This window comes from Citrobacter freundii complex sp. 2025EL-00176, from assembly GCF_053309355.1.
In genome coordinates, this window is sequence record NZ_JBRYHT010000013.1 from 56,768 (window position 1) to 113,764 (window position 56,997).

At 53.4% G+C, this 56,997-nt stretch carries 53 protein-coding genes and 2 pseudogenes (2 of these 55 only partly in view); 22 read left to right on the forward strand and 33 right to left on the reverse strand.

Translation table 11 applies throughout. The features are described from left to right. The 3 genes from actP to acs all read right to left on the reverse strand — a co-directional run. A protein-coding gene (gene actP, locus ACVXHP_RS20055; RefSeq protein ID WP_103015263.1) for a cation/acetate symporter ActP crosses the window boundary here: on the reverse strand, positions 1-107 show its 5' end (the start). It extends 1,543 nt beyond the left edge of the window; only the first 107 of its 1,650 coding nucleotides appear in the window; it begins with the start codon at positions 105-107; its stop codon lies off the left edge, out of view. Continuing rightward, on the reverse strand, positions 104-418 hold the full coding sequence (locus ACVXHP_RS20060; RefSeq protein ID WP_200009394.1) for a DUF485 domain-containing protein: 315 nt from the start codon (positions 416-418) through the stop codon (positions 104-106). Before ACVXHP_RS20060 ends, actP begins: the two co-directional genes overlap by 4 nt. Positions 419-655: 237 nt before the next feature. Next, positions 656-2,614 (reverse strand): acetate--CoA ligase, encoded by a 1,959-nt coding sequence (acs, locus tag ACVXHP_RS20065; RefSeq protein WP_042312967.1) that lies wholly within the window; start codon positions 2,612-2,614, stop codon positions 656-658. A 433-nt stretch (positions 2,615-3,047) separates the two neighbouring features. Between acs and nrfA the strand changes: the two genes are divergently transcribed. From nrfA to gltP, 7 genes and pseudogenes are all read left to right on the forward strand, one after another. Continuing rightward, the gene (nrfA, locus tag ACVXHP_RS20070) at positions 3,048-4,484 is read left to right on the forward strand and encodes an ammonia-forming nitrite reductase cytochrome c552 subunit (protein WP_038636304.1); all 1,437 of its coding nucleotides are present in this window, start codon (positions 3,048-3,050) and stop codon (positions 4,482-4,484) included. A gap of 44 nt (positions 4,485-4,528) precedes the next feature. Further along, a complete protein-coding gene (gene nrfB, locus ACVXHP_RS20075; RefSeq protein WP_038636307.1) occupies positions 4,529-5,095 on the forward strand; it encodes a cytochrome c nitrite reductase pentaheme subunit in 567 nt (188 codons plus the stop codon). Next, positions 5,092-5,763 (forward strand): cytochrome c nitrite reductase Fe-S protein, encoded by a 672-nt coding sequence (gene nrfC, locus ACVXHP_RS20080; RefSeq protein ID WP_038636309.1) that lies wholly within the window; start codon positions 5,092-5,094, stop codon positions 5,761-5,763. Before nrfB ends, nrfC begins: the two co-directional genes overlap by 4 nt. Continuing rightward, entirely contained in the window at positions 5,760-6,716 is a 957-nt protein-coding gene (gene nrfD / locus ACVXHP_RS20085; protein ID WP_006688269.1) for a cytochrome c nitrite reductase subunit NrfD, read from the forward strand. The genes nrfC and nrfD overlap by 4 nt, the downstream gene beginning before the upstream one ends. An 8-nt stretch (positions 6,717-6,724) precedes the next feature. Continuing rightward, positions 6,725-8,954: pseudogene (nrfF, locus tag ACVXHP_RS20090) on the forward strand (heme lyase NrfEFG subunit NrfF). Further along, positions 8,951-9,571: a heme lyase NrfEFG subunit NrfG gene (nrfG, locus tag ACVXHP_RS20095; RefSeq protein ID WP_447572073.1), complete on the forward strand. Its 621-nt coding sequence runs from the start codon at positions 8,951-8,953 to the stop codon at positions 9,569-9,571. The pseudogene nrfF and the gene nrfG overlap by 4 nt, the downstream one beginning before the upstream one ends. A 344-nt stretch (positions 9,572-9,915) precedes the next feature. Next, on the forward strand, positions 9,916-11,226 hold the full coding sequence (gene gltP / locus ACVXHP_RS20100) for a glutamate/aspartate:proton symporter GltP (RefSeq protein WP_447572074.1): 1,311 nt from the start codon (positions 9,916-9,918) through the stop codon (positions 11,224-11,226). A gap of 103 nt (positions 11,227-11,329) precedes the next feature. Here the strand turns inward: gltP and yjcO are convergent, their stop codons facing one another. After that, the gene (gene yjcO, locus ACVXHP_RS20105) at positions 11,330-12,019 is read right to left on the reverse strand and encodes a Sel1 family TPR-like repeat protein YjcO (RefSeq protein ID WP_316129823.1); all 690 of its coding nucleotides are present in this window, start codon (positions 12,017-12,019) and stop codon (positions 11,330-11,332) included. A gap of 90 nt (positions 12,020-12,109) precedes the next feature. Next, a complete protein-coding gene (fdhF, locus tag ACVXHP_RS20110; RefSeq protein ID WP_316129824.1) occupies positions 12,110-14,257 on the reverse strand; it encodes a formate dehydrogenase subunit alpha in 2,148 nt (715 codons plus the stop codon). A 288-nt stretch (positions 14,258-14,545) separates the two neighbouring features. On the opposite strand from fdhF, the gene ACVXHP_RS20115 reads away from it, so the two are divergent. Continuing rightward, positions 14,546-15,319 carry a response regulator transcription factor gene (locus ACVXHP_RS20115; RefSeq protein WP_447572075.1) on the forward strand — a complete coding sequence of 258 codons (774 nt, stop codon included), beginning with the start codon at positions 14,546-14,548 and terminating at the stop codon, positions 15,317-15,319. Here the strand turns inward: ACVXHP_RS20115 and ACVXHP_RS20120 are convergent. The 3 genes from ACVXHP_RS20120 to ACVXHP_RS20130 are packed head-to-tail and all read right to left on the reverse strand — an operon-like array spanning position 15,293 to position 17,852. Continuing rightward, a complete protein-coding gene (locus tag ACVXHP_RS20120) occupies positions 15,293-16,297 on the reverse strand; it encodes a carbohydrate kinase family protein (RefSeq protein ID WP_447572090.1) in 1,005 nt (334 codons plus the stop codon). The genes ACVXHP_RS20115 and ACVXHP_RS20120 overlap by 27 nt on opposite strands. Further along, entirely contained in the window at positions 16,294-17,154 is an 861-nt protein-coding gene (locus tag ACVXHP_RS20125) for a ketose 1,6-bisphosphate aldolase (protein ID WP_447572076.1), read from the reverse strand. Before ACVXHP_RS20125 ends, ACVXHP_RS20120 begins: the two co-directional genes overlap by 4 nt. Before the next feature lie 14 nt (positions 17,155-17,168). Then, positions 17,169-17,852, reverse strand: coding sequence for a D-lyxose/D-mannose isomerase (locus ACVXHP_RS20130; RefSeq protein WP_447572077.1), 684 nt, complete (start codon positions 17,850-17,852; stop codon positions 17,169-17,171). A 547-nt stretch (positions 17,853-18,399) separates the two neighbouring features. Between ACVXHP_RS20130 and ACVXHP_RS20135 the strand changes: the two genes are divergently transcribed. From ACVXHP_RS20135 to ACVXHP_RS20170, 8 genes and pseudogenes are all read left to right on the forward strand, one after another. Further along, the gene (locus ACVXHP_RS20135) at positions 18,400-20,940 is read left to right on the forward strand and encodes a type VI secretion system Vgr family protein (RefSeq protein ID WP_447572078.1); all 2,541 of its coding nucleotides are present in this window, start codon (positions 18,400-18,402) and stop codon (positions 20,938-20,940) included. Continuing rightward, complete coding sequence (locus tag ACVXHP_RS20140; RefSeq protein WP_447572079.1) at positions 20,933-23,029, forward strand: T6SS effector phospholipase Tle3 domain-containing protein; 2,097 nt, start codon at positions 20,933-20,935, stop codon at positions 23,027-23,029. The genes ACVXHP_RS20135 and ACVXHP_RS20140 overlap by 8 nt, the downstream gene beginning before the upstream one ends. Before the next feature lie 9 nt (positions 23,030-23,038). After that, positions 23,039-23,818: a T6SS immunity protein Tli3 family protein gene (locus ACVXHP_RS20145; RefSeq protein ID WP_447572080.1), complete on the forward strand. Its 780-nt coding sequence runs from the start codon at positions 23,039-23,041 to the stop codon at positions 23,816-23,818. A gap of 46 nt (positions 23,819-23,864) precedes the next feature. Next, positions 23,865-24,644 carry a T6SS immunity protein Tli3 family protein gene (locus ACVXHP_RS20150; RefSeq protein WP_447572081.1) on the forward strand — a complete coding sequence of 260 codons (780 nt, stop codon included), beginning with the start codon at positions 23,865-23,867 and terminating at the stop codon, positions 24,642-24,644. Positions 24,645-24,690: 46 nt separating this feature from the next. Beyond that, complete coding sequence (locus ACVXHP_RS20155) at positions 24,691-25,464, forward strand: T6SS immunity protein Tli3 family protein (RefSeq protein ID WP_447572082.1); 774 nt, start codon at positions 24,691-24,693, stop codon at positions 25,462-25,464. A gap of 46 nt (positions 25,465-25,510) precedes the next feature. Next, positions 25,511-26,283, forward strand: a pseudogene (locus tag ACVXHP_RS20160) (T6SS immunity protein Tli3 family protein). A 1-nt stretch (position 26,284) separates the two neighbouring features. Beyond that, positions 26,285-26,545 (forward strand): PAAR domain-containing protein, encoded by a 261-nt coding sequence (locus ACVXHP_RS20165; protein ID WP_316129689.1) that lies wholly within the window; start codon positions 26,285-26,287, stop codon positions 26,543-26,545. Next, the gene (locus tag ACVXHP_RS20170; protein WP_447572083.1) at positions 26,542-27,948 is read left to right on the forward strand and encodes a hypothetical protein; all 1,407 of its coding nucleotides are present in this window, start codon (positions 26,542-26,544) and stop codon (positions 27,946-27,948) included. Before ACVXHP_RS20165 ends, ACVXHP_RS20170 begins: the two co-directional genes overlap by 4 nt. A gap of 73 nt (positions 27,949-28,021) precedes the next feature. Here ACVXHP_RS20170 and ACVXHP_RS20175 read toward each other — a convergent pair whose 3' ends face one another. The 3 genes from ACVXHP_RS20175 to ACVXHP_RS20185 all read right to left on the reverse strand — a co-directional run bounded on the left by ACVXHP_RS20175 (position 28,022) and on the right by ACVXHP_RS20185 (position 31,563). Next, on the reverse strand, positions 28,022-28,963 hold the full coding sequence (locus ACVXHP_RS20175) for an ABC transporter substrate-binding protein (RefSeq protein WP_006688255.1): 942 nt from the start codon (positions 28,961-28,963) through the stop codon (positions 28,022-28,024). An 88-nt stretch (positions 28,964-29,051) separates the two neighbouring features. Then, positions 29,052-30,047 (reverse strand): ABC transporter permease subunit, encoded by a 996-nt coding sequence (locus tag ACVXHP_RS20180; RefSeq protein ID WP_200009403.1) that lies wholly within the window; start codon positions 30,045-30,047, stop codon positions 29,052-29,054. Then, a complete protein-coding gene (locus ACVXHP_RS20185; protein ID WP_075145337.1) occupies positions 30,040-31,563 on the reverse strand; it encodes a sugar ABC transporter ATP-binding protein in 1,524 nt (507 codons plus the stop codon). The genes ACVXHP_RS20180 and ACVXHP_RS20185 overlap by 8 nt, the downstream gene beginning before the upstream one ends. 114 nt (positions 31,564-31,677) lie before the next feature. On the opposite strand from ACVXHP_RS20185, the gene ACVXHP_RS20190 reads away from it, so the two are divergent. Further along, the gene (locus ACVXHP_RS20190; protein WP_447572084.1) at positions 31,678-33,942 is read left to right on the forward strand and encodes an ATP-binding protein; all 2,265 of its coding nucleotides are present in this window, start codon (positions 31,678-31,680) and stop codon (positions 33,940-33,942) included. 69 nt (positions 33,943-34,011) lie between these two features. Continuing rightward, on the forward strand, positions 34,012-34,341 hold the full coding sequence (gene yjdP / locus ACVXHP_RS20195; protein WP_042312933.1) for a DDRRRQL repeat protein YjdP: 330 nt from the start codon (positions 34,012-34,014) through the stop codon (positions 34,339-34,341). Here the strand turns inward: yjdP and ACVXHP_RS20200 are convergent. From ACVXHP_RS20200 to ACVXHP_RS20285, 18 genes are all read right to left on the reverse strand, one after another. Then, positions 34,338-34,625 (reverse strand): type II toxin-antitoxin system RelE family toxin, encoded by a 288-nt coding sequence (locus ACVXHP_RS20200; protein ID WP_447572085.1) that lies wholly within the window; start codon positions 34,623-34,625, stop codon positions 34,338-34,340. The two genes, yjdP and ACVXHP_RS20200, sit on opposite strands and share 4 nt — an antisense overlap. Next, positions 34,622-34,873 carry a type II toxin-antitoxin system Phd/YefM family antitoxin gene (locus ACVXHP_RS20205; protein ID WP_006688247.1) on the reverse strand — a complete coding sequence of 84 codons (252 nt, stop codon included), beginning with the start codon at positions 34,871-34,873 and terminating at the stop codon, positions 34,622-34,624. The genes ACVXHP_RS20200 and ACVXHP_RS20205 overlap by 4 nt, the downstream gene beginning before the upstream one ends. Before the next feature lie 82 nt (positions 34,874-34,955). Then, a complete protein-coding gene (gene phnP / locus ACVXHP_RS20210; protein ID WP_316129686.1) occupies positions 34,956-35,714 on the reverse strand; it encodes a phosphonate metabolism protein PhnP in 759 nt (252 codons plus the stop codon). Positions 35,715-35,722: 8 nt separating this feature from the next. Next, positions 35,723-36,157: an aminoalkylphosphonate N-acetyltransferase gene (phnO, locus tag ACVXHP_RS20215; protein WP_200009409.1), complete on the reverse strand. Its 435-nt coding sequence runs from the start codon at positions 36,155-36,157 to the stop codon at positions 35,723-35,725. Then, a complete protein-coding gene (phnN, locus tag ACVXHP_RS20220) occupies positions 36,144-36,698 on the reverse strand; it encodes a ribose 1,5-bisphosphokinase (RefSeq protein WP_200009410.1) in 555 nt (184 codons plus the stop codon). The genes phnO and phnN overlap by 14 nt, the downstream gene beginning before the upstream one ends. A gap of 2 nt (positions 36,699-36,700) precedes the next feature. Further along, positions 36,701-37,837, reverse strand: a complete 1,137-nt coding sequence (gene phnM, locus ACVXHP_RS20225) for an alpha-D-ribose 1-methylphosphonate 5-triphosphate diphosphatase (protein ID WP_200009411.1) — start codon at positions 37,835-37,837, stop codon at positions 36,701-36,703. Then, on the reverse strand, positions 37,834-38,514 hold the full coding sequence (gene phnL, locus ACVXHP_RS20230) for a phosphonate C-P lyase system protein PhnL (protein ID WP_447572086.1): 681 nt from the start codon (positions 38,512-38,514) through the stop codon (positions 37,834-37,836). Before phnL ends, phnM begins: the two co-directional genes overlap by 4 nt. 107 nt (positions 38,515-38,621) lie before the next feature. Further along, entirely contained in the window at positions 38,622-39,380 is a 759-nt protein-coding gene (gene phnK, locus ACVXHP_RS20235; protein WP_003826710.1) for a phosphonate C-P lyase system protein PhnK, read from the reverse strand. Continuing rightward, positions 39,377-40,168 carry an alpha-D-ribose 1-methylphosphonate 5-phosphate C-P-lyase PhnJ gene (gene phnJ, locus ACVXHP_RS20240; protein WP_233593229.1) on the reverse strand — a complete coding sequence of 264 codons (792 nt, stop codon included), beginning with the start codon at positions 40,166-40,168 and terminating at the stop codon, positions 39,377-39,379. The genes phnK and phnJ overlap by 4 nt, the downstream gene beginning before the upstream one ends. A 46-nt stretch (positions 40,169-40,214) precedes the next feature. Further along, entirely contained in the window at positions 40,215-41,282 is a 1,068-nt protein-coding gene (locus ACVXHP_RS20245) for a carbon-phosphorus lyase complex subunit PhnI (protein ID WP_447572087.1), read from the reverse strand. After that, positions 41,282-41,866, reverse strand: a complete 585-nt coding sequence (gene phnH / locus ACVXHP_RS20250) for a phosphonate C-P lyase system protein PhnH (RefSeq protein ID WP_003031824.1) — start codon at positions 41,864-41,866, stop codon at positions 41,282-41,284. Before phnH ends, ACVXHP_RS20245 begins: the two co-directional genes overlap by 1 nt. Then, positions 41,863-42,315, reverse strand: a complete 453-nt coding sequence (gene phnG, locus ACVXHP_RS20255) for a phosphonate C-P lyase system protein PhnG (protein ID WP_137347411.1) — start codon at positions 42,313-42,315, stop codon at positions 41,863-41,865. The genes phnH and phnG overlap by 4 nt, the downstream gene beginning before the upstream one ends. After that, on the reverse strand, positions 42,316-43,041 hold the full coding sequence (gene phnF, locus ACVXHP_RS20260; protein ID WP_316129684.1) for a phosphonate metabolism transcriptional regulator PhnF: 726 nt from the start codon (positions 43,039-43,041) through the stop codon (positions 42,316-42,318). Between the two features lie 20 nt (positions 43,042-43,061). Next, positions 43,062-43,841, reverse strand: coding sequence for a phosphonate ABC transporter, permease protein PhnE (gene phnE / locus ACVXHP_RS20265; protein WP_038636402.1), 780 nt, complete (start codon positions 43,839-43,841; stop codon positions 43,062-43,064). 77 nt (positions 43,842-43,918) lie between these two features. Beyond that, positions 43,919-44,935 (reverse strand): phosphonate ABC transporter substrate-binding protein, encoded by a 1,017-nt coding sequence (gene phnD, locus ACVXHP_RS20270; protein WP_304702828.1) that lies wholly within the window; start codon positions 44,933-44,935, stop codon positions 43,919-43,921. Positions 44,936-44,958: 23 nt separating this feature from the next. Beyond that, the gene (phnC, locus tag ACVXHP_RS20275) at positions 44,959-45,747 is read right to left on the reverse strand and encodes a phosphonate ABC transporter ATP-binding protein (RefSeq protein WP_103771883.1); all 789 of its coding nucleotides are present in this window, start codon (positions 45,745-45,747) and stop codon (positions 44,959-44,961) included. A 132-nt stretch (positions 45,748-45,879) separates the two neighbouring features. Beyond that, a complete protein-coding gene (yjdN, locus tag ACVXHP_RS20280) occupies positions 45,880-46,326 on the reverse strand; it encodes a VOC family metalloprotein YjdN (RefSeq protein WP_038636411.1) in 447 nt (148 codons plus the stop codon). A 129-nt stretch (positions 46,327-46,455) separates the two neighbouring features. Next, positions 46,456-46,791, reverse strand: coding sequence for a zinc ribbon domain-containing protein YjdM (locus tag ACVXHP_RS20285; RefSeq protein ID WP_003031835.1), 336 nt, complete (start codon positions 46,789-46,791; stop codon positions 46,456-46,458). Between the two features lie 538 nt (positions 46,792-47,329). On the opposite strand from ACVXHP_RS20285, the gene crfC reads away from it, so the two are divergent. Further along, positions 47,330-49,687: a clamp-binding protein CrfC gene (gene crfC / locus ACVXHP_RS20290; RefSeq protein ID WP_316129683.1), complete on the forward strand. Its 2,358-nt coding sequence runs from the start codon at positions 47,330-47,332 to the stop codon at positions 49,685-49,687. Next, positions 49,684-50,577, forward strand: coding sequence for a diguanylate cyclase regulator RdcB family protein (locus ACVXHP_RS20295; protein WP_200009417.1), 894 nt, complete (start codon positions 49,684-49,686; stop codon positions 50,575-50,577). Before crfC ends, ACVXHP_RS20295 begins: the two co-directional genes overlap by 4 nt. A 30-nt stretch (positions 50,578-50,607) precedes the next feature. On the opposite strand, the gene kdgT is transcribed toward ACVXHP_RS20295, so the two are convergent. After that, the gene (kdgT, locus tag ACVXHP_RS20300; RefSeq protein WP_200009418.1) at positions 50,608-51,606 is read right to left on the reverse strand and encodes a 2-keto-3-deoxygluconate transporter; all 999 of its coding nucleotides are present in this window, start codon (positions 51,604-51,606) and stop codon (positions 50,608-50,610) included. 699 nt (positions 51,607-52,305) lie between these two features. On the opposite strand from kdgT, the gene proP reads away from it, so the two are divergent. After that, a complete protein-coding gene (gene proP / locus ACVXHP_RS20305; RefSeq protein WP_200009419.1) occupies positions 52,306-53,808 on the forward strand; it encodes a glycine betaine/L-proline transporter ProP in 1,503 nt (500 codons plus the stop codon). Positions 53,809-53,961: 153 nt separating this feature from the next. Continuing rightward, on the forward strand, positions 53,962-54,051 hold the full coding sequence (gene pmrR / locus ACVXHP_RS20310) for an LpxT activity modulator PmrR (RefSeq protein ID WP_200009420.1): 90 nt from the start codon (positions 53,962-53,964) through the stop codon (positions 54,049-54,051). Here the strand turns inward: pmrR and pmrB are convergent. The 3 genes in view from pmrB to eptA are tightly spaced (at most 4 nt apart) and all read right to left on the reverse strand, a layout consistent with a single transcriptional unit that may run on beyond the window. After that, positions 54,045-55,127 carry a two-component system sensor histidine kinase PmrB gene (pmrB, locus tag ACVXHP_RS20315; protein WP_316129682.1) on the reverse strand — a complete coding sequence of 361 codons (1,083 nt, stop codon included), beginning with the start codon at positions 55,125-55,127 and terminating at the stop codon, positions 54,045-54,047. The genes pmrR and pmrB overlap by 7 nt on opposite strands. Further along, positions 55,128-55,796 carry a two-component system response regulator PmrA gene (pmrA, locus tag ACVXHP_RS20320; RefSeq protein ID WP_038636427.1) on the reverse strand — a complete coding sequence of 223 codons (669 nt, stop codon included), beginning with the start codon at positions 55,794-55,796 and terminating at the stop codon, positions 55,128-55,130. It abuts the gene before it with no gap. Between the two features lie 4 nt (positions 55,797-55,800). After that, positions 55,801-56,997: the 3' portion of a phosphoethanolamine transferase EptA gene (gene eptA, locus ACVXHP_RS20325; protein ID WP_304702820.1), read on the reverse strand. The gene runs 441 nt beyond the window's last position; only the last 1,197 of its 1,638 coding nucleotides appear in the window; its start codon lies off the right edge, out of view — the gene reads right to left on this strand; the stop codon is at positions 55,801-55,803.

Here is a 56,997-nt window from a genome sequence, read left to right on the forward strand (position 1 = left end):
ATCGCCTGCCAATTGGTTGGCTGGCGTTGAACTGCTCCGCTTATAGCATCCGCCGCGTTTGCGGCGAAGGGCAGCGTGGCGGCAAGCGCCGTCAGGACTCTCTTCATGATGCTTTAACCTCGTGCAGAACCGCATTGTTCAGGCGATCGAATTCACCGTTTGCCCGCCAGATATAGATCCCGGTCAGAAGGAAGGAGATAAGGATCACGCCGACCCCAATCGGAATACCCCGGGTGACGCTGGTTCCCGCGTGCAGCGGAGTACCTAGCCAACCAGGCGCAAAAGCAATCAGTAAAATAAAGCTGATGTAAACTGCCAGCATGATGATGGACAGAATGGTGGCAAACCGTTGCCGTTTTTCAACTAACTCCCTGAAACGCGCACTGTCTTCTATCCGCTGATAAATATTGTCATTCATCACAGAGCTCTCCAGAGGTCCCCCTGCGTCTTTCGCGCTACAGGTTCGTTGGCCGCACTCGCCCACCCCAGTCACATAGTGAACTATGCTCCTGGGGATGTGCTCGCTTGCCGCCTTCCTGTAACACGAAATCCTTTGGGGGAGGGTTTTTATATTTCCCTCCCGCTCAGGGGAGGGGTAGGGATAGGATTTGTAGGCCCGATAAGCAGCGCGCCATCGGGCATTTCACGGTTATGGTTATGATGGCATCGCGATGGCCTGCTTCTCTTCGAGCAGTTTCTCAACGACGCCAGGATCGGCGAGGGTCGAGGTATCGCCCAGATTGCTGGTATCGCCCGCCGCGATTTTGCGCAGAATGCGGCGCATAATTTTGCCGGAGCGGGTTTTCGGCAGTGAATCGGTCCAGTGCAGCACATCTGGCGTTGCCAGCGGGCCAATTTCTTTGCGCACCCAGTTACGAACTTCGGCATACAACTCAGGCGACGGTTCTTCGCCGTGATTCAGCGTGACGTAGGCGTAGATCGCCTGACCTTTAATATTATGCGGAATACCGACCACCGCGGCTTCGGCAATCTTCGGATGCGACACCAACGCCGATTCGATTTCTGCCGTGCCCAGACGGTGGCCAGAGACGTTCAGCACATCGTCCACGCGTCCGGTGATCCAGTAATAACCATCTTCATCACGGCGTGCGCCGTCGCCGCTGAAGTACATATTCTTGAAGGTGGAGAAATAGGTCTGTTCAAAACGTTCATGATCGCCAAACAGCGTTCTCGCTTGGCCTGGCCACGAGTCGATAATGACCAGGTTGCCTTCGGTTGCGCCTTCCAGCGGATTACCCTCGTTATCGACAATCGCAGGCTGCACGCCAAAGAACGGACGGGTTGCGGAACCGGCTTTCAGCTCGGTGGCGCCCGGCAGCGGGGTGATCATGAATCCACCGGTTTCGGTCTGCCACCAGGTATCGACGACCGGACATTTTTCGTTGCCGATCTTCTTCCAGTACCACTCCCACGCTTCCGGGTTGATTGGCTCGCCAACGGAACCCAGGATGCGCAGCGACGAACGGTCAGTACCTTCAATCGCTTTATCGCCTTCTGCCATCAGAGCGCGGATGGCGGTCGGCGCGGTATACAGAATATTGACCTGGTGCTTGTCTACAACCTGCGACATACGTGCCGGGGTAGGCCAGTTGGGCACGCCTTCGAACATCAGCGTGGTTGCGCCGCAGGCCAGCGGACCGTACAGCAGGTAGCTGTGCCCGGTTACCCAACCTACGTCAGCGGTACACCAATAGATATCGCCCTGATGGTAGTCAAACACGTACTTAAAGGTGGTTGCGGCGTAGACCAGATATCCGCCGGTGGTGTGCAGTACGCCCTTCGGCTTGCCGGTTGACCCGGAGGTATACAGGATAAACAGCGGATCTTCGGCGTTCATCTCTTCCGGTTGATGTTCCGGGCTGGCTTTCTCGATAAGATCGGACCACCACAGGTCACGACCTTCCTGCCATTCCGTTTTTCCACCGGTACGTTTGAGAACGATAACGTGTTCGACGCTTTTCACGTTCGGGTTTTTCAGCGCATCATCGACGTTCTTTTTCAACGGGATAGCGCGTCCGGCGCGTACGCCTTCATCGGCAGTGATCACCAGGCGTGAATTAGAGTCGATGATACGTCCGGCGACGGCTTCCGGTGAGAAACCACCGAAGATGACCGAATGCACCGCGCCAATACGGGCGCAGGCCAGCATGGCGACCGCCGCTTCCGGCACCATCGGCATATAAATTGCCACCACATCACCTTTTTTAATGCCTAAGTCCAGTAACGTATTGGCAAAACGACAGACATCGCGATGCAGCTCGCGGTAGGTAATATGTTTGCTTTGGCTGGCGTCGTCGCCTTCCCAGATGATGGCGGTACGATCGCCATTTGCCTGCAGGTGACGGTCAAGGCAGTTCGCTGCCAGGTTCAGCGTGCCATCTTCATACCATTTAATAGAGACGTTGCCTGGCGCAAACGAGGTGTTCTTCACCTGGCTGTACGGCTTGATCCAATCAAGAATCTTTCCCTGCTCGCCCCAAAATGTGTCGGGTTCGTTAACAGACTGCTGGTACTTCGCTTCGTACTGCTCCGGATTTATCAGGCAACGATCCGCAATGTTTGCGGGAATAGCGTGTTTATGTATTTGGCTCATGGCTTTTGTTCTCCTTGTAGGATGTTAATAATATGTCTCATAAACGTTAAATGTAGGGGCTTTGCGAGTTTTGTTTAGTATTTGGGCGGCAGATCACGCAATAAACGAATTGTGCAAATTAGCGACAAACTGAATTTTGAAGAGAACTAGCAAAAATTGATTAATTCTCGCGATAACATGGAGTTATCTGAGGATTGTTGAAAAGGTGATCTGTCTCAGAATTAAGCAAAAGAGTGAGAGGTTTGAGGGGGTAACTAACTCTAAAGTGGTATTTTACATACACTTACAATTGATTAAAGACAACATTTCTAGTGTGGTTTCTTGTTACAAATTGGGGGGAGCAATGTCATGACAGTATTCGTGTGGTTGCTGTTATGGAAAACAATAAAAGAACCGCCATTGTAGATAATGGCGTCATCTGGATGAGACCCCTATGGCAAGGACAAAATCACGCGTACGCCGTTTCTTCAGCCTGTTATTACCTTTATTATTTATCTCTGCTGTTCACGCTGAACAAACTCCCGTACCCGCAAAGACCGTCACCGTTGAAGCGAAGAATGAAACCTTCGCCCCTCAGCATCCCGATCAATATCTCTCCTGGAAAGCCACGTCTGAGCAATCAGCCCGTGAAGATGCGCTGGCAGAAGATCCGCGTCTGGTGATCCTGTGGGCGGGATATCCATTCTCGCGCGATTACAACAAACCGCGCGGGCACGCGTATGCGGTGACCGATGTACGTGAAACTTTACGTACCGGCGCACCAAAAACGGCAGAAGACGGCCCGCTGCCGATGGCCTGCTGGAGCTGTAAAAGCCCGGACGTGGCGCGTCTGATCCAGAAAGACGGTGAAGATGGTTACTTCCACGGTAAATGGGCGCGCGGCGGTCCGGAAATTGTTAACAACCTCGGTTGCGCCGATTGCCATAACACCGCGTCGCCGGACTTCGCCAAAGGCAAGCCAGAACTGACGCTGTCGCGTCCTTATGCTGAGCGCGCGATGGAAGCCATCGGCAAACCGTTTGAGAAAGCCGGTCGTTTTGATCAGCAATCCATGGTCTGCGGCCAGTGCCACGTGGAGTACTACTTCGACGGTAAAAACAAAGCCGTTAAGTTCCCGTGGGATGAGGGCATGAAAGTCGAGAACATGGAGAAATACTACGACACCATCGCCTTCTCTGACTGGACTAACTCCCTGTCCAAAACGCCAATGCTGAAAGCGCAGCACCCGGAATATGAAACCTGGAGCGCGGGCATTCACGGTAAGAACAACGTGACCTGTATCGACTGCCACATGCCGAAAGTGCAAAACGCGGAAGGTAAGATCTATACCGATCACAAGATTGGCAACCCGTTCGATAACTTCGCCCAGACCTGCGCAAACTGCCACACCCAGGACAAAGCGTCCCTGCAAAAAGTGGTCGCCGAGCGTAAACAGGCCATTCATGACCTGAAAATCAAGGTTGAAGATCAGCTGGTACATGCGCACTTCGAAGCGAAAGCCGCATGGGATGCGGGTGCGACCGAAGCGGAAATGAAGCCGATTCTGGAAGATATCCGTCACGCGCAATGGCGCTGGGACCTGTCTATCGCCTCACACGGCATCCATATGCACGCGCCGGAAGAAGGTCTGCGGATGCTGGGTAGCGCAATGGATAAAGCCGCCGATGCACGTACCAAGCTGGTTCGTCTGCTGGCGACCAAAGGCATCACGCATGAAATCCCGTTACCGGATATTTCTACCAAAGAGAAAGCCCAGGCGGCGATTGGTCTGAACATGCAGCAAATCAATGCTGAGAAGCAGGACTTCATCAAAACGGTGATTCCGCAGTGGGAAGAGCAGGCGCGTAAAAACGGTCTGTTAAGCCAATAACCCCATTCCGCCCCGTAAGGGGCGGATAACTCAACGGAGTGAATATGAGCGTATTACGTTCGTTATTAACTGCTGGGGTGCTGGCGTCAGGCCTGTTCTGGAGCCTGAGTGGAATCACTGCCACGCCAACGCCGCAGGAGTCGGATCAACGCTGGACGGTTACCCAACAGCGTAATCCGGATGCTGCCTGTCTGGATTGTCACAAGCCGGATACTGAAGGCATGCATGGTAAACATGCGCAAGTCATTAACCCGAACAACAAACTGCCGGTCACCTGCACCAACTGTCACGGCCAGCCGTCACCGAACCACCGCGAAGGGGTGAAGGATGTGATGCGCTTTAATGAGCCGATGTACAACGTGGAGCAGCAGAACAGCGTCTGTATGTCCTGTCACCTGCCTGAGCAGTTGCAAAAAGCGTTCTGGCCGCACGATGTCCACGTCACAAAAGTGGCGTGCGCCAGCTGTCACTCACTGCATCCGAAGCAAGACACGATGCAGACGCTAAGCGATAAAGGACGGATCAAGATTTGCGTCGATTGCCACAGCGATCAGCGTAACAATCCGAACTTTAACCCGGCGTCGGTTCCGTTGCTTAAGGAGCATCCATGAGTTGCTCTCGTCGCCAGTTTATCACCGGCGTCGGCGCGCTGGTGGCAGTGAGCGGGACGGCGGGACGCGTTGTGGCGAAGACGCTGAACATCAACGGCGTGCGTTACGGTATGGTACACGATGAGTCATTATGCATCGGCTGCACAGCCTGCATGGATGCTTGTCGGGAAGTCAACAACGTACCGGAAGGCGTATCGCGTCTGACGATTATTCGCAGCGAGCCGCAGGGGACGTTTCCTGATGTGAAATATCGCTTTTTCCGCCACTCGTGCCAGCATTGCGACCATGCCCCCTGCGTTGACGTCTGCCCGACGGGGGCATCGTATCGCGATGCCGCCAACGGCATTGTGGATGTGAACCCTGATCTTTGCGTTGGCTGTCAGTACTGCATCGCCGCGTGTCCTTATCGCGTGCGCTTTATCCATCCGGTGAGCAAAACGGCGGATAAATGCGATTTCTGCCGGAAAACCAACCTGAAAGCGGGCAAACAGCCCGCCTGCGTTGAGTCATGCCCGACGAAGGCGCTGACGTTTGGTAATCTGGACGATCCCAACAGCGATATCTCCCGTTTGTTGCAGCAGAAAACCACCTACCGTTACAAGCTGGCGCTGGGCACAAAACCGAAGGTCTACCGCGTTCCCTTTAAATATGGGGAGGTGAGCCAATGACACCCGCTTCTGCATTTCATTTTGAATCACTGGTGTGGGACTGGCCCATCGCCATCTATCTGTTCCTGATTGGCATCTCCGCCGGACTGGTTACGCTGGCGATTCTGCTGCGTCGCTTCCATCCTGAGGCGGGCGGTTCGGACAGCACGCTGCTGCGCACCACGCTGGTGTTAGGGCCAGGGGCGATTATCTTCGGTCTGCTGATTCTGGTATTCCACCTGACGCGGCCATGGACCTTCTGGAAACTGATGTTCCACTACAGCTTCACCTCGGTGATGTCGATGGGGGTCATGCTGTTCCAGTTGTACATGGTGGTCCTGGTGCTGTGGTTGGCAAAAATATTTGAAAAAGAGGTGATTGCCCTGCAGCAGCGTTGGCTGCCGCGGTTAGGGATCGTGCAGAAAGCGTTGACGCTGATAACGCCGTTTCATCGCGCGCTGGAGACGTTGATGCTGGTGCTGGCGGTCCTGCTCGGGGCGTACACCGGGTTTCTGCTCTCGGCGCTGAAGTCCTACCCGTTCCTGAATAACCCGATCCTGCCGGTGCTGTTCCTGTTCTCCGGGATTTCCTCCGGCGCGGCGGTGGCGCTGATCGCCATGGCGTTACGCCATCGTAGCAACCCGCACAGCACTGAAGCGCACTTTGTGCATCGCATGGAGGTCCCGGTGGTATGGCTGGAGATCTTCCTGCTGGCGGCGTTCTTCGTCGGTCTGGCGCTGGGCGATGACGGCAAGATGCGCGCGCTGGCGGCGGCGCTGGGCGGCGGATTCTGGACCTGGTGGTTCTGGCTTGGCGTGGCGGGGCTTGGGCTGATACTGCCGATGCTGTTAAAACCCTGGGCCAACCGCAGTTCGACGTTTCATGGCGTGCTGGCAGTATGCGGCGCCAGCCTGACAGGCGTACTGCTGCTGCGCTTTTTCATTCTCTATGCGGGTCAGCTAACCGTTGCGTAAGGTGATATCTGGACGTTCTCCTTCCTGAAGCCGGTTTTCTGGCACTGTTATTAAGCCTCGGGGTCAACGTGTTGACCCCGCTTGCCGTGTTGATGGGTGTCCGTCAGCGCTGGCAGGGCGTGATGCGCCTGGCAAGCGTGGGCGTCTGGACGCAGTTTGCGCTGCTGCTATTGGCTTTTGCCATTCTGGTATTCTGCTTTCTGACCAGTGATTTTTCGGTGGTCTATGTTGCTCAGCACAGCTACAGTCTGCTGCCGTGGGGATTAAAACTGGCGGCGGTGTGGGGCGGTCATGAAGGATCGCTGCTGTTGTGGGTGCTGTTTCTTTCCGGCTGGAGCGCGCTGTTCGCTCTTCGCTATCGACGTGATTCTGACGCACTGTTTCCGCTGACGCTCAGCGTCCTGTCAATGGTGACGGCCCTGTTGCTGCTGTTTGTGGTGGTCTGGTCCGATCCCTTCGTACGTATTTTTCCGCCTGCTATAGAAGGACGGGACCTTAACCCGATGCTGCAACATCTTGGGTTAATCCTCCACCCGCCGCTGCTGTACCTGGGTTACGGTGGTTTGATGGTGGCAGCGGGCGTGGCGCTGGCCTCGCTACTGCGTGGTGACTTTAACGCGCAAAGCGCCTGGGTGTGCTGGCGCTGGGCGCTGCCCGGTTGGTGCGCGCTGACGCTGGGGATAATCCTCGGTTCCTGGTGGGCGTACTGCGAGCTGGGCTGGGGCGGCTGGTGGTTCTGGGACCCGGTAGAAAATGCCTCCTTATTACCCTGGCTCTCCGCCAGTGCGTTGCTGCATAGCCTGTATGTCACGCGTCAGCGTGGGATCTTCCGCCACTGGTCGCTGCTGCTGGCGATCGTCACGATGATTTTATCGCTGCTGGGAACGTTGATTGTGCGTTCCGGCATTCTTGTTTCGGTACACGCTTTTGCGCTGGATAACGTGCGCGCCGCGCCGCTGTTTGCGCTGTTTAGCGTATTGAGCCTGGCGTCGCTCGGGTTGTACGCCTGGCGAGGCCAGCAAATTCGCCAGAATACGCGTTTTGGCGGCTGGTCGCGCGAGATGCTGATTCTGGTCGCGCTATTACTTTTTTGCGCGGTGCTACTCATCGTGCTGATTGGCACGCTCTATCCGATGATTTACGGGCTGTTCGGCTGGGGACGGCTCTCCGTTGGCGCGCCGTACTTTAACCGTGCCACGCTGCCCTTTGGCCTGCTGATGCTGTTGGTTATCGTACTGGCGACAATCAGAAGCCGCAAAGTCTCTGTGCGTTGCCAGCTTCCGGCACTGCTGGCGCATGCCGGGGTATTGGTGTTTGCGGCTGGGATCGTCTTTTCCAGCGGTAGTCGTCAGGAAATAAGCCTGAATCTGAGCCCCGGACAGCAGGTGGATCTGGCGGGCTACATTTTCCGTTTTGAGCGTCTCGACCTGGAAGCCAAAGGCAATTACACCAGTGAAAAAGCGCTGATCACGTTGTGGCAGAATGAAAAACGCATTGGCAGCCTGCAGCCCGAAAGGCGCTTCTATGCCGCGCGTCGTCAACAGATGATGGAGCCGGGTATCCGCTGGAATCTGATGCATGACTGGTACGCGGTGATGGGCGAAAAAACCGGGCCGGACCGCTACGCCATGCGTTTATACGTGCAGACCGGCGTGCGCTGGATCTGGGGTGGGGGATTGTTGATGGTGTTTGGCGCACTGCTGAGCGGATGGCGAGGAAGGAAGCATGATGCGTAAATTAATCACAACGTCGCCGGATGGCGGCGTAAACGCCTTATCCGGCCTACAGGGGGCGCAAACCGTAGGCTGGATAAGCGCAGCGCCATCCGGCAGAACGTTTCTACTCTTAACGATCCTCCTGTTTTTCATTACTTTCACTACGCATGCCCAGGTGGTGGACACCTGGCGCTTTGACAATCCGCAGCAGCAGGAAAAAGCGCTGTCTATTGCCAGTCAGCTGCGCTGTCCGCAGTGTCAGAACCAGAACTTACTGGAGTCCAATGCGCCCGTGGCGGTCAGTATGCGCCATCAGGTTTACAGCATGGTTGCCGAAGGTAAAAGCGAAGCGGAAATCACGGCGTGGATGACCGACCGTTATGGTGATTTCGTGCGCTACAACCCGCCGTTGAATGAGCAAACGCTGCTGTTGTGGGCGTTGCCGTGCTTGTTGTTATTGCTGGTGGGCGTGGTGGTCTGGCGGGTGAGAAAGCGTCAGCGTGCGCAGGAGGATGAACAATGAGCCAGTCCGAGCATTCCACCGCGCCGTTACGTCCCATGCCCGTGAAGCGGCTGGCCGCTGCGGTGGGGCTGATGGTTGTGGCCTGCATCGGCGGTTACCTGTTAACGCCAAAATGGCAGGCGGTACGCCAGGAGCAGGCGCGTCTGGCAGACCCCTTGCACGCTTTTTCTGACGAAAATATTCAGGAAAAACAGCTGATTTCTCTGCAATCGCAAATTCGCACTAATCCGCAGGACGCAGTGAAATGGGCGCAATTGGGTGAGTATTATCTGTGGCAAAACGCGTATCATAATGCGCTGCTGGCCTATGAGCAGGCGCTGCGTATACGCGGGGAAAACGCCGAAATCTATTCCGCGCTGGCGACGGTGTTGTATTACCAGGCCGGACAACATATGACGCCGCCCACCCGCGAGATGATTGATAAGGCTCTGGCGCTGGACCCGGCAGAGGTCACTGCGCTGATGCTGTTAGCTTCAGATGCGTTTATGCAGGCAGATTACGCTCAGGCCATCTCAGTGTGGCAAAAGGTTATGGATTTAAACTCGCCGAGGGTGAATCGGGCACAGCTCATTGACTCTATTAATATGGCGAAGTTGTTGCAGAATCGGCAAAAATAAATTTGTTTTATTTGTGATTTGTATCATTTCGCCTGTTTAAAAAACAGGCAAACGAACAAACGAGCAAAAAAAACTCACGCCCTGACTTCTTCATTTTTGAACATATTAAAATTCTTTTATAACAAAAAGTTATTCATCATTACCCCGATAAAATCGCATTTTTATGCAAATAATCAGCGAAAGGCCCTGTTCTCAGAGGGTTGCGCTGAATGCCATGCAGATGATAATGATAATAAGCGTTAAAAAACTCCATAAACGAACGCAACACAATTCATACCCTTTCAGTATGTACTATTCCCACACACTGCATGTGGAATAGCGCTCCATCGAGGAAGTCCGTTGTTATGAAAAATTTGAAAGTCAGCCTGGCATGGCAGATTCTAATCGCTATGGTGCTGGGCATTTTGCTAGGGAGTTACCTGCATTACCATAGTGACAGCCGTGAATGGCTGATTGTAAACCTGCTGTCTCCGGCGGGCGATATCTTTATCCACCTGATCAAAATGATCGTCGTACCGATTGTCATCTCTACGTTGATTGTCGGGATCGCCGGGGTAGGCGATGCCAAACAGCTGGGCCGTATTGGCGCCAAAACAATTATCTATTTCGAAGTGATCACTACTGTGGCGATTATTCTTGGTATCACGCTGGCGAATGTATTCCAGCCCGGTACCGGGGTAGATATGTCGCAACTGGCAACCGTCGATATTTCGAAATATCAGAGCACCACCGCGGAAGTACAGAGCCACGCGCATGGCCTGATGGGCACGATTTTGTCACTGGTGCCGACCAACATCGTCGCGTCGATGGCAAAAGGCGACATGCTGCCGATTATCTTCTTCTCGGTGCTGTTCGGTTTAGGTCTGTCTTCTCTGCCAGCAACGCACCGTGAGCCGCTGGTAACGGTATTCCGCTCTATCTCCGAAACCATGTTTAAAGTGACGCACATGGTGATGCGTTACGCGCCGGTCGGTGTTTTCGCGCTGATTGCTGTTACCGTTGCGAACTTCGGTTTTGCCTCCCTGTGGCCGCTGGCGAAGCTGGTACTGTTGGTGCATTTCGCCATCCTGTTCTTCGCGCTGGTGGTGTTGGGTATCGTGGCGCGTATCTGCGGGTTGAGCATCTGGATCCTGATCCGCATTCTGAAAGACGAGCTGATTCTGGCCTACTCGACCGCCAGTTCCGAGAGCGTGCTGCCGCGTATTATCGAGAAGATGGAAGCCTACGGCGCACCGGCGTCAATCACCAGCTTTGTGGTGCCGACCGGCTACTCATTCAACCTTGATGGCTCAACGCTGTACCAGAGTATCGCCGCTATCTTTATCGCGCAGCTGTATGGTATCGACCTGTCGCTGTGGCAGGAAATCGTGCTGGTGCTGACGCTGATGGTGACCTCGAAAGGGATTGCGGGCGTGCCGGGCGTATCGTTTGTGGTGCTGCTGGCAACGCTCGGCAGCGTCGGGATCCCGCTGGAAGGTCTGGCGTTTATCGCTGGTGTTGACCGTATCCTCGACATGGCGCGTACTGCGCTAAACGTGGTGGGTAATGCGCTGGCCGTGCTGGTTATTGCCAAGTGGGAACACAAATTTGACCGCAAGAAGGCGCTGGCTTATGAGCGCGACGTGCTGGGCAAATTTGAGAAGACCGCCCAGTAGGCCGGATAAGGCAACGCCGCCATCCGGCAACCTGCTCCGGGTTGCCTGATGGCGCTACGCTATCAGGCGTACAACGACTACGTTCATCCGGCAATGCAAACTATTACCCGTTGGTTAACTTATCAAACTCTTCGCAGCCGGTATCGAATCCCTCCATACAGCTCAGATTCAACCAGTGCAGCGCTTTCTGTTTATTCTTCTCAATAAAACCCTGCTCGCCGTTTAAGAACATCATCCCGGCCCAATATTCGGAATAACCGGTGCGGGAAATGGCTGAGCTACGTTTGAAATACCACGTCGCTTTCTCATCGTCAGCAGGAATGCCTACGCCGTTGGCGTAAATCAGCCCGAGCAGCATTTGCGCGTCGACGGCGGAGTCATTTTCCAGATCCTCGGAGGCGTTTTGCAGCAAGGTAATGGCTTTGGGGTAATCGGTGTGGCCTGCCTGGGTGTTCACCAGAATACGCGCCAGCGTAATTTCCCCCGCCTTACTGCCCGCCTGCGTCGCTTTTTCCGCCAGCGTTTTGGCCTGGGGATAATCCAGACTGACCGGGTTGGTTATCTTAATCTGCGCTAACAAAGCATATGCATCCGCATCACCGTTGTCGGCGGCTTTTTGCGCCCAGTATTCGGCTTTGCTTAAATCGCCTGAACTGAACCAGGTATCGGCAAGGAAATACTGCGCGCGTCGGTCACCTGCCTCTGCTGCCTGTAGATACTGGCTTCCTGGCTCAGTATCACTGGCATGGGCAAAGAATGTCACGAGGAACATCAATGCAAGAAGTTGTTTCATTTTGAGTTTTATTTAGGGTACGGAGTAGACAGTATAAAGAGATCGTGGGCATAAAAAAACGGCCTCCGAATGGAGGCCGTAGGCTCAGGCTTAACCCATCGCGCTTTCGCGCAGGCTGGCTTTCAGCTTGGTGTACTCATCAATAACATACTGTTCGGCAGCGCGCTGATCGGCAATGCGTTCAACGTTAACGGCACAGTATTTGTACTCCGGCGTTTTGGTAATCGGGCTTAAGTTCTCGGTTACCAGTTCATTACATGCCCCAATCCACCACTGGTAGGTCATGTAAATCGCGCCTTTGTTTGGGCGATCGCTGACTGCGGCGCGGGTAATGACCCGGCCTTTACGCGAGTTAACCCACACCAGCTCTTCATCCTGAATTCCCAGGCGTTCCGCGTCGGCGGTGTTGATCTGGGCATAGCCCGGTTCATCCGCCAGCGCGGCCAGCGCCGCACAGTTACCGGTCATCGAACGGCAAGAGTAGTGGCCGACTTCACGCACCGTCGACAGTACCATCGGGTACTCTGGGGTGAGTTTGTCGATTGGCGCTACCCAGTCGCAGGTGAAGAACTGCGCCAGGCCGTTCGGGGTGTCAAACTTCTCTTTGAAGAGGTAAGACGTACCCTGGTCGGCATCTGAGGTGTCGCGGCAAGGCCACTGGATATAACCCAGTTCGCCCATTTTCTCGTAAGTGGCGCCGTAGAAATCCGGGCACAGATGACGCAACTCATCCCAGATTTCCTGGGTGTTGTTGTAGTGCATCGGGTAGCCCATACGGGTGGCGATTTCACTGATAATCTGCCAGTCCGTTTTCAGATCCCACTTCGGCTCAACGGCTTTAAAGAAGCGCTGGAAGCCACGGTCAGCCGCAGAGAAGACGCCTTCATGCTCGCCCCATGACGTAGACGGTAAAATAACGTCTGCGGCCGCGGCGGTTTTGGTCATGAAGATATCCTGCACGATGACCAGTTCCAGATCCTCAAAGCCTTTGCGCACTGCGGAGAGCTCAGCATCGGTCTGTAATGGATCTTCACCCATAATGTACGCCGCGCGCACTTCGCCATGCGCCGCACGGTGCGGCAGTTCGCTGATGCGATAGCCGGTATGTGCAGGCAGGCTTTCCACGCCCCAGGCTTTAGCGAACTTCTCGCGGTTTTCCGGGAATTTAACGTACTGATAGCCCGGATAGGTATCCGGCAGCGCGCCCATGTCGCATGCGCCCTGAACGTTGTTCTGGCCACGAACTGGGTTAACGCCCACGCTTGGCTTACCGAGGTTACCGGTCAGCATCGCGAGGCTGGTCAGTGAGCGCACGGTTTCCACACCCTGATAGAACTGGGTCACACCCATGCCCCACAGAATTGCCGCGCTTTTCGCCGTGGCGTACATACGTGCAGCCTGACGGATATCGTGCGCGCTAACGCCGGTGATATCTTCAACGGACTCCGGCGTATAGCCTTCGACAATCTTGCTGTACTCTTCGAATCCTTCCGTACGGGAGGCGACGAACGCCTGGTCGTACAGTTTTTCTTCGATGATGACGTGCCCCATGGCGTTGAGCAGCGCGATGTTCGAGCCGTTTTTCAACGCGATGTGCATGTCGGCAATACGCGCGGTTTCAATTTTGCGCGGATCGCAGACGATAATTTTCGCCCCGTTACGTTTAGCGTTAATCACGTGATTCGCCACGATCGGGTGGGAATCCGCCGGGTTATACCCGAAGATGAACACTAAATCCGTGTTATCAATTTCATTGATAGCATTACTCATTGCGCCGTTACCGACCGATTGGTGCAGACCTGCAACCGAAGGGCCGTGTCAGACGCGAGCGCAGCAGTCAACGTTATTGGTACCAATAACGGCGCGCGCGAATTTTTGCATTACATAGTTGGTTTCGTTACCTGTGCCGCGAGATGAACCGGTCGTCTGAATAGCGTCCGGGCCGTATTTCGCTTTGATGGCGCTCAGGCGATCGGCGACGTAATTCAGCGCTTCATCCCAGGAAACAGATTCCAGTTTGCCGCCACGCTGGCGACGGATCATTGGGGTTTTCAGACGAGGGGTCAGGATCTGGGTATCATTAATAAAATCCCAGCCATAGTAGCCCTTCAGACACAGGGTACCCTGGTTGGTTTTCCCCTGCGCCGCCTCAGCCCGGACGATTTTGCCGTTATCGACCACCAGGTTGATTTTGCAACCTGATGCGCAATATGGGCAAACCGTGACGACTTTTTTCATCGGTCTCGCTCCAGTTAATCAAATCGCGCATACGCGCTTGTCACTTTGCTTATGCATCTTTTATGCCATGTTTTTTTTAGGGGCATTAGTCGATATTACGGGCGATTTTTGGTCAAAACTCTGACGAAAAACAGGCTGTCGTCATATTTGACGTGACGAATCTCCAATACGTGACGGTCCGGCAGTGTGACCGAGGTTATGTTTCCCACACATCCTTGTGCCTTATCGCTGTCACTCTGGGCAGAATCAATCACACTCATTTAAGTTGGCCAGAAATGGGGGAAAACAATGAAGCCAGCCATACTGGTTGTGGATGATGACGAGGCTGTCTGCACGCTGTTACAGGATGTGCTGAGCGAGCACGTCTTTGCAGTGACCGCGTGTCATAGCGGACAGCAGGCGCTGCGCTGCATTGAGACTCAGCCGGATATCGCTCTGGTATTGCTGGACATGATGTTGCCCGATGTCAACGGTCTGATGGTGCTGCAACAGGTGCAAAAGATGAGGCCCGGATTACCGGTAGTCATGCTGACGGGCTTAGGCAGCGAGTCGGATGTGGTGGTCGGGCTGGAAATGGGTGCCGACGACTATATCGGGAAACCGTTCAATGCGCGGGTGCTGGTGGCACGGGTGAAGGCGGTGCTCAGACGCGTGGGCGTGTTAACGGCAGAAAACGGCGGTCCACAGACTACGGGACTTTCCTTTAATGGCTGGCATCTGGATACCGCGGGCTGCCAGCTTCGTAATCCTCAGCAATTGAAGGTGGAACTGACGCAGGGCGAATACAGCCTGCTGCTGGCGCTGGCGCAAAATGCTCGTCGGGTGCTTAGTCGTGAGCAATTGCTGGAACTGACGCGCAGCGACAGCGTTGAGGTATTTGACCGCACCATTGACGTGTTAATCATGCGGCTGCGGCGAAAAATAGAGAACAACCCGCATCAGCCAATGCTGATCAAAACCCTGCGCGGGCTGGGCTATGTGTTTGCCGCCGATGTGCAACATCACGATAACGACGCCTTGGGTCTGATAAGCGCATCAGCCATCAGCCATAGTCGCTTTTAACTCTGCCAGCGTTTTCGCACCATCTATCGCGTTGGCACACAGCAGGCTTGCGCGCGCGCAGGCGTGCGCCAGCCTGACGCTGTCTGTCAGCGACCAGCGCTCATGACAGCCATACAAAAATCCGGCGCAAAACGCATCTCCTGCGCCGACACTGCCGACAATCTCTTCTTGCGCCAGTAACTGTGACGGTATCCAGATGCCTGCTCGATCCGGTTCTTCACCCCAGGCGCCTTCCGGACAGTGAATCACCACCCGCTGGCGTACGCCTGCATCCAGCAGTTCGCGCGCGGCGGTGGCGATATGGGGAATATGCAGCTCGCCGTTGGGTTGGCGAATCTCCAGCCCGCTGAACTCCCCGGCCTCCAGCTCGTTAATCACCAGATAGTCGAGATGGCGCAGGGCCGGCATCACCAGTGGTTGGTAGCGCGGGTCGCCCTTACGCGAGACCAGATCCAACGACGTTTCAAAGCCGTTGTCGCACATTTGCGCCAGCAGCCGTGCGCTACGCGTCCCGTACTCCTCATCCGGCATGTCCAGACTGTCGAGCAGCAGCAGATAGCCAAGATGGAAGATTTTCATCGAGGTATCCAGTTGCTCAAAGGCGGGTAAATCCAGGAGTCGATTGGCGCCGGGCGAGTGAAAAAAAGTGCGCTGCCCGCTGGGGTCGGTCATCACCTGCGACATCGACGTAGGGGCGAATGTGGTGCGCTGCACGTGCTGGCGATTAACGTGATACTGCTCCAGCATCGCCATGATGTAGTCGCCGTCGCTGTCCTGACCGATTAATCCCACCGCCTGCAGCGGCAATCCGGTGTGCATTTTCGCCAGCGTCAGCAGCACGTTCAGCGGCGCACCGCCCGTGGCGCGTTCGCTACGCGTGATTTCCGCCAGCCAGCCGCGTTCCGGCCATTGCACAATTTGATGGACATGATCGACCAGCATGTTGCCTGCGGCGATAACGCCTTTGCGCTCCATCAGACCTGCCCCGCGCTACCAAAAATGCGCATTTGTTCAGAAACGGTATCGGTAATAGCCTCTTCAATACCCAGCAGCAGTTCGGCAAACTCGTCGTACAGCGGCTGGCGATTGGCCATCCGTGACTCTACCGCTGTCAGCGCCGCCTGCGACATGCCGGTGTAGAAGTTGATTTTGTGAATGCCGAGTTCAATTGCGCGCTTGAAATCGTCATTGCTGATGCCGGAACCGCCGTGCAGTACCAGTGGGATCGCCGCCTGCTGGCGAATAGCGTCCAGACGCGGGAAGTCGAGCTCCGGTTCGCCTTTATATTTGCCGTGCGCATTGCCAATGGCGACCGCCAGCGCGTCAATCCCGGTTCTGTCGACGAAATCACGCGCCATCATCGGGTCGGTAAATAACGATTCGTCAGCATGACCGTACAGCGCGCCGCCCTCATCGCCGCCCACCGCGCCCAGCTCGGCTTCCACCGAGACGCCGACGGCGTGGCACATCTTCACCACTTCGCGGGTCTGGCGGATATTTTCTTCATACTCCAGCGTGGAGCCATCGAACATCACTGAACTTAAACCTAAGCGTAGCGCCCGCACCACTGACTCAAAGTGCAGGCCGTGGTCAAGGTTCAGCACCACCGGAATGTCGTGCCTGGCGGCTTCGAATTTGACCGCTTCGACCAAAGAATCCAGCGAGATATATTTAAAATGTACTTCGGCGATGTTGATAATAAACGGCGAATGTTCCTGTTTAGCCGCGGCAAACAGGGCGCGCAGGAAATGTGAGTCCAGAACGTTAAACGCCCCTAAGGCATAGCGGTGCTCGCGGGCATGGGTCAGGCCATCGGCGAGGGATATCAACGGCATAATGCGCTCCTTGGTTAGCGGAACAGGCGATATTCGTTACACAGCACCAGCTGCGCCGGTTCGTCTTCTTCAATGTCGTTATAACGGGTGATAGGTTGCAGAAAATGGTTATCGTGGTCGTCGTCATTAACAGAGGAGACCTCGCCAACCAGCACGTCGCCAAAACCTTTTTCCGCCCAGAAGCTGTGATACAGGCCCGGCGGCAGGCAGATGCTCTCACCCGGCGTCAGGCGCAGTTGGCTACCCGCGGCATGGGTTTGTCGACAGCCGTCAATCACCACGCTCACGTCGCTGTCCTCCGTTTGCTCCCGAAGCCCCGCATTCCACAATTCCACAATTAAATTACCGCCGCCGCGATTAATAATGTCTTCGCGTTTGCGCCAGTGAAAATGCATCGGCGTGACCTGCGCATCGCGAACATGCATGATTTTCTCGGCGTAGCATTTCTCGTAAGGCATACCTTTCGGCGAGCCATTACGCAGGGTGAACAGCGTTAACCCTTGCGCGGCGAAATTGTTGCCGCCAAATGCGGTAACATCCCAACCAAGCTTTAGGTCGAAAACTTCGCTCCAGGCAGAGGCATCGAGCTTGCGCCATTGGGTCGGCGGGAAACTGGCGAAAGGGGGGAGGTGCACGTCGTGCAGAGAAAAAAACTGGCGCGTGTGGCCAAGGATTTCGTTGATGGCGGAACGTTTCATTGATTCTCCTGTGGCTGATAAGATGACCTTTATGCGGCTCTCTCACTCAAGGGAGAGGGAGAAAACCAAAATCTTTCCTGGGGAACAGATGGGCATAATCCAGTAACCTCTCCCCTCACAGCAGAACAGGGAATAGTTATATTCTATTGCGTTTTTTTATAGGAGGATGTGATTTATTTAATAAAATAATAAATAGAAGTCATGTTTTTATAAATGTTATTGTAAATCATTGCCTTAATATCTTTGGCTTCTGGCTGCGTCTCAGTTTTTGGAACCATTTGGGTATGACTGCGGGGTTGTTGCCGCGTGATGAAAAAAATAATGAGACACTATATAAACCGTTTTGTTAAAAAACGATGCCATTGAATATAAAATCGCATCAGTTAACCGTTTATTTATATGTCAGGGTTATATTACATGTTTGAATAATAATTAACTCGCTTTCCAGAATTGTTTACAGTAAAAAATACCCCTTTTTTATTATTGTTGATATGCTGGCTGAACTTTATTTCTTAAGTGTTACTTTCTTTTGGTAAGGGATGCGATAATGAAAAAAGGTTCAGGATTCTATAATCTGGAAGGTATAGTTTCAGAGGAGAGTATAAATAAGTATTTATTCTCTGTGAGGGGCGAGAGTCAGTTAGGGGGGCTGGATGTTGAAACCATTGAAGGGCATGAAAGTTTAAGTAAACCATGCAGTTATAAAATCACATTTACATCAAAACTTAAAAATATTTCCCCTGACTCGCTTCTCAATATTGAAGGTTCGCTACAAATCAGAGCACCTAACCATAAATGGAATAAATATATTCAAGGTTCTGAAATGTGGCTATATGAACGGCAAATTGAAGGCGTCATTACGTCATTTTCGCTTATTAGCACATCAGCGGATGAATCACTGTACGAAATCAGGCTGGAGCATAAACTTGCATTACTCTCACGACGTAAGCGATCGGCTATTTATCTAAACACAAACGTTCCGAAACTGGTAACCCAGATCCTCAAAGAACATGCTTTTGCCGATTATGAAATCGACTTTGATACGCTTGTTTGTCTCTATCCCAACCGGGAAATGATCGTGCAGTGGGAGGAGTCAGATTTAGCGTTTATTAGCCGCATCCTCTCGGAAGTTGGAATCTGGTTCAGGATCGCAAATCACCATGCTGTTCCGCACATTATGGTGCTTATCTTCAGTGATTCACAATGCCAATACATCTTTGATCAAAAGATCATGCACTCATCCCACGCCGGGCTGACATCAAATGATTATTCGATCGATAAGCTGGTATCAAGGCATAACGTTGTTTCCGCAGGCGTTAAAGCAAAGAACTTTGACTACCGGCTTGCCAACTCGTTAATACTTAATGCTGATGTCGATGGGTCTGAACAAACATCGACGATGTATGGAGTGGATTACCGTTATGCGGATATTCACCACCAGCCGGGATCGAAATTTGCTGAGGAACAACCGGGCGAATCCAGCTGGTTCTATGCCAAACTGCATCACGAAATTATTCTTAATAATCAGTCTGTTTTAAGCGGTGTGACCACCAGTCCGGTGATTGTGCCAGGGATGGTGTTGAAAATCGACGGCGTCATTCCACATGCCTTCACCTCGGGATTTGTGGTAACGGCAATGCGGGTGACGGGCAGGCGTGATGCGGCCCTTCAATCCCAACTGATCGGTATTCCTTACCGTGAGCGCGTTTGCTTTCGACCGCAGCCATTACCCCGGCCACGTATCGCCGGTACTGTTTCCGCGATCGTTTCATCACCAATAGACAATGACAAATATGCTCACATCGATGTGCAGGGGCGTTATTGGGTGAAGTTTGATTTTGACCTCGATCAGCACAGGCAAGGTTATGAAAGTATGCCCGTTCGTCTGGCGCGGGTTTATGCCGGTGATACTTATGGTCATCACTTCCCACTCATCCAGGGCACAGAGGTCGCCATTGCGTTTGAAGGTGGCGATCCAGAAAGACCTTTTATTGCGCATGCTCTGCATCATGCTCCAAAGCCTGACCCCGTTACCAGCCGCAACAATACCCGCAACGTTATCCGCACTGCGGGTCTGAATAAGCTGCGGATGGAGGACCGGCGCGGGCAGGAACACGTCAAGCTGAGTACCGAGTATGCCAAAACTCAGTTGAACATGGGCCATCTTGTTGATGCGGGCGGTAAACCGCGCGGCGAAGGCGCGGAACTGCGCACTGATGACCGTGCGGTTCTGAGGGCCGCAAAGGGGATACTACTCACGACTGAGGCGCAGCCAAAAGCCCAGGGTAAGCAGCTTGATATGAGCGCGGTTGTTCAGCAGCTTCAGGACGCGCTTACGCTGGCCACGTCGCTTCAGCAGAGCGCGCTGACGGCGCAGGCGTTAAATGTCGAAATGGGGCCGCAGCAGCAGCTTAACGCCGCGCTTGAACAGCTCACCCGCTCGGGACTGGTGGCCTATGCCGATCACGGTATGGCCCTGCTGACACCGCAAACGATGGCATTATCAGCAGACAAAGATTTGTCGCTAAACGCTGCCAGCAACGGCAGTTTTAACGTTTTTAAGAAACTCTCCATGGCCGTTGGACAGGGCCTGTCACTCTTCAGCAGAGCTATCGGAATCAAAATCATCGCCGCAAAAGATGATATTTCCGTGCAGGCACAGCGCGGCGAAATGGGCCTGCTTTCTGATAAGCATTTTCATATTCAGAGTATGAACGGCAACGTGACCATCAGCGGCAAAAAGAATATTCAGTTGCTGTGTGGAGGGGGCGGTATTCGAATAAATGAAGATGGCTCAGTAAAAATATTTTCCCCCGCCAAAGTTGAACTTAAAGGTTCCACGCTCGACTGGAGCGGGCCGGAGTCGGCGAAAGATAAAACCCCTGTCTTTCAGGAGGAGCAGTTTCATCGCCGCATTAAATTACATGGCTCTGGCAACCCAGACGATGTTTTGAAAAATACAAAATTCAGACTGACGAAGGCTTCAGGCGAAACCATTGAGGGCGTCACAGACGATGAAGGAATGACGCCGTTATTGGATATGACTGAAATGGACGAAATGAAAATGGAGATTTTGCCAAATGAGTAACAGTCCCTTTAATTCGCGGGTGGTGGCGACCGGTGTACAGGGCGTGCCTAAATCAACGGGCGGAAAAATGGCTGTCTGCGACGTGCCCGTTAAGTATTCCATGCCCTGCATTGTGATCCTTGTGCACGGCGTCAACGATGTGGGCGAGGCCTATCAGAATCAGGAGCAGGGTATTATCGCTGGCCTGAATGAACGTATGGGCCGCACGGATATGTATCCGCATGAATGGCAGCAGTACAAAATGGATATGGGCGATGGCGAGCAGCAGAATGTAAAAATGCCCGGACGCAGCCCGGTAATTCCATTTTATTGGGGGTATAAACCCGTCGATCATGCGACGTATACAGCAGACCAGCGGCGTTATCGCGATGAGCTGGCTAAATCAGGAGACGCCGCAAAACTGCCTTACAACGCCTATCAGGAAGATGACCACGCAAAGCTGGAAAAGCTGGGGCATATTCCTCAAACCACGTTGAAATATCAGAATGATAATTTCGGTAATGTTCTCGATGATGTGTATGCCAAAGGCGGGGGGACCTTTGCCAATGCGACAACCACTATTCCGGATATGTTAGGCCCTGGCTCCGGCGGCCTGGCGAACGGTGCGGCAGGATTTGCATCACTGTATATGAATGCCGGGGATTTTACGCACCCTATTTATGATAATCCGCACCGTATTTATCAGTTTTTTGCCGCGCAGCGGCTGGCTGATTTAATCCTGATGATTCGAAGAGAACCGGCAACAAAATTCGATCCCATTAATATCATTGCGCACTCCCAGGGAACGATAATTACCATGCTGGCCAATATGCTGGTTAAAGCAACAGGTGGCGATCCCGCCGATTGTGTGATACTCAACCATTCCCCCTACGCACTGGAAAAAACGGCTGCTGAAAGTGTCACACCCGGACATCACCAGACGGATCGCGCCCGGCAGCAGACGTTCCGCAATTTCTGCCAGTTGATGGCGACCAACGCCAGATACGGCCAGGGGCAATATCACACGCAAACCGAGATCGATGAATTAGAAGGCGCGCTATGTCTGAGTAAAACCAATGCACAGTGGCGTCAGAATAAACTCTATACGCGTAATAATTTTGGCAAGGTATATAATTATTTTTGCCCCAATGACAGCGTGGTTTCGTTACTTAACGTGCAGGGTTTTGGCTGGCGTGGCGTCCCCCAGGACATTGCCAGCGGAATAGACAATCTGCGCCAGCGGGTTTTCTGCGAAAATGGTCCTGAAATAGGCTGTAGCCCGCTGAGCGTGCCTTTTGAAATGCCGGCGTTAGAACAGAATAGCTTTAATCAGGATACGGGAGCGACCAGACGATATACGTTTGCGGATGTGGTTGTTAACGGCGAGCAGCTCCCCGTTACCTTCAGGCACCAGTTACAGGGCGCGGGAAGTCAGTATAAATATTCGATAGCGCCAGGTTCACCCGATCAGGACATCTCCTTTTCTGCAAAGGCGAATGTCCTTGCGCGTACTGAAACTGATACCAAAAACCTGAGCGGGGCCGGTTTTGATGATTTACAGCCGGGCCAGGAATTAACGCCCGCAGAACTCGCGATATTCTCCAAAAAATATGCTAAGCCTTATACCAAAGGCGTTGTCCTCGGCGGGGGATATAATAAGCTCGTGCAGCTGATTTATGAAAAAACGCCGGATGAGCTGAAAAAAGAATGGCTGCAATCAGAGCAGATTGGTTACAGCCAGCATTCCTCTATTGTTATGTCGAAAGATGCCCCTGCGAAAGCGATGGCCTTCGATCTGGCGGTGGGAATATGCAGGGCATTTGATCACCGCTGCGGAGAATTCTGGACCGAGTTGCTCCTGCGCGGAGACTGGCGTATGAAGCGTAATGGTTTTCAGGAAACTGTTGATTATTATAGTACTGGAAAGTTGAACAAAGACCACACGAAAGATTTCATGAACAGGCCGGATGATATTTTGCCCAAGGGTCAATTTGGTGTGGTTAATGAATATTGTCATGCAACAACGGTTCAACCTGCCAGACATAATGAAATATATAATACCGAGACACCCAATCTGCAATGGGATATGCCCAAACCGCTTAACGTTTAAGGATGAATTATGAAACCAGGAATTACGATAAGAGTATTAATTGGCGCAGTTTCACTATGTGCTATCGCTGCCTGTACAAAAAAAATACCATCGCAAGTTATTTATCGTTATGACGATAACCGGTATCTGGAACTAAAGGGCTTCGATTGCGAAGGTGCACTTTGGTATCATGATACCAGGAATAATATACATAAGGAGTTAGTAAATGGTGTTTATTCAACGTATCAGATCTTTTCTGGGGTATATATTCATCCGTCAGATAATTATATTCTGATACCGCGATGGGAACCTGGGGCATATAAAATATCTAAAGATTACGGACAAACGTGGCAGGTTGCAACGTATATGTCCCCATCTCAGGGGCAAGAGAAAAATTCAGATGGGAATATGGTCGACAGACCTGAAGGAAAAGAAATAAAAAGAGTGGTGGTGGTTAATAACCAGGCGTTTATTACCACGGCACAGGGGCATTTATATCTGAGTTCATACCCTTTTGACGACCCGCGCTTAAAACCGGGTGGTCCGGGTATAGATTATCAATTCTTTGATGACACGTATTATCTCTACAGACCAGGCAAGCATAAATCCAGGGGCGAGTATGTGAACGGCCATATAAGACCTGAATCTCCAGGTGATGCCTGGGGAACGGTGGTGTTTATGAAAGCATCCTTAGCCCATTTAACGGAAGGTTATAAGGCTAACTATCAAAACCTGCCGGACAAAGAACCGGAAGTGGTGGACTATAAGGGCTGGACCCGGATGCGCTGCGATATGAATGCGGGGAAATAATCTGCAATGGGATATGCCCAAACCGCTTAACGTTTAAGGATGAATTATGAATAATGGAATTACGGTAAGAGCAATTGTCGGAGTGATTTCACTATGTGTTATCTCTGGCTGTACAAAAAAAACACCCTCACAGGTTATTTATCGTTATGATGACAATCGTTATCTGGAGTTAAAAGGCTATAATTGTGAGGGAGCACTTTGGTATCACGATGGTAAAAAAAATATTCACAAAGAGTTAATTGATGGAAAATTTGCTTCCTTCAGGATTTTCTCGGGAACCTATATTCACCCTTCTGATAAATACATTCTCATCCCAAACTGGGAGCCGACTGCTTATCTGATATCTAAAGATTACGGTCAAACGTGGAAGGTCGCATCATATATGGCTTCTTTCCCGGCGCTGGAGAGAAACTCAGATGGTATTATGCGCGACTATCCTGAAGGAAAAGAAATAAAAAGAGTGGTGGTGGTCAATAACCAGGCGTTTATTACCACGGCGCAGGGGCATTTATATCTGAGTTCATACCCTTTTGACGATCCGCGTCTGGCGCCGGGTGGCCCGGGTATAGATTATCAATTCTTTGATGATACATATTATCTCTACAGACCAGGCAAGCATAAATCCAGGGGCGAGTATGTGGACGCGCATATCAGACCTGAATCTCCAGGGTATGCGTGGGGTATGGTTATTTTTATGAAAAAAGGACTGGATAATCTTGTCGAGTCAGAAAAAGCGAATTATCAAAACCTGCCGGACAAAGAACCGGAAGTGGTGGGCTATAAGGGCTGGACCCGGATGCGCTGCGATATGAATGTGGGGAAATAATCTGCAATGGGATATGCCCAAATCGCTTAACGTTTAAGGATAAATTATGAAAGCAGGAATTACGGTAAGAGTATTAATCGGCGCAGTTTCACTATGTGCCATCTCTGCCTGTACAAAAAAGATTCCCTCACAGGTTATTTATCGGTTTGATGAAAATCGTCACCTGGAGTTGATCGGTTATGATTGTGAAGGATATGTTGTTTACCATGATGTAAAAAGAAAGATCCACAAGTCAATTTATGGCAATCCAATCTATAGAGTATTCACGGGAGTGTATATTCATCCTTCAGAGCAGTACATTCTGGTCCCTGAATGGGAGCCGGGAGCATATAAAATATCTAAAGATTACGGACAAACGTGGCAGGTCGCAACCTATATGTCTCCATTTCAGGGGCAAGAGAGGAATTCAGATGGAAATATGGTCGACAGACCTGAAGGAAAAGAAATAAAAAGAGTGGTGGTGGTCAATAATCAGGCATTTATTTCCACGGCGCAGGGGCATTTATATCTGAGCTCATACCCTTTTGACGATCCGCGTCTGGCGCCGGGTGGCCCGGGTATAGATTATCAATTCTTTGATGATACATATTATCTCTACAGACCAGGCAAGCATAAATCCAGGGGCGAGTATGTGAACGCGCATATCAGACCTGAATCTCCAGGGTATGCGTGGGGTATGGTTATTTTTATGAAAAAAGGACTGGATAATCTTGTTGAGTCAGAAAAAGCGAATTATCAAAACCTGCCGGATAAAGAACCGGAAGTGGTCGGCTATAAGGGCTGGACCCGGATGCGCTGCGATATGAATGTGGGGAAATAATCTGCAATGGGATATGCCCAAACCGCTTAACGTTTAAGGATAAATTATGAATAAGGGAAGTGCGTTAAAAATAATAATCGGAACCATTTCGCTATGCGCTATCACTGCCTGTACAAAAAAATACCCTCACAGGTTATTTATCGGTTTGATGAAAATCGTTATCTGGAGTTGATCGGTTATGATTGTGAAGGATATGTTGTTTACCATGACGTAAAAAGAAAGATCCACAAGTCAATTTATGGCAACCCAATCTATAGAGTATTCACGGGAGTGTATATTCATCCTTCAGAGCAGTACATTCTGGTCCCTGAATGGGAGCCAGGGGCATATAAAATATCTAAAGATTACGGGCAAACGTGGCAGGTCGCAACCTATATGGCCTCTTTCCCGGCGCTGGAGAGAAACTCAGATGGTATTATGCGCGACTATCCTGAAGGAAAAGAAATAAAAAGAGTGGTGGTGGTCAATAACCAGGCATTTATTTCCACTGCACAAGGACATTTGTATATGAGCTCATACCCTTTTGACGATCCGCGTCTGGCACCGGGTGGGCCGGGGATAGATTATCAATACTATGATGATACGTATTATCTCTATAAGCCTGGCAAGCATAAATCCAGTGGCGAGTATGTGAACGGCCATATAAGACCTGAATCTCCAGGTGATGCCTGGGGAACGGTGGTGTTTATGAAAGCATCCTTAGCCCATTTAACGGAAGGTTATAAGGCTAACTATCAAAACCTGCCGGACAAAGAACCGGAAGTGGTGGGCTATAAGGGCTGGACCCGGATGCGCTGCGATATGAATGTGGGGAAATAATATGAAAGGTGTAATCAGACTAAATGACCCGCTGGCAAACGGTGGGTATGTAAATAAAGCTTCTGGTAGCAAGTTTATGGGAATTCCTGTCGCCTTAATGGGGGATACGGTTGTTTGTATTCTACACAAAGGCACCTTTCCCATACTTGATTTTGAGCCAACATGGACAATGGACGGCAAAGGCGTAGTTGTGGATGGTTGTAGGGCTGCATGTGGTTGTGCAATACAGACCACTCTGCCAACGGCGGGGACAAGCAAATGAGAAAATGGCAGATACCAAACAAGAATCCCTATGAAGAACCAGAAAAATTCCCGCTGAATATTATACCGTTCATTAGCTGTGTTATATTTCTGTTTTTTATAACGTACAATATATTCAAATGGTTGCAGGACAAGAAAGTTCCTGATGATCTGATATGGAATGCAATAGGTATCCCATCGCTAATAGCGTTAGCCATCTGGTGCGTGGTAGTTATTATTTACGGTATTATATATTTTCCATATTACTATGCGAGTTATCTTGAGCAGTATGGTATGAATCAGTGGAAAAACTGGGCAAAACGGGCATTGCCTCTTCTGGACTATTCATCCATTCTCCCGGTGCCTGAACTGGCATTAAAAATTCAGAAACTAGAGGGTGAAGCCCCAGCAGGTTCTGCAACGCCGTTACGAATTGATATTGAAGTTGACTCAATGGATGACGCCAGAGTTGATAAGGTGCTAAGACTGTTGATAGAACCCCTCAAAAATTCTCTTGTCAGTAAACATCGGCCTTTTAATACCTGGCTGTACGTTAAGGGAGCGGATGACACTATCGGCAATAGTTTTAAGGCGGTGTTGGCAAACCTGGGCATCCCTAATGATAAGGTCGGAAATATTAATGTTCTTCACGAATGCCCTGATTATTTTATCATCAATGAATGGGTTGATTTAAGTATATTTGAAAACAACCTGGTTATCACTGTTGAATTGCACGATGAAAATGATTGTGATTTTTTCGAGAGTGCTAATGCTTTTATTTTTACCAATAGAGAACTGCTTGAAAATAAAGACACACCTTTATATTTATTACGCATGATGGACAGTACTCCCTATTATCTTGATGAAATCGTGAGTATATATCTTTCTGCGCAACAAGTAGATGTGAGTAAAATTAAAAAGCTGTGGTTCAACTCACTGGATAAGCAGTCAAAATTCGTATTGTTTAGTGGGATAGAAAGCGCAAAAACGAGTATTTTAGCCGATAGTCGATATGAACTGGAGACCGTCACAGGGCAAAGCACAGAGGTTCAGCGTTGGGTTACATTAGCGTTGGCTGCGGATGCAGCAAAATATGGGCAAGGGCATCAGTTATTCGCCAGTACATCCGCAGATACGATTCAATCCGGCATAATAGCTGCTAAATATCCAGGATGCTGGCCTGCACTTGATAAGCTGGATTTCCATGATTATTGGAGAATCATAAAATTGTGCGCAATTATTTTATGGTGTATGGGGTTTGTAAGTCTCGTACCACTGGAACTGTTCGAAAGTCACCCAGGGTATACGTTTATTCCTTTAGTTTTTGGTATTCCAGTTATTTATACGGCGGTTATGATTTTTTCTTTTATACTGACTCATAATATAGAGCAGAAAATGGACATTTATTACTCGCAGTTTTTATGAGATAAGCGCCCTGACGGGCGCTCTTGCTTCTTTTACTCTCTTTGCGGCAAGAGAGTATCAGTCGGTTCAGGATTTATTTCACCGTCCAACCTTTATAATTTCCAACGTTGTTTTTATCGATCATTGTCACCGGGATCAGCACAGGCTCTTTTGGGGCGGGTTTCCCCTGCAATATGTCATAGCCGATTTCGACCGCTTTGGCAGCCATCACTTGCGGATCTTGTGCCGGCGTCGCCACAAATAATGAGTTTTCGCGTTTCAGAGCCTCTTCACCGTCTGGCGATCCGTCGACGCCGACAATAAAGAATTCGCTACGCTGCGCCTGTTTTGCCGCCAGATCGGCACCGATCGCCGTCGGATCGTTAATGGCGAATACGCCATCAATCTTCGGATTCGCCGCCAGCAGCGCGGTCATGATCTCCAGCCCGCCTTCGCGACTGCCTTTGGCATTTTGGTTATACGACAGCACCTTGATATCCGGATGGCGTTTGAACTCGGTCTGACAACCTTCCACACGGTTCTGGACGGCGGAAACCGGCGGTCCGTTGATGATGACGACGTTGCCTTTTCCTTTCAGGCGGTCGGTAATGTATTTGCAGGCCATTTCACCCGCCTGAGTGTTATCGGAGGTGATGGTTGCGTCTGCGCCTTCCGCCGCCACGTCAACGGCCACCACCACGATCCCGGCGTCTTTCGCGCGTTTTACCGCCGGGCCGATGCCTTTGGAGTCGGCGGCGTTAAGGATAATCATGTCGACTTTGGCGGCAATAAAGTTGTCGATCTGCGACACCTGCTGCCCCAGGTCGTAGCCGCTGGAAACCAGCGTTACTTTAACGCTATCACCCGCCAGTTTGCGTGCTTCCAGCTCCGCGCCTTTGGTTATTTGCACGAAGAACGGGTTCGCCAGGTCGCCCACTGTAACGCCGATCGATTTCAGTTCTTTTGCCTGCACAAACGGAGCTGCAGCAAGCAGTGCGCCAGCACAGAGCGCGGTCACTAATGGCTTCAAACGCATACTCGTTTCCTCACGTAGGGTATTGTTGTTATACGCCTGATGGCGCTGCGCTTATCAGGCCTACGAATGAGTAGGCCGGCAAGCTTGTCTATGCACTTTGATGGTGTCGGGTACGGTATTTGTCGATCAGCACCGCTATGATGATCACCGCCCCTTTGATCACCAGTTGCCAGAAATAGGAGACGCCCATTAGCGTCATGCCGTTATTGAGCGTGGCGATGATCAGCGCCCCCACCAGCGTGCCGGTGATGGTGCCGATCCCGCCGACGAAGCTGGTGCCGCCGAGGATCACCGCCGCGATGGCGTCCAGCTCGTAACCCATACCTAAGTTACCGTTGGCGCTGTACAGTCGCGAGGCGCTCATCACCCCGCCCAGGCCTGAAAGCAAACCGCTCATGCCGTAAACGAACAGCAGTACCAGCCACACTTTGATCCCGGTTAAACGTGCGGCCTGCATGTTGCCGCCGACCGCGTAGATATGAACGCCCAGCGTGGTGCGGCGCAGAATAAACCAGCACACCACCACCACCGCGAGGGCAATGACCACCAGCCATGGAACCGGGCCGAGATAGTTGTTACCGATCCACTCAAAGCTGATGTTGGAGTTAATCACCGTGGTGCCATCGGCCAACAGATAGGCCGCGCCGCGCAGCGCTGTATAGGTTCCAAGCGTGACGATAAACGGCGGCAGCCCGGCAAAAGCCACCAGCGCACCGTTAAACAGCCCCAGTACCAGGCCGAGCATCAGCGCCGCCGGAATCGACAGCATGGCAAACTCAGGAATAAGAGAAACGACCATCGCCGCAACGGCGGTGGTGCCGAGAATCGAGCCAACTGAGAGGTCGATCCCGCCGGTCAAAATGATGAAGGTCATGCCCGCCGCCAGCACGATATTGATCGAGGCCTGGCGGGTAATATTCAGCAGGTTGCTTTCGGTGAAAAAGTTAGGTGCGATAAAGCCAAATACCGCCACAATCAGGATTAGAATCGGTAAGATGCCGACCGTTTGCATCAGATCGCTCATCAGCATCTTTTTTGCGGTGGTGGATTTCGCCACCTGCTGGGGAGTGGTTGGATTATTCATGGGGCACCGCCTGATGATGGGAGTCGTTCACGCCGGTCGCCAGCGTCATAATATTTTCCTGAGTAATACTTTGCCCGTTCAGCTCGCCGGCAATGCTGCCTTCGCGCATGACGTACACGCGATCGCTCATGCCAACAACTTCCGGTAATTCGCTGGAGATCATCAGGATCGCTACGCCTTTGCGCGCCATGTCGTTCATGATCCGGTAGATCTCGCTTTTCGCGCCAACGTCTACCCCGCGCGTGGGTTCATCAAGGATCAAAATGCGTGGGCCGATCGCCACCCAGCGCGAGATCAGTAATTTTTGCTGATTGCCGCCCGACAGCCCGCCTGCGCGTACCTGCGCGTGCGGAACGCGAATGTTGAGCAGTTTGATAGCGTCATCGGAAATGGCCTGCGCCTTTTTACGATCGAGCATGCCCCAGTTGGCATCGCGCTCCAGCGTTGCCATGGTGATGTTCTCTGCTGCCGCCAGTTCTAAAAACAGCCCCTGTTCTTTGCGGTTCTCGGTCAGAAAGCCGATGCCGTGGTCAATCGCCTCGCGCGGGGAGTGGATCACCACCGGTTCACCGTCTACTTCAATCATGCCGCCGATGGCTTTACGCACGCCAAAAATCAGCTGCGCCAGTTCAGAACGCCCGGCGCCAACTAACCCGGCGAGGCCGACGATCTCCCCGGAGCGCACCAACAAGCTGCACGGCTGGACTTTATGACCGTCGGTCAGGTGGTGGACGTTGAGGCGCGCTTTACCTAAGGGAATGTCGCGCTCTTTGTTGAACAGATCGCTTAGCGGACGTCCCACCATCATGCGCACCAGCTCCGCGGCGTTGAGCTTGTCGCGGGTCAGGCTGCCAACATACTGTCCGTCGCGCAGGACGCTGACGCGATCGGAGAGTTCGTACACTTCCGCCATGCGGTGGCTGATGTAAATAATCGCCATCCCCTCATCGCGCAGGCGCATGATCAGTTCGAACAGGCGGTGGGTTTCACGTGAGGAGAGGGCGGCGGTGGGTTCATCCATCACCAGAATGCGGCTGTTACGGTGCAGAGCGCGGGCGATTTCCACCTGCTGCTGTTCGGCGATGGTCAACGTCATCACGCGATCGCTGGCCTTAAACTGGGCGCCGAGTCGGTCGATGACTTTTTGTGACTGCATCACCATCTCTTTACGCTGGACCAGACCGCCGCGCGACAGCTCGCTGCCAAGAAAGATATTTTCTGCCACCGTCAGGTTCGGCGCCAGCTGCATCTCCTGATAAATCAGTGTGATGCCCGCGCTGAGCGCATCTTTGGGACCGCGAATGTGGAACGGCTGACCGTCAATCAGGATCTCGCCGCTGGTGGCGGTATAGGCACCTGCGAGGATCTTCATCAGCGTGCTTTTCCCCGCGCCATTTTCGCCCATCAGAGCATGAATCTCACCCGGCCAGACGGTTAAATCGACCCCTTTCAGCGCATAAAATTTACCAAACGCTTTGGCAATGTTGCGCATCTCCAGAACCGGTGTCCTGCTCATCGCGGATCTCCTGTGGGGTGGCCGATATCAGCAGTCCATCACAGGAATGTAAATGCAAAATGTCAGAAGCCGTTCATATTTGTCATATTGCGATTTTTCTTCACGGAGCGTGATATGCCGCAACCGGGACGTCACTTTTTCGCCAGTGCGCGTGGACGATTGCTGTTCTTCAATCTTCTGGTGGTGGCGGTCACGTTGATGGTGAGCGGCGTGGCGGTGCTGGGGTTTCAGCATGCCAGCCAGATCCAGGAGCAGGTGCAGCAGCAAACCGTCGACGACATGACCGGCAGCATGAATCTGGCGCGCGATACGGCCAATGTGGCGACGGCGGCGGTACGGCTGTCGCAGGTCGTCGGCGCGCTGGAATACAAAGGTGAAGCGGAACGGTTGCAGGAGACCCAGCGGGCGCTGAAACATTCGCTGGAACGACTGGCCAGCGCCCCGCTGGCGCAACGAGAACCGGTACTGGTCGAGCGTATTATCCAGCGCAGCAATGAGCTGCAAAGTAGTGTGGAAGGTATGTTGCAGCGCGGGCAGCGGCGGCATCTGGAACGTAACGCGCTGCTCAGTTCGCTGTATCAGAATCAAAGCTATTTGCGCCATCTGCAAACGCTTACCGGCGCGCAGGATGACATACTGCTGGGGCAGATCGACCGCTTGATCGTTGCCGCCATTGAAACTCCCACGCCGCGATCGGTGGTGAAACAACTCGACGGCGTGATGACCGCGCTGCCTTTACATCACTCCAGCCCGTTGATAAGCAGAATCCTCAACGACTTCAACCAGGAACTGCATAAGCTGGAGCCGCTCTCTTCCGCGCTGGAGCAGAGCGATCTGGCGATCAACTGGTATATGTTTCATATCAAAGCGCTGGTGGCGATCCTTAATAGCGATATTAATCAATATGCCTCGCAGGTGGCGCTGATTTCTGAGCAGCGGGTGGCGCAAAGCCATCAGGAACTGCAATCCGGCGCGTTGTTTATTATGGTGTTTGCGTTGCTGGCCGTAGTGATTACCGGTTTTGCCGGTTGGTATATCTATCGCAACCTCGGCTCTAACCTGACGGCAATTTCGCAGGCGATGACCCGGCTGGCGCACGGTGAATCGGACGTCAGCGTGCCGGCCCTGCAACGGCGCGATGAGCTGGGCGAACTGGCCCGCGCTTTTAGCGTCTTTGCCCGTAATACCGCTTCGCTGGAGCACACAACCCGATTACTTAAAGAAAAAACCAGCCAGATGGAAATCGACCGCACCGAGCGCCAGGAACTGGAAGAGGCGCTGCTGCACAGCCAAAAGCTGAAGGCGGTGGGGCAACTGACGGGCGGATTAGCACATGATTTCAATAACCTGCTGGCGGTGATTATTGGCAGTCTGGATTTGGTGAACCCAGACTCGCCCGATGCGCCACGGGTGAATCGGGCGCTTAAAGCCGCCGAGCGCGGGGCGCTGCTTACCCAGCGGCTGCTGGCCTTTTCGCGCAAGCAATCTTTGCATCCCCACGCGGTGGAGCTAAAAACGCTGCTGGAAAACCTGGGCGAACTGATGCGCCATTCGCTCCCGGCCACGTTGACGCTGGAGATTGAAGCCCAGTCTCCCGCCTGGCCCGCGTGGATTGACGTCAGCCAACTGGAAAACGCCATTATCAATCTGGTGATGAACGCCCGTGACGCCATGGACGGGCAGGCGGGCACGATTAAAATCCGTACCTGGAATCAGCGGGTCACGCGCAGCGATGGGCGTAAGCAGGATATGGTGATGCTGGAGGTCGCCGATCAGGGCTGCGGGATGTCGCAGGAGGTGAAAGCTCAGGTCTTTGAGCCGTTTTTCACCACCAAGCAGACCGGCAGCGGCAGCGGGCTGGGGTTATCAATGGTCTACGGCTTTGTACGTCAGTCCGGCGGGCGGGTGGAGATTGAAAGCGCGCCGGGGCAGGGAACGACGGTCAGGTTGCAGCTTCCCCGCGCCGTAGTGCCGGTACAGGCAGAGGCAAAACCGATAGCGGAGCACGCGGCTAATAGTGGCGAAAAACTGGTGCTGGTGCTTGAGGACGAGGCTGATGTGCGCCAGACGTTGTGTGAGCAATTACACCTGCTGGGCTACCTGACGTTAGAAGCCGCCAACGGCGAACAGGCGATGCACATGCTGGCGGCTTCATCCGAGATTGATATTTTTATCAGCGACGTAATGCTGCCCGGTGGTTTAAGCGGCGTGGATGTGGTTAACCATGCCCAGGCACATTATCCGCAGCTGAACATCCTGCTGATGAGCGGTCAGGATTTGCGTCCGGCCCATAACCCGGCGCTGCCGGATGTGGCGTTATTGCGTAAACCCTTTACCCGGACAGAACTGGCGCAAGCGCTGCGGCATTCGTGTAATTGAGATTCCTCCGCTACCCGCGCAAATACGCTTTGATTACCGTGGAGCGAGTTTCTCGATGAGGCTGGTTTTATGCAACGCTCCACGACATTCTTACTTTTCACTCTACTGATGATGACCACCGTTTCGGCGCAGGCGGATATTATTGATGATGCCATCGGCAATATTCAGCAGGCGATTAACGACGCATATAAACCGGACAATGGGCGGGATTATGATGACTCCCGTGATGAAAGCTGGCAGCGTCAAATGAGTGACGATCGGCGCAGGCAATATGATAATCGCCGCCGCCAGTTTGAAGACCGACGTCGCCAACTGGATGACCGCCAGCGCCAGCTCGATCAGGAACGGCGTCAGTTAGAAGACGAAGAGCGCAGAATGGAAGAGGATTATGATCGTTAGCGTAATTTTTCGCTGGCAAGGTTATAGACTTCACTACGCTCGCGTTTACCGACGGCAACGACCGCGATGACCAGGGTGTCGTCAATAACTTGATAAACAAGACGAAACCCTGAAGCTCGTAGTTTGATTTTATAGCAATCTTTTATTCCCCTGAGCTTTGCTGAAGGGACATGCGGGTTTTCACAGCATTTCTTTAGATTTTTGGCAAACTGCTGCTGAATAGCTTTATCAAGTTTTTGCCATTCTTTCAGCGCATCTTCCCTGAACTTTACCGTATAACTCATAAATAGCTGTCCAGATCCACATCCACCAGGGGTTGTTGGCTACGTTCATGGACTAATTTAACCAGTTGCTGATCGTCCAGCGCATCAAGCATTTTTTCGTAAAGCTCTGCTGGCACACAATAAAAGGCGGGCTGGTTACGGTTCAGGATGGCGACCGGGAACCCATCTCCTGCGCTGACAGTTGCCATCGGATTTTTTTTCAACTCACTCACGCTGGCGGTGGTATCGCTTAAGATGATATGCGGCATAATGGCTCCTAAAGACCGTTTAACTGGTCTTAATATAGGACGCAAAAGACCTGTTAACAAGTCTTATTGTGGGGTGTGATCGCTAATCCAGCACAATCTCCATCCCGTCATACCCGGCCTCAAATCCTTCTGGCAGCGGATTTTCCATCAGCCACAGATCAAACTGATGGCTGATATGCGTCAGGATCACCCTTGGACAGCGAATAACCTCGTTCAGCGCGATGACGGTATTGAGATCGCAATGATTGCGCGGCGGCTCGGCGCGCGGGGCATGGCTGCAGTCGATGATAATCACCTGCGGTGGGTTATTGTGGAGAAACTTCAGCGTCTTATCGGGAAGCCCGGCGGTGTCGGAGAGCCACGCCACCCGGCTGTGCGCGGTCTCGAACAGATAGCCAAACGTCAGCTTTGAATGGTTGAGCGGCAGCGGTGTCACCTGCAATCCTTGCAGCTCAAACACCACGAACGGCGCGACGGTATGACTAAAATCGAGAATACCCGGATGCTTAAACAGATCGTCACAACCCTGTTCATCCGGCGGACCGTATACCGGGATAGTCGCCCCCACGCCCCAGCGCAACGGAAACAGTCCTTGCACATGATCCATATGATAGTGGGTCAGTAGAAACTGCTGAAAGCTGCCCGCTGGCCAGTCGTCCATCAGATGCGGGATCCCCGCGTCCAGCAGTGTCACCGCATGATTGAATTTGACCACCCCGCTACAGGGGCGTCGACGGTATTGTGCCTGTAAGCGCGCCCGCTGACAGGCCGCGCAGTCGCAGCCAAATGCCGGCACCAGCTGCGCGTCGCCGGTTCCCGTCAGCGTAATGGTCAGACTCATGGCTCCCCCTACAACGGTTTGGTGAAGCGAAAATGGCTCTGGGTATAGCCTTCGCGCTGGTAAAAACGGTGTGCGTTAAGGCGTTGGGTGCTGGTGGAAAGCTCGGTCATTTCTGCGCCTGATTCGCGTGCGGTGGCTTCGGCCCAGGCCAGTAGCTGACTGCCTACCGTTAATCCTCGCGCCTGTGGCATCACCACCAGTTCCTGAATCTCGCCAATCCAGTTGGCGTGGTGCAGATGAAACTGCAGGTGCAGACCGATCAAGCCGACGACTTGTCCGTCGAGCAGCGCCAGCTGGTAGTGCATATTAGGATCTTGCAGATTCGCGGCGTATCCGGCGCTAAAGGCCTGGCGATCGAATTGTCCCTGCTTGAGTTCACAGATAAGCGCGTAAACCGCATCGGTATCGTAGAGCGTGGCGCGGCGTAATTCACAGACAGACATGTTTCTTCTCCTTGCGTCCCATCAGTGCGAGCAGTGTATCGACAGACTGTAGCAAACTGCCATCATTGTTGAGAACGTGGCAGTCATACGGCGCGTAGCGGGCCGCGCGTTCAAGACGAGCGGCGATTTCCGTTTCACTCTCCCGTCCACGCGCCTGCAGACGCTGGCGTAGAATCGCCGGGGAAACCTGTAAGCAAATAGGGAGTAACGACGCGCCATAACGAGCCTGCGCCTGGGGCAGATGGGCGCGCGACCCGTTGACCACCACATCAAAACCGGCGTTCAGCCAGAGGTCAATCTCCACGCCCACGCCGTAGTAGAAGCCGTTTGCATGCCAGCTCAGCGCCAGCAGATTCTGCCCGGCGCGGGTAAAAAATTCTTGTTCGCTCAGCGCAATATGATTTTCATTCCCGGCGTTGGCGGCGCGGGTGATGTATCGATGCGCCACCAGTAGTTGCGCGGGTTCCTGCAGGCGGAGTTCTGCCAGCAGACTGTCCTTACCAGAGCCGGATGGCCCCATCAGCCAGATCAGTTTCCCCATAGTCAGAATACCCTTTTGCCCTGACGCCAGACGTGGTCGATATGGATGTTGCCGCCTTTGCGGTGTGCCAGCACCAGATCCGCCCGTTTACCTTCGGCAACAACGCCGCGATCGTCGAGATTCAATGCCCGCGCCGGATTGCGGGTCACCAGGTGAATGGCCTGCGGTAGGGTAAAGCGGTTGGCGTCGTCATCCGCCACGCGAAATGCCGCGTCGAGCAGGCTGGCGGGGTAGTAATCGGAAGAAAGAATATCCAGCAGCCCCAGTTCAGCCAGCTTATGCGCTGCCACATTGCCGGAATGAGACCCTCCGCGCACGATGTTCGGCGCGCCCATCAGCACGTTCATGCCGTGCTGGCGTGAGGCTTCAGCCGCTGCGAAGGTGGTAGGAAATTCGGCGATTACGCTGCCAAGTTGGTGCGATTCCAGCACATGTTCGCTGGTGGCATCGTCATGGCTCGCCAGCGCGATATTACGTTCGCGGCAAAGCTGGGCGATGGCGTTACGATTGGGCTGCGACCAGCGTGCGGCGAGGGCCAACTGTTCTTCTTCATAGCGGGTCATCTGCTCGTCGGTGAGTGAATATTTGCCCTGATAATACTCGCGGTACTTCTCGCGATTAGCGAACTGGCGCTGGCCCGGAGAATGATCCATCAGCGAAACCAGCGTCACCGGCTCGCGCCCGACCAGCTTTTCAAACAGCGGCAGGGTGGTGTGGTGCGGCAGTTCGCAGCGCAGATGCAGACGGTGTTCGGCGCGATTAACCCCGCGTTTTTGCGTCTCTTCCACCGCGTTGATCATCTTCTCCAGATTTTCCAGCCGATCGCCGCCGTCGCGCACGTCGCCAATCGCCACCGCGTCCAGCACGGTAGTAATGCCGCTGGCGACCATTAGCGCGTCATGGCTGCTCATCGCCGAGTGGGCGGGCCAGTCGACCTTCGGGCGCGGGGTGAAGAATTTATCCAGATTATCGGTATGCAGCTCAATCAACCCTGGCAGCAGCCAGCCGCCTTCGCCGTCTAAAGCCTCTGGCAGACGGCTCTGGGTTTCGGCAAATGCGCGAATAACACCTTCCTCAATTTCCAGCGATCCTTGCACCACTTCATCTTCCAGAACCAGCTTTACGTTGTTGATAATCATGCTGTTGTTCCCATCAGGTGCAGACGGTCCGCTACGCGGTCGCGCACGGTTTGATCGTGAAAAATACCGACAATGGCTGCGCCGCGGGCTTTCGCTTCTTCAATCAACGCCACCACGGCAGCGCTATTTTTGGCGTCTAAAGAAGCGGTCGGCTCATCGAGCAGCAGAATAGGGTAATCGACGATAAACCCACGGGCGATGTTGACGCGCTGCTGTTCACCACCGGAAAAGGTCGATGGCGCGAGGTGCCACAGGCGTTCCGGTACGTTGAGACGCGTTAACAGGCTGGCGGCTTTCGCGGCGCATTCTTCACGGGATACGCCGAGATCCTGCAGCGGCTGCATCACCACATCCAGCGCAGAAATCCTTGGGATCACGCGCAGAAACTGGCTTACCCAGCCGATGGTTGAACGGCGAACTTCCAGCACTTTGCGCGCCGGGGCCTGCACCAGATCGACCCAGTCATCGCTGTGGCGAATGTGGATGTGTCCTTCATCCGGCAGGTAGTTGGCGTACAGCGAACGCAGCAGCGTGGATTTTCCGCTGCCGGAGTGGCCGTGCAGCACCACGCATTCGCCGCTTTTCACTGCCAGAGTGGCGTTTTGCAGCACCGGCAGACGTACGCCGTTTTGCTGGTGGAGCACGAAGGTTTTACTGACATTTTCAACGCGAATCATCTTTGCCTCGAGTTTTTTTGCCGGATGGCGGCAGCGCCTTATCCGGCCTACAAAAGTGCGATCCAGGTAGGCCCGATAAGCGCAGCGTCATCGGGCACAACAAAAAATCAGTTTTGCAATACGGACGACACCAGCAGTTGGGTATACGGATGATGTGGATCGTCGAGCACGCGGTCGGTTAACCCACTTTCCACCACCTGACCCTGCTTCATTACCAGCAAACGGTCCGCCAGCAGACGCGCCACGCCCAGATCGTGGGTGACAATCACCACCGCCAGATCCAGTTCCACCACCAGGCCGCGCAGCAGATCCAGCAGTTTGGCCTGTACCGATACGTCCAGGCCGCCGGTCGGTTCATCCATAAACACCAGCTTCGGGTGGGTGACGAGGTTGCGGGCGATCTGCAGGCGTTGTTGCATCCCGCCGGAGAAGGTGGTCGGCAGGTCGTCGATACGTGAGGCGGGGATCTCCACCTCCTCCAGCCAACGCTGAGCGGTGGCGCGAATGTCGCCATAGTGACGCGCGCCGGTGGCCATCAGGCGTTCCCCGATATTGCCGCCTGCGGAAACCTGACGGCGCAGGCCATCCAGCGGATGCTGATGCACCACGCCCCACTCGGTGCGCAGCAGGCGGCGGCGATCGGCCTCGTTCATGCCGTACAACGAACGGTTCTGGTACAAAATTTCACCGTTCTGCGGCGTCAGCCGTGAAGAGATTGATTTCAGCAGGGTGGTTTTGCCGGAACCCGACTCGCCGACGATACCCAGCACTTCACCAGGCCACAGGTCAAATGAGACGTCGCTGAAGCCTTTGCCCGGCGCGTAGAGATGAGTCAGGTTGTTGACTGAAAGCAGCGGTTGCGTCATTTGCTGAGTGCCTCGCTCTGTTGGCGGCAGTAGTCGGTGTCGGAGCAGACAAACATGCGTTTGCCGGTATCATCGAGCACCACTTCATCGAGATAGCTGTGGGTAGAGCCGCAGATGGCGCAAGGCTCATCCCAGCTCTGCACGGTAAACGGGTGATCGTCGAAATCGAGGCTTTCCACGCGGGTATAAGGTGGAACGGCATAGATGCGCTTTTCGCGACCTGCGCCAAACAGTTGCAGGGCCGGCATCATGTCCATCTTCGGATTATCGAATTTCGGGATGGGCGATGGGTCCATGACGTAGCGGTCATTGACCTTCACCGGATAGGCGTAGGTGGTGGCGATATGGCCGAAGCGGGCGATATCTTCATACAGTTTCACCTGCATGATGCCGTACTCTTCCAGTGCGTGCATGGTGCGGGTTTCCGTTTCGCGCGGTTCAATAAAACGCAGCGGCTCGGGGATTGGCACCTGGAAGATGATTATCTGATCTTCCACCAGCGGCGTCTCCGGGATGCGGTGGCGGGTCTGGATCAGCGTGGCGTCTTCGGTACGTTCCGTCGTAGCCACACCCGTCACGCGTTTGAAGAAGTTGCGGATCGACACCGCGTTGGTGGTGTCGTCCGCGCCCTGATCAATCACCTTCAGTACGTCCGGTTCGCCAATCACGCTGGCGGTAAGCTGAATGCCGCCCGTGCCCCAGCCGTAGGGCATCGGCATTTCGCGTCCGCCGAACGGCACCTGATAGCCGGGGATGGCTACCGCTTTTAAAATGGCGCGGCGGATCATGCGTTTGGTTTGTTCATCAAGATACGCAAAGTTGTAGCCGGAGAGGTTAGCGGTCACGGGCGGCCTCCTGTTGCAGGCGTTTGAGCAGTTCCAGTTCGGCCTGGAAATCGACGTAATGGGGGAGCTTGAGGTGCGATACAAAACCCGCCGCCTCGACGTTATCCGCATGCGCCAGCACGAACTCTTCGTCCTGCGCCGGTCCCGTGACCGTTTCATCGTATTCGGCTGCCTGTAAGGCGCGGTCCACCAACGCCATCGCCATTGCTTTACGTTCGCTCATGCCGAACACCAGCCCGTAGCCGCGGGTAAAATGGGGAGATTCGTTCTCTGGCGCGACAAAACCGTTGACCATTTCACATTCAGTTATCAGCAGTTCGCCGACGTTTACCGCAAATCCCAGCTCTTCCGGGACGGTTTCCAGCGCTACGTACCCGCTGCGGATCTCGGCGGCAAATGGGTGGTTGCGTCCGTAACCGCGTTGGGTGGAGTAGGCCAGCGCCAACAGATAGCCTTCGTCGCCGCGCATCAGCTGTTGCAGGCGTGAGGCACGCGAGCACGGGTAAACCGGCGGTGTGCGGGTGATGTCGTCGGGCGCGTCGCCGTTATCTTCTTCGCGTTTTGCCAGCCCCTGATTGGCCAGCAGGGAAAAGACGTGCGGGGAGGCATCCTGCGTGTTATCCGCGCAGCGCAGCGGCGGCGTTTCACCATTGGCCAGCAGGGTAAAATCCAGCAGGCGATGGGTGTAGTCGTAGGTTGGACCTAACAGCTGCCCGCCGGGAATGTCCTTGTAGACCGCGGAGATTCGGCGTTCAAGGCGCATTTCCGCACTGTTGACCGGTTCGCTGACTGCCACCTTTGCCAGCGTCGTGCGGTAGGCGCGCAGCAAAAAGATGGCTTCGACGTTATCGCCGCTGGCCTGCTTTAGCGCCAGCGCCGCCAGTTCGCGGTCGGCAATGCCCCCTTCGGTCATCACGCGATCCACCGCCAGATTCATCTGTTGCTCAATCTGCGCCACGCTCAGTTCGGCAATGGCGGCATCGCCCCGGCGTCGGTTTTCCTGCAGGGCATGGGCGTTGGCTATCGCCTTTTCGCCCCCTTTGACGGCGACGTACATCAGCACACCTCCACATGAGTCGTTCGCGGAATAGCCAGCAGGCGTTCGCCACAGGTGAGGATCAGATCGACCCCCAGCGGGAACGGATGCGGGCGTTCGGTGAGTTCGTGAATCAGGCATTCCGGCAGCTGTGGCGCGATCATGCGTTCTTCGGCAATACCGGCTCCGGTCAGACGCAGCATACGTCCACCGCTTAAACCAGAGACCTGAACAATCAACGTGGCGCTGGTCTCTGGCGCGACGGCGGAACCGGCGGAGAGGGCGTTTAGCTGTTCGCTGCTAATTCGTTCGTCGGCGACGGCAAAAGCCGCCAACTGCGGCTGATCCACCAGCGGCGCATTGGTATGAAAACGCAGATTCTGCCGGGCGATATCGTTATCCATTGACGGTGCCAGCCAGACCGGCGTGTCGCCGTCAACCAGCGTCAGCAGCACGCTGGTGGTTGCCAGGCCGAGCGGCTGCCAGCCATGTTTCAGTTGATGCAGGGCGACGATCACGCCCGGTTCACTCATCGCCTTCAGCAGGCGGCGAAAGCTCTGTTGAGCATCCTGAACGGGTAAATTAAAAGCGGTTTGTAAGGTCATGCGTTATCTCCGCGTACCAGCGTGAAGAAGTCGACCCGGCTGGCGTTGACTTCGGCACGGCGTGCGCTAATCAGCGCATCGCGTTCCGCTTCCAGCGGGGCAATCAAGGTTTCCATTAGGTTCTGGAAATGCGTTTGTTCCTGCAGCAGGGCGTCAATCACCGCGCACTGCTCGGCATGGTGTTTGTTACGTCCCAGCAGGTAGCTGTAACCCAACGTGCCGCTCGTCAGGCGCACCACCGCGCGGGTGAGCGTGGTGTCGCCAGCAAAGAAGCGGTTGCCGGTGCCGCCCATGCGGGCCTGGATTTGCATTAGTCCGCATTCCGGCGCGCGGATAAGTTCATAGTCCGGCGTCAGTTTGAGCGCATTGATGCGGGCGTTCAGGGCATCGGCATTGCTATAAGCCAGCGCGCGCATCCAGCGCTGGCGGGTGGCGGTATCGAAATGCATTCAGTGCTCCATAGTGAATTCGATCATGTCGGCGCGGGTCAGGCTGACGGAGTATTCCGCCGCCTGATCTTCGCCTTCACGGTGGTTCAGGGTGCGCACGCACAGCAGCGGCGCCATGTTAGGGATTTCCAGCACCTTGCTCTCTTTGGCCTGGGCCCGGCGGGCGCTGATACGCGTTTGCGTGCGCAGGAGCGTCAGACCGGACTGTTCGCGTAAGTAGTCATGCAGCGAGCCGCTGTTAAAGCCCTGCATAAGCGGCCACAGCGTGAGGTCGGAAAAATAGTGGTCGATTTGGCACAGGGCGATGCCGTTAACCCGGCGCAGAGTGCGCAGGTGAATCACGTTGTCGCCTTCGTTAATGCTGAGCGCGTCGGCAATATGGTTGGAGGCCGGGCGCAGCACCGCCAGCAATTTTTCGCTGGTGGGGTGGCTGCCCTGATCCAGCAGGTTCTGACTGAAACGCGCCTGGGCATTGAGCGGGTAATCAAACGGGCGCATCAGCACCAGCACGCCAACGCCCTGGCGACGTTGAACCCAACCGCGCTCAACCAACTGGTCAATAGCGCGGCGCAGGGTATGGCGATTCACCTCGTAGCGCGCGGCAAGCTGCTGCTCGGCGGGCAGATAGTCCCCGCAGCGATAATGTTGACGAAGCTCCTGCTCAAGTCTCGCGGCAATTTCCTGATAACGCGTTGGATAACTGGTCGGATGTGTAGACAAGTGCATAGCAATCAATGCCTCGCTAATCAGATAAAGTGCTTACGCAAACGCTGGGAAAGGAAATCCAGCAGGCTGACGGTAACGATGATCAGCACCATCAGGGCGCAGGTTTGCTGGAACTGGAAGCCGCGAATCGCCTCCCATAAGGTCACGCCGATACCGCCTGCGCCCACCATGCCGACCACCGTGGCCGAGCGAACGTTGGACTCAAAACGGTACAGCGAGTAGGAGATCAACAGCGGCATCACCTGCGGCAAAACGCCGTAGAGGATCTCTTCAATTTTGTTGGCCCCGGTGGCGCGAATGCCTTCTACCGGGCCCGGTTCAATGGCTTCTACCGCTTCGGACAGCAGTTTGGAGAGCACCCCGGTGGTGTGGATAAACAGCGCCATCACCCCGGCGAACGGACCTAAACCGACGGCGACCACGAACAGCATAGCGAAGACCATTTCGTTGATAGCGCGGCAGGCGTCCATCGCTCTGCGCATCGGCTGGTAAATCCACCACGGCACGAGGTTATCGGCGCACATCAGGCCGAAGGGGATCGATAACACAACGGCGAGGGCAGTACCCCAGACGGCGATTTGCAGGGTGACGGCCATTTCGCCGAGATAGTCCTGCCACTGGCTGAAGTCCGGCGGGAAGAAGTCGGCGGCGAAGGTCGCCATATTGCCGGAATCCTGGATCAGCGTGAGCGGAGCCATTTCGGCACCTTTCCACGAGACCACCAGCACGGCGAGAAGAATGGCCCAGCTCAGTAGCGAGAACCAGCTACGTTTGGGCGGGGCGACGGTGATGGTTTGCATGTTTAGCTCCGTTGGCACGTGTGTTTGCGTTGTAGGCCGGATAAGACGCTTATCCGGCCTACAATCCGGTCTACAAATCACTGCACCGCTTTGCTGACGCTGGTCATAGCGCCCAGTGCGGCGGTCAGACGGTCAAGGTCGTCGAGCTGCGCTTTCAGCGCCGAGGTTTTGCTGGTTTTCTCTTCCTCGTTTAGCCCTTTGTTGTCCTTCACGCCCTGCATCTCTTTAAACAGCGCCAGTTGACGAATGGGCACCAGTTGCAGGTCGCTGGAGGCACGGAACGGCGCCCAGCCCAGACGTTCCAGTACGGTTTTCTGCTCCGGCGTTTTGCCGTAATTCATAAAGAAGTCGTACACCTTGTCCTTGGTGGTTTCGGAGAGGTTTTTACGCCAGACGATCGGATCGCCAGGGATCAGCGGTGACTTCCAGATAACCTTCAGCGCTTTCAGTTTTTCCGGCGCGGAAGTTTTCAGCTTGTCGAGGTTTTCGGTGTTGTTGGTGGCGACATCGACCTGTTTGTTGGCGACGGCCAGCGCGTTGGTTTCGTGTCCGGCGTTAACGGTGCGTTTGAAGTCGCTGGCGGAGATGTTGTTTTTGGCGAAGACGTAGTAACCGGGGACGAGGAAGCCTGACGTGGAGTTGGGATCGCCATTGCCAAAGGTCAGATCCTTACGTTTGGCGATCAGATCGTTCAGGTTGTTGATCGGACTGTCTTTGTTGACGATCAATACACTCCAGTACCCCGGGGATCCGTCGGCAGCGACGGTCTGAGCAAACACTTGTCCGTTAGCGCGATCCACCGCTTCCATTGCCGAGAGGTTGCCGTACCAGGCGATATCGACTTTGTTAAAGCGCATTCCCTGGATGATCCCGGCGTAGTCCGGGGCGAAGAAGGCGTTCACCTTCACGCCCAGTGACTTTTCCATGTCCTTCAGGAACGGTTCCCACTGTGGCTTCAGGTTTTGCTGTGATTCGGTCGAAATAATGCCGAAGTTCAGCGCTTTTTCCTGCTCTTCGGCATGGGCCGGGCTGAGCAGGGTGCTGAGACTAAACATGCTGGTAAAGGCCAGCGCGGCAACTGTCTTATAGCTCATTTCCATTCCTCATTGTGGGGATGTCAGGCAGCCTGCGCGTTCTGTTCGACGCGGTTCATGCTGCGATAGAGATGGTCAAATCGATCGTTATCAAAATGCTGGCTGCTGCCATCAAAGAAGACGTTGCCTTGGCGTAGCGCGACGATGCGTTCGCAATAGCGCAGGGCGTAATCCACCTGGTGCAGCGTGACGACCACGGTGATGCCGTCGGTCTGATTAATGTCGCGTAGGGTGTCCATCACGATGCGCGCGGATTCCGGGTCCAGCGAGGCAATTGGCTCATCGGCCAGGATCACTTTGGCCTGCTGCATCAGCGCCCTGGCGATAGCAACGCGCTGCTGTTGCCCGCCCGAAAGCGTGGAAACGCGCTGGTAAGCAAAGTGCGCCATGCCAACGCGGGTCAGCGCCTGGAGCGCGCGTTGTTTCTGCTCCTGACTGAACCAGCTAAAACAGGTGCGCCAGAACGGCGTGCTGCCGAGCGCGCCAATCAGCACGTTCTCCAGCACCGTCAAACGGTTCACCAGATTGAACTGCTGGAAGATATAGCCGGTGTGGGCGCGGCTTTTGCGGATATCGCGCGCCAGCCGACCTTCGTGTTGAACGGTGCGACCCAGCAGCTCTACATGGCTACCGGGTGATTTATCACCGGTGATCAAACCGCTTAAATGACGTAAAAGGGTGGATTTGCCGGAGCCAGACGGCCCAAGCAGAGCCACCATCTCACCGGAACAGATGTTCAGATCAACCGCATTGAGCGCCTGATGCTGGTTGAAGGATTTGGAGAGTTTCTCGACGCGGATAATCGTTTGCATGATGCGGCCTCCCTAAAAAAGTGGCCCCATCGTGGCGGATCAATGTGACGTTTTCGTTAAGGGATGGTTACTTGACGATGAAGAGTTGAGCGATTTTTGATGACAGTACGGGAGGGCAAGCCTCCCGTTGGATTACTCGGTAGGTTGCTGCTGTTTGACGACGTTGATCATCCATGGCACGCCATACTGGTCGCTCACTTTACCAAAACCGTGGGCCCAGAAGGTTTCCTGCCAGTCCATTTCGATTTTTCCGTTTGCCGCGAGGTTATCAAACCAGCGCTTACCTTCGTCGACATTTTGCGTGTCGAGCACCAGCGTAAAGCCAGAGTAGTGGGCATTTCCATCGGGGGCGCTATCGCTCATCATGATGTCGCTGCCCGCTACGCGCAGGTTGGCGTGGGCGATGGCGGTATCGGGGAATTTCATTCCTGAAGGGCAACCTTCTTCACTGTCCTGCGCCGATTTGGGCATTTCACCGAAGTTGATTTTGTAGAGAAGCTCGGCGCCTAATGTTTTTTGGTAGTAGGCGATGGCGTCTGCGCAGTTGCCTGCAAAGGAGATATAGGGACTTAACGGCATGATCTTTACCTCAGGTAAAAGAAACCAGTTAAGTGTAGTTATGGTCTGCAAAAATAAACCAGGCGGGAAGTATGAGCTTCCCGCCTGGCAAATGAACCGGTGTAGACGCTGATTAGCGTAGCATCAGAATCAGTTCTTTTTCACAAACTCTGATTTCAGCTTCATTGGACCAAAGCCATCGATTTTGCAATCGATGTTGTGGTCGCCTTCCACCAGACGAATGTTTTTTACTTTGGTACCGATCTTCAGCATTGAAGAGCTACCTTTAACCTTCAGGTCTTTCACTACGGTAACGCTGTCGCCGTCGGCCAGCAGGTTGCCGTTGGCATCTTTAACGATCAGTTCGTCGCTGTCCTGAGCCGGTTCAGCATCGTTCCATTCGTGAGCGCATTCCGGGCAGATGAACATGCCGTTATCTTCGTAAGTGTATTCGGAGTTGCATTGTGGGCAGTGTGGTAATGACATGTCGATTTCCTCAAAAGTCAGCAGGGGCAAATGCGCCCAAAAAATGGCAGATTGCCGAAAAAGGCCGCAATTATACATAAAATCCCTGCTTTTGTCGGGACTACTGCGCGATAAAGCAAAATGATCTGCTGTAAAGATCCTTTGCTTTCACATCAATGAAGTATGGCGGAATATTTTTTAAGGGAAATTGCTACCCAAAGTTATTTAAGATAAGGTGAGGCGAAACAACTGATATTCATAGGTTACATCGCTTACGGGCGTTTACGTCCTGATGATTGAATATCTCCTGCCCCCTTAATTTTAGTAGGGGAATTCAGCGGGTATTTTTTAAAACTGAACTACGCTGTTTATCTTTCTTACTTATTACATAAGTGAGAGGCATCAGGCCAGCGGTTATATGCCTAATTTATTTTAATAATATCAATTGGTTGTTTCGATTTTAATTATTTCCACACGTAATTATAAAAGCCGAAAATCTATAAATAAAACGATTAGGCTAAATAAAAGCAATGCCATTTGCGTTAAGGAAAGATTTTCCATGCACACACAGACAATATATGAATTAAGTCAGGAAGCAGAACGCTTGCTGATGTTCTCTCTTGAACATCTCGGGCAATTACAAAAATTGCCCATCACGTCGTTGGATGATGTCGCGCTGCAACATGGGGAGCATAGCAGACAGGTTGTGCAGCCGCTGCATTTCAGCGCGCGTGGTATGGATGCCCAGCAAGCGACGCTCAATAATGAGCTGCGCAAGATTACGCGTCTGGAAATGGTGCTGGCCATCGTTGGCACCATGAAAGCGGGAAAATCGACGACGATTAACGCGATTGTCGGCACGGAAGTTTTACCTAATCGTAATCGCCCGATGACGGCGTTACCGACGCTTATTCGCCATACGCCGGGGCAAAAAGAGCCGGTGCTGCATTTTTTGCATGTTGCGCCGATCGAAGCCTTAATGAAAGTTTTACAGCAGCGTATGCGGGCATGCGATCGCCAGCGTCTTACGCAGACGCTGGAAATTGATAAGGATATGAACGTCCTGCTGGAGCATATTGAAAACGGCGTGGCATTTGAACGGTATTATCTTGGCGCCCAGCCTATTTTCCATTGTCTTAAAAGACTGAATGACCTGGTGCGTTTGTCAAAGGCGCTGGAGGCTGATTTTCCTTTTGCCGCCTATGCCGCGATTGAGCATATTCCGGTTATCGAAGTCGAATTTGTCCATTTGGCCGGACAGGCAAGCTATCCGGGGCAATTAACGCTACTGGATACGCCGGGGCCGAACGAGGCCGGGCAACCGCACTTACAAAAAATGCTGAATGAACAGCTGGCGCGGGCTTCAGCGGTACTGGCAGTGATGGATTACACCCAACTGAAGTCAATTTCCGATGAAGAAGTCCGTCGGGCGATTATGGCGGTCGGGAAATCAGTGCCGCTGTACGCGCTGGTCAACAAATTCGATCAGAAAGACCGCAACAGTGATGATGAAGAGCAGGTGCGGGCCTTGATTTCCGGCACGCTGATGCAAGGCGGAATCACCCCTGAGCGGATCTATCCGGTTTCCTCGATGTGGGGCTATCTGGCGAACAGAGCGCGTCATGAGCTAACCACCCGTGGGCGGTTGCCGGATCATCAGGTGCAACGCTGGGTACAGGATTTTGCCGAAGCGGCGCTTGGCAGACGCTGGCGTACCACCGATCTTGAGGATACGGAGCATATCCGTCATGCCGCCGATTTACTGTGGGAAGATTCGCTGTTTGAGCAGCCGATCCAGAAAGTGATTCATGCCGCTCACGCTAATGCTTCGCTGTATGCGCTACGTTCCGCGTCACATAAGTTATTGAACTATGCGCAAAGCGCACACGAATATCTGGAGTTTCGCGCCCACGGATTAACGGTGGCCTATGAAAAACTGCGGCTGAACATTACGCATATTGAAGAGGATATGCAGCAGTTACAGGTGAGCCAGGGGCGAGTGAGCGATGAAGTTAACCATGAGGTAGAACTGGCGCTGGCATCTGCCGCGACCTATCTCAATGAGCAACAGACGGAGATTCTGGGCGGCATCAATACGTTTTTTGTCAAAGAAAACGTTCTAATGATGTCACCGCACGGTCAGGGATCAGGCGTTGTAACGGCTGAAATGGCGGGTGAAATGCTGGTGCTGCATGACGAAGGGCAGGCAAAAATTGTCTTAGATAAAATGCGCTCATCCTGTGAAGGGGTATTGCTGGCAGCGCAGGAGAGTATAAGCCGGGATTTAGCGCTACGTTTTGAGCAGCTTGAGTCGACCCTGTCCCGGGCACTTAATGATGCTATGCGCCCCATTGAATTGCGGGTGAAAGAGGAGCTGAATCATGCCGGGTTTCGTGCGCGGATCCGTTTTCCGGCGTTTCATGCGGCGATGTTTAATTTTAATACCCGCCAGCTATTTAATGAGGCTATCGAACAGGATATTCCGGCGGAAAATGCATCGTCTACTGGCGGTGTGGTGCGTGACACTTTCTCCCGTTGGCTGAATCAGCCCAACTGGGGATGGAATGATTACGTCGCAACAAAAACGCGTTATCTCATTGATATGGGCGCGCTGCACAAGAGTCTTGTGCATTACGTTACCCAGTTTTGCCAACAAATTCGTAAAGCTTTAGTTGCTCAGGTCGATATTTCCGTTACGGCAGGCATGGCCACGTTTTTTGCTGATTTTTCACTGTGCCTGACGCAATTGCAGGCGAGCCTGCGTGAGAGTCTGACCCTGCGCCAGCAAAATGAGTCTGCGGTAAATGCGTTGAATGAACAATTGCAGCATCGTATTACGACGGCAGCATGGCTTTATGAAGATTCCCGCTTGCTGCGCGACGATATCAACACCCTTTTTGCAACCGAGCACACATGACTAACGTGTTACTGGAAGGCCCCGGGCGAACGCTGGAGTGTGTCTACCCGAAGTTTATGGTCGATCTGGTTCAAGGAGATGAAACCAAACGGTCCGGCGGTTTTCTGCAACAGCAGCAGCGGTTGCGCGCGCGCCTGACGCAGGAGGTGCTATCCCAGACACAACTCCGAGCGTGGGTGATGGCGGGAGTGTCCAGCGAGCACCTGGTGATGCGTCTGAAGCTGGTGGAGAAGCTGGCGGGCATGATCGATCCGGGCCACCTGGCGCTGGTGCGCATTGCCGAACGGCTACTGTTTTTACAACAGACCGAACATCCGCGGGGGCTGTCCACCCCCGGTCTCATACAGCAGATAAATTCGCTTACGGACTGGTTCACTCAACGTGGCGCGTATAAAGAGAAGGCGTTGACGCAACGTGGCCTGACGGTTCAGGCAGGCGAACACAGCGAGCAAATTTTTACCCGTTGGCGGGCTGGGGCGTATGACGGCTGGTCGTTACCCGGTCGCTGCTTTGTTGCGCTGGAAGAACTACGCTGGGGAGCGTTCGGTGACGCCTGCCGGTTAGCGAATGCCGATGTGGTCTCAATGCTTAAAGACAACCTGCGCATCATGGCTGCGCAGACGCTGGCAGACAGCGTAAATGCGGCACCCGCTACGCGTCATTATTATCATCATTGGCTCAGCGCGCCGACGGTCGGCGGCTCGGGCGAGCACAACGATATGTTGAGCTGGTTAGGCGATTGGTGTGATGCGCAGCGCCATCCGGTGAGCTGGTCGGTGACGCAGCGTTGGCAAAATGTGGCGTTAGGAATGCCGCGATTGTGTTCGGCGAAAAGGCTGGCTGATGCGATGGTTGAGGAGATTTTTGCACCGTCCCCGCTCATCAATTGAGCAGGAACGGTCAGTGAGGCTAAGGCAGAGTTAGTGGTGCAGAGAGTCTGCCGGGGTTGCTGCCGTCTCGTTGGCGACCAGGTTTTTATTAAAGCGTTTGGCATACAGCGCGGTGATAATCGGCACCAGAATGGCGGTGACAATTACGCTGGCGGCAACCAGCGCCGTGGCGGAGGCGGCTACCGGTTCAAATGCGGGGTTAATCTGGGCGATAATCACCGGGTTTGCCACCGCAGCGCCTGCCGCAGAAGAGGCTGCAACGCCTGCCGTACCGTTCCCTCCGCCGATAACGCGGTCAGCAATAATCAGCGGGATACCGGTGATAATGATAACCGCGACACCCAGCAGAATACCCAACAGACCGGTATCAACGATGACGCTCAGATTAATGGTGTTGCCCAGCGCAAAGCCGAAGAACGGGATCAGCACCGGCGTGGCTTTGCTGAAGAAAGAACGCAGGTCGTGATCCAGGTTACCCAGCGTAAAGCCAATCAGGAACGGTAATACCGCGCCGATAAAATGGTGTGGCTCGAAGGAGGCCAGGCCCGCAGAACCCAGGATCACCATCGTCATCAACGGACCGGATTCCAGAGACATTAATACAAATGCGCCGGACTCTTCTTTCGTTCCGTACTGGTTCATCAGGCTGGCGTACAGACCACCGTTGGTCATATCCATCGCGGAAACAATTGCCAGTACGGAAAGTCCCGCAAAGAACCCGGTTTGAATACCGGTATCAGGAATAAATGACGCGGCTATCATTGCCACTACCCACGCCACGGCTATTTTGGTGATGACCAGCGTACCGGACTTGCGTAATACCGTACCGGTTGCCCGTAAATCGATAGATGCCCCAATACAAAAAAACCACACCGCCAGAATAGGCACCGTTCCGCTGATCATGCCTTTGGTAAACGAACCGAAATACGCGCCGGTATCGGGAGCTAAGGTATTTAACACTGCGCCTAATAGCAGAGGAATCAACATCATTCCGCCGGGGATGCGTTCAATCGTGGCTTTAATTTTCATAAACGTCCTCATGTCTTGTCGCAGGCATTACACGCGCAAGAAATTAAAAATTAATAAATTCAAATGGTTACTTATGTGTTTTAACAAAGAAAACAGCTATCTCTTTGTTTTATAAAAACTAACGCGGCATACATTGAGCGTGTTGCTGCTCCCAGGGATATTGCGTCTGGAATTAGTTTGCATTCATGGGAACGTTGATTCAATCAAAATAAAACGATGTTTTAGTTATCTTCATCACATATTCTGCGCAAAAGTTCTCAAGCGCTCTGATTATTAAAAAAGCTGTGATCTTTTTGTGAAGTGATTAGGTGGTTTTTTTGCTAGCAGAATAATAGTGACCGCTGTGATTGTTGGTGCAATAAAGCGATTTATTCTTGTATTTAATTGTCAGTAAATCGCAAGCATGACATGTAAAAAAGCTGACTCAGAATGACCTTATTTACGCAGGTTGACGAAATGAAATACCATGTGTGAAGTTGATCACAAATTTAAACACTGTTAGGGTAAAGAGGTCATTAACCGCCCAATCAGGCGTCAACAGGTTCGGTTGTACTGCTCGTTTCCAGCCAGTGTAAGTAAACCTGCTACGCTTGTTACAGGGATTGCGTCTGTGCATTCCCCGCTCGGCGATGACCTTAGCGCATGTTGCGTTAGGAGCGTCGAACTGTGCGCGACAGGGCTAAGTCTAAGAGGACTGGTATGCTAAAAAGGAAAAAAATAAAACCCATTACGCTGCGCGACGTCACCATTATTGATGACGGAAAGTTGCGAAAAGCCATTACCGCGGCGTCGTTAGGTAATGCGATGGAGTGGTTTGATTTTGGTGTTTATGGGTTTGTTGCTTACGCATTAGGTAAAGTGTTCTTCCCGGGGGCTGACCCCAGCGTGCAGATGGTTGCTGCACTTGCCACCTTCTCTGTTCCCTTTCTGATTCGACCGCTTGGCGGATTGTTCTTCGGTATGCTTGGCGATAAGTACGGTCGTCAGAAGATCCTCGCTATCACCATTGTGATTATGTCGATCAGTACCTTCTGTATCGGTCTTATACCGTCATATGCCTCGATTGGTATCTGGGCGCCGATCCTGCTGCTGCTGTGTAAGATGGCGCAGGGGTTCTCGGTCGGCGGCGAGTACACCGGGGCGTCGATATTTGTCGCGGAATATTCGCCTGACCGTAAACGTGGATTTATGGGGAGCTGGCTGGACTTCGGCTCGATTGCCGGGTTTGTGCTGGGCGCGGGCGTGGTGGTACTGATTTCAACCATCGTCGGCGAGGCAAATTTCCTTGAGTGGGGCTGGCGTATTCCGTTCTTCCTGGCGCTGCCGTTAGGGCTGATTGGTCTGTACCTGCGTCATGCGCTGGAAGAGACGCCGGCGTTCCAGCAGCACGTTGATAAACTGGAACAGGGCGACCGTGAGGGTCTGCAGGAAGGTCCGAAGGTTTCCTTTAAAGATATTGCGACCAAACATTGGCGTAGCCTGCTGGCGTGTATCGGTCTGGTGATTGCCACCAACGTCACCTACTACATGCTGCTCACCTATATGCCGAGCTACTTGTCGCATAACCTGCATTACTCTGAAGATCACGGTGTGTTGATTATCATCGCCATCATGATTGGTATGCTGTTTGTGCAGCCGGTGATGGGTCTGCTCAGCGATCGCTTCGGTCGTCGCCCGTTTGTGATTATGGGCAGTATTGCGCTGTTTGTGCTGGCGATTCCGGCATTTATCCTGATTAACAGTAATGTCATCGGCCTGATTTTTGCCGGGCTGCTGATGCTGGCGGTGATCCTCAATTGCTTTACCGGGGTGATGGCCTCAACGTTACCGGCGATGTTCCCGACGCATATTCGTTATAGCGCGTTGGCGGCGGCGTTTAATATCTCGGTATTGGTTGCGGGTCTGACGCCAACCCTGGCTGCCTGGCTGGTGGAAAGTTCGCAGAATCTGATGATGCCCGCTTACTACCTGATGGTGATTGCGGTGGTTGGTTTAATTACCGGTATAACCATGAAAGAGACCGCGAATAAGCCACTGAAAGGGGCGACGCCTGCCGCTTCGGATATTCAGGAAGCGAAAGAGATTCTCGGTGAGCACTACGATAACATCGAGCATAAAATCGAGGATATCGATCAGGAAATTGCGGAATTGCAGATTAAGCGTTCGCGTCTGGTTCAGCAGCATCCGCGTATTGATGAGTAATTCGCTTTCAGGCCTACGGGTAACGTTGTACTCCGTAGGCCGGATAAGGCATTAGCCGCCATACAGCGCATTATGTTTTTCTATCACCGCGACTTAAGGTTGGCTTAATATCCTTCAGGCAAACTCTCCTCCAACGTATTGGAGGAGAGTGTCATGAAAACCCGCATTTATGAAAGTTTGACTGCCCTGGGTAGCGTACTGATCGTCAGCAGCTTTTTGTACGTATGGGTGAGTTCTTACTGAGCTTTTGTCAATTCCACCCAGGCGCGAGTGCCGCTGGCTCCCTGACGATTCTGCAAATAGAAATGCCCGTGATGTAACTGGGTGATCCGACTGACAATGCTCAGCCCCAGCCCAATACCGCCAAAACGGCTGTCCATGCGCACAAACGCTTTGCTTAACTCCCCGCATTTACTTTCATCAATGCCTGGCCCTTCATCATCGACGGCCATGACGGCATCATGCTCGGTATTCAGGCCGATCGTAATATTCGTGCCTTCCGGGCTGTAACGATGCGCGTTCTCCACCAGATTGCGCAGCAGCATGCGTAACAGCGTTGCGTCGCCGCGCACGATAACGTCCTCCGCGCTTTGCGGGAGGAGTAGCGTCTGCTGGCGCTGGTCCAGCATGGTACTGAGTTCGTCATAGGAGGGCAGAATCACGTCCTCCAGCAGTTTGACATGTTGGTAGCTTCCGGCCGAAAACGACTGTCCGACGCGAGCGAGTTGCAGCAGTTGCGACACGCTGTCCATCATTTGGTCAAGACGGGCAATTAACGGGGTAACGTCAACGTGATGGGCTTTTGACAGTAATTCCAGGTGCAGGCGAACGCCTGACAGCGGTGTGCGCAGTTCGTGGGCGACATCGGCGGTAAATAAGCGTTCGTTTTCGATAGTGGTGGTCAGCCGCGTCACCAGCTCGTTGAGCGCTGAGACGACCGCCTGTATCTCAACGGTTGAACTGTGAATTTCAATGGGGGCCAGGTTATCCGCTGCCCGTGCTTCTAACTCTTTTTGCAGATCGGCAAGGGGACGGGTAATACGCCGCACCGCCTGGTAGCAAATGAGTAGCGTCAGGCTGACCATAAAGATGCCGGGGACGATCAGGCTGGCGATAGCCTCGCGGATCTCATGCATGATGTGGCGATCGTTGTTACGGTTATCGCGTAGCGCCTGCTCGAATAACTGTATTTGCTCAGTACTTTCGTGCCACAACCAGAAGGTGCTAATGAGCTGAAAGACCAGCAGAATTAGACCTATCGTCAGTATTAACCGTTGGCGAAGAGGGAGCGGTCGTTTTAGATATTGCAGCAGCTTCACTTAGCTTTCCTCTGTGGCAACCAGCATATAGCCAAATCCCCTGACCGTGCGGATACGTGATTTCCCCACTTTATCGCGCAGATTATGGATGTGGACTTCCAGCGTATTGGTCGACGGCTCGTTATCCCAGCTGTAGATGTCGTTATACAGAATTTCCCGGTGAACCGGACTTCCGGCCTTGAGCATCAGGCGTGACAGGAGCGCGTATTCTTTCGGCGTTAAGATAATCTCTTGCCCGTCCATCCACACCTGGCGACGACCGATATTCAGCGTCAGATTACTGACGATTAATTCGCTTTCACCCTGATTGTTATGACGACGCAGCAGCGCCCGGATGCGGGCGTGTAGTTCTTCCAGCGCGAACGGTTTGACCAGATAGTCATCGGCACCCACGTCCAGCCCGCTGACCCGGTCTTTCACCGTATCGCGGGCGGTGAGGATGAGTACAGGCACGGTGTATTTTTTCTGCCTGATCCGGTTCAGGAAATGCAGGCCATCTTCATCCGGCAAGCCGAGGTCCAGAACCACCAGACTGTAATGTCCGGTCTCCAGGCACTGCTCCGCTGCTCGGGCGGTGGATACGCCATCGCAGGCATAGCCTTCTGTTTGCGCGGCGAGTATCAGTCCCTGTAATAACAACGTATCGTCTTCAACAATCAGAATTTTCATTCGCTTAGCCTCCCCGGCAGGGTTGCAGAATATCATCTGCCGCCTGATATTTCTGTGTTTGCACGCCCGTTAATCCCAGCAGGGTCGAGAAGAGATTATCCTGTGAGAAGTTCTCTGAGCTTGCTCGTTTTTGCAAACATGTCTGAGAGACCTGATAGCGTTGCTGATAATCTTCTGAGAGCCACAGCAGCATCGGCACATGTTTTTGCGTATCTGGCGCAATCGAATACGGCAGGCCGTGCAAATAGACGCCATTTTCCCCTAAGGATTCACCGTGATCGGAAAGATAGACCAGGCTGGTGGTGAAATTATCCTGATGCTCTTTCAGTATATTGATTGCTTTATCAACAATATAGTCAACATAAAGAATTGTGTTGTCGTATGTATTGACCAGCTGTTGCTGGGAACAGGTCTGGATCTCGTTGGTGTCGCAGGTTGGCGTAAATTTCTTGAACTGCGCAGGATAGCGGTTGTAATAGGTCGGACCGTGGCTGCCGATGGTGTGCAGCACAATCACGCCGTCGCCTTGCAGATTATTAATGTACTCTTCCAGCCCGTGGAACAGCACCTCATCATAGCATTCACCATCAATACACTGTCCCGGCAGGTTCAGCTTAGTCATATTCTGGTGCGGCACCCGATCGCAGGCTCCTTTACATCCACCGTCGTTATCATTCCACAGCACGTTAATTCCCGCCCGCTGGATGATGTCGAGTACGCCTTCCTGATGCTGCGCCAGTTCTTCATCGTAGTGCGCGCGCGGCATATCTGAGAACATGCAGGGCACAGATACCGCCGTGGCCGTACCGCAAGACGTCGTGCGCGGGAAATAGGCTACATTATCTTTTTCCAGTAGCGGATTGGTCTGGCGCGCATACCCAGACAGGGAGAAGTTGTCGCCGCGTGAGGTCTCGCCGAGAACCACAATCGTCAGGTTTTTACGCTTTTCTTTTACCATCAACGGATTGCGATGTGCATCTTCGCCAATGCGTACCAGCGGCAGGTGGGCCAGCCTCTGGTGCGAATACCATGATGATGTCGCCACAATGCTGTTGGATGGGCTGAGGGATTTCACCAGTTCTTTGTTGTTGCGAAACAGTGAGGCGTAATCTTTATAGAAGAACGCGGCGACCAGCACGATCAGCAGCGCGGAGATCAGAATGTTCGCGCCACGGAACAACACGCTGCGCAGCGCTGGAGT

Excerpts from the sequence above, each read along its gene's own strand:
- phnC (WP_103771883.1), bottom strand. The coding sequence starts at position 45,747 with ATGCAAACGATTATCCGCGTCGAGAAACTCTCCAAATCCTTCAACCAG.
- ACVXHP_RS20125 (WP_447572076.1), bottom strand. The coding sequence starts at position 17,154 with ATGCCGTTGATATCCCTCGCCGATGGCCTGACCCATGCCCGCGAGCAC.
- ACVXHP_RS20170 (WP_447572083.1), top strand. The coding sequence starts at position 26,542 with ATGAGAAAATGGCAGATACCAAACAAGAATCCCTATGAAGAACCAGAA.
- ACVXHP_RS20245 (WP_447572087.1), bottom strand. The coding sequence starts at position 41,282 with ATGTACGTCGCCGTCAAAGGGGGCGAAAAGGCGATAGCCAACGCCCAT.
- yjdP (WP_042312933.1), top strand. The coding sequence starts at position 34,012 with ATGCAACGCTCCACGACATTCTTACTTTTCACTCTACTGATGATGACC.
- crfC (WP_316129683.1), top strand. The coding sequence starts at position 47,330 with ATGCACACACAGACAATATATGAATTAAGTCAGGAAGCAGAACGCTTG.
- ACVXHP_RS20060 (WP_200009394.1), bottom strand. The coding sequence starts at position 418 with ATGAATGACAATATTTATCAGCGGATAGAAGACAGTGCGCGTTTCAGG.
- ACVXHP_RS20180 (WP_200009403.1), bottom strand. The coding sequence starts at position 30,047 with ATGAATAATCCAACCACTCCCCAGCAGGTGGCGAAATCCACCACCGCA.
- ACVXHP_RS20135 (WP_447572078.1), top strand. The coding sequence starts at position 18,400 with ATGAAAAAAGGTTCAGGATTCTATAATCTGGAAGGTATAGTTTCAGAG.
- phnH (WP_003031824.1), bottom strand. The coding sequence starts at position 41,866 with ATGACCTTACAAACCGCTTTTAATTTACCCGTTCAGGATGCTCAACAG.
- ACVXHP_RS20155 (WP_447572082.1), top strand. The coding sequence starts at position 24,691 with ATGAAAGCAGGAATTACGGTAAGAGTATTAATCGGCGCAGTTTCACTA.
- ACVXHP_RS20175 (WP_006688255.1), bottom strand. The coding sequence starts at position 28,963 with ATGCGTTTGAAGCCATTAGTGACCGCGCTCTGTGCTGGCGCACTGCTT.
- nrfB (WP_038636307.1), top strand. The coding sequence starts at position 4,529 with ATGAGCGTATTACGTTCGTTATTAACTGCTGGGGTGCTGGCGTCAGGC.
- phnN (WP_200009410.1), bottom strand. The coding sequence starts at position 36,698 with ATGGGGAAACTGATCTGGCTGATGGGGCCATCCGGCTCTGGTAAGGAC.
- phnE (WP_038636402.1), bottom strand. The coding sequence starts at position 43,841 with ATGCAAACCATCACCGTCGCCCCGCCCAAACGTAGCTGGTTCTCGCTA.
- ACVXHP_RS20205 (WP_006688247.1), bottom strand. The coding sequence starts at position 34,873 with ATGCCGCATATCATCTTAAGCGATACCACCGCCAGCGTGAGTGAGTTG.
- phnP (WP_316129686.1), bottom strand. The coding sequence starts at position 35,714 with ATGAGTCTGACCATTACGCTGACGGGAACCGGCGACGCGCAGCTGGTG.
- phnJ (WP_233593229.1), bottom strand. The coding sequence starts at position 40,168 with ATGATCCGCCGCGCCATTTTAAAAGCGGTAGCCATCCCCGGCTATCAG.
- nrfA (WP_038636304.1), top strand. The coding sequence starts at position 3,048 with ATGGCAAGGACAAAATCACGCGTACGCCGTTTCTTCAGCCTGTTATTA.
- kdgT (WP_200009418.1), bottom strand. The coding sequence starts at position 51,606 with ATGAAAATTAAAGCCACGATTGAACGCATCCCCGGCGGAATGATGTTG.
- yjcO (WP_316129823.1), bottom strand. The coding sequence starts at position 12,019 with ATGAAACAACTTCTTGCATTGATGTTCCTCGTGACATTCTTTGCCCAT.
- yjdN (WP_038636411.1), bottom strand. The coding sequence starts at position 46,326 with ATGCCGTTAAGTCCCTATATCTCCTTTGCAGGCAACTGCGCAGACGCC.
- ACVXHP_RS20200 (WP_447572085.1), bottom strand. The coding sequence starts at position 34,625 with ATGAGTTATACGGTAAAGTTCAGGGAAGATGCGCTGAAAGAATGGCAA.
- ACVXHP_RS20285 (WP_003031835.1), bottom strand. The coding sequence starts at position 46,791 with ATGTCATTACCACACTGCCCACAATGCAACTCCGAATACACTTACGAA.
- proP (WP_200009419.1), top strand. The coding sequence starts at position 52,306 with ATGCTAAAAAGGAAAAAAATAAAACCCATTACGCTGCGCGACGTCACC.
- ACVXHP_RS20130 (WP_447572077.1), bottom strand. The coding sequence starts at position 17,852 with ATGAAACGTTCCGCCATCAACGAAATCCTTGGCCACACGCGCCAGTTT.
- phnO (WP_200009409.1), bottom strand. The coding sequence starts at position 36,157 with ATGTCTGTCTGTGAATTACGCCGCGCCACGCTCTACGATACCGATGCG.
- phnL (WP_447572086.1), bottom strand. The coding sequence starts at position 38,514 with ATGATTCGCGTTGAAAATGTCAGTAAAACCTTCGTGCTCCACCAGCAA.
- nrfD (WP_006688269.1), top strand. The coding sequence starts at position 5,760 with ATGACACCCGCTTCTGCATTTCATTTTGAATCACTGGTGTGGGACTGG.
- ACVXHP_RS20185 (WP_075145337.1), bottom strand. The coding sequence starts at position 31,563 with ATGAGCAGGACACCGGTTCTGGAGATGCGCAACATTGCCAAAGCGTTT.
- acs (WP_042312967.1), bottom strand. The coding sequence starts at position 2,614 with ATGAGCCAAATACATAAACACGCTATTCCCGCAAACATTGCGGATCGT.
- ACVXHP_RS20145 (WP_447572080.1), top strand. The coding sequence starts at position 23,039 with ATGAAACCAGGAATTACGATAAGAGTATTAATTGGCGCAGTTTCACTA.
- phnF (WP_316129684.1), bottom strand. The coding sequence starts at position 43,041 with ATGCACTTGTCTACACATCCGACCAGTTATCCAACGCGTTATCAGGAA.
- gltP (WP_447572074.1), top strand. The coding sequence starts at position 9,916 with ATGAAAAATTTGAAAGTCAGCCTGGCATGGCAGATTCTAATCGCTATG.
- nrfC (WP_038636309.1), top strand. The coding sequence starts at position 5,092 with ATGAGTTGCTCTCGTCGCCAGTTTATCACCGGCGTCGGCGCGCTGGTG.
- ACVXHP_RS20140 (WP_447572079.1), top strand. The coding sequence starts at position 20,933 with ATGAGTAACAGTCCCTTTAATTCGCGGGTGGTGGCGACCGGTGTACAG.
- pmrA (WP_038636427.1), bottom strand. The coding sequence starts at position 55,796 with ATGAAAATTCTGATTGTTGAAGACGATACGTTGTTATTACAGGGACTG.
- phnD (WP_304702828.1), bottom strand. The coding sequence starts at position 44,935 with ATGAGCTATAAGACAGTTGCCGCGCTGGCCTTTACCAGCATGTTTAGT.
- ACVXHP_RS20190 (WP_447572084.1), top strand. The coding sequence starts at position 31,678 with ATGCCGCAACCGGGACGTCACTTTTTCGCCAGTGCGCGTGGACGATTG.
- pmrR (WP_200009420.1), top strand. The coding sequence starts at position 53,962 with ATGAAAACCCGCATTTATGAAAGTTTGACTGCCCTGGGTAGCGTACTG.
- ACVXHP_RS20150 (WP_447572081.1), top strand. The coding sequence starts at position 23,865 with ATGAATAATGGAATTACGGTAAGAGCAATTGTCGGAGTGATTTCACTA.
- phnM (WP_200009411.1), bottom strand. The coding sequence starts at position 37,837 with ATGATTATCAACAACGTAAAGCTGGTTCTGGAAGATGAAGTGGTGCAA.
- nrfG (WP_447572073.1), top strand. The coding sequence starts at position 8,951 with ATGAGCCAGTCCGAGCATTCCACCGCGCCGTTACGTCCCATGCCCGTG.
- phnK (WP_003826710.1), bottom strand. The coding sequence starts at position 39,380 with ATGACGCAACCGCTGCTTTCAGTCAACAACCTGACTCATCTCTACGCG.
- ACVXHP_RS20165 (WP_316129689.1), top strand. The coding sequence starts at position 26,285 with ATGAAAGGTGTAATCAGACTAAATGACCCGCTGGCAAACGGTGGGTAT.
- ACVXHP_RS20295 (WP_200009417.1), top strand. The coding sequence starts at position 49,684 with ATGACTAACGTGTTACTGGAAGGCCCCGGGCGAACGCTGGAGTGTGTC.
- ACVXHP_RS20115 (WP_447572075.1), top strand. The coding sequence starts at position 14,546 with ATGAAGCCAGCCATACTGGTTGTGGATGATGACGAGGCTGTCTGCACG.
- phnG (WP_137347411.1), bottom strand. The coding sequence starts at position 42,315 with ATGCATTTCGATACCGCCACCCGCCAGCGCTGGATGCGCGCGCTGGCT.